Origin of the sequence: Comamonas sp. 4034, from assembly GCF_050434545.1 — a bacterium.
In the GTDB taxonomy this organism is placed as follows: domain Bacteria; phylum Pseudomonadota; class Gammaproteobacteria; order Burkholderiales; family Burkholderiaceae_C; genus Comamonas; species Comamonas odontotermitis.
The window spans coordinates 1-57,671 of the sequence record NZ_JBNDIT010000020.1 but is presented as its reverse complement, the minus strand read 5'-3'; the positions used below and the strand labels follow the sequence as shown (position 1 = coordinate 57,671).

General features: G+C 62.2%; 48 protein-coding genes (1 of these 48 running past the window's edge). 28 read left to right on the top strand and 20 right to left on the bottom strand.

The window, feature by feature from the left end:
* The 3 genes from ABIE32_RS18355 to ABIE32_RS18345 all read left to right on the top strand — a co-directional run.
* Positions 1-729 carry the 3' end of a hypothetical protein gene (locus tag ABIE32_RS18355; RefSeq protein ID WP_429018200.1) on the top strand. 837 nt of this gene lie to the left of the window's left edge, so only the last 729 of its 1,566 coding nucleotides appear in the window; its start codon lies off the left edge, out of view; the stop codon is at positions 727-729.
* A gap of 88 nt (positions 730-817) precedes the next feature.
* Entirely contained in the window at positions 818-994 is a 177-nt protein-coding gene (locus tag ABIE32_RS18350) for a hypothetical protein (RefSeq protein ID WP_429018199.1), read from the top strand.
* A gap of 265 nt (positions 995-1,259) precedes the next feature.
* Positions 1,260-1,787 carry a hypothetical protein gene (locus ABIE32_RS18345; protein WP_429018198.1) on the top strand — a complete coding sequence of 176 codons (528 nt, stop codon included), beginning with the start codon at positions 1,260-1,262 and terminating at the stop codon, positions 1,785-1,787.
* Between the two features lie 107 nt (positions 1,788-1,894).
* Here ABIE32_RS18345 and ABIE32_RS18340 read toward each other — a convergent pair whose 3' ends face one another.
* Complete coding sequence (locus ABIE32_RS18340) at positions 1,895-2,380, bottom strand: ASCH domain-containing protein (protein WP_429018197.1); 486 nt, start codon at positions 2,378-2,380, stop codon at positions 1,895-1,897.
* Here ABIE32_RS18340 and ABIE32_RS18335 point away from each other — a divergent pair.
* A complete protein-coding gene (locus ABIE32_RS18335; protein WP_429018195.1) occupies positions 2,373-2,630 on the top strand; it encodes a pantoate--beta-alanine ligase in 258 nt (85 codons plus the stop codon). The genes ABIE32_RS18340 and ABIE32_RS18335 overlap by 8 nt on opposite strands.
* On the opposite strand, the gene ABIE32_RS18330 is transcribed toward ABIE32_RS18335, so the two are convergent.
* From ABIE32_RS18330 to ABIE32_RS18320, 3 genes are all read right to left on the bottom strand, one after another.
* Positions 2,557-3,042, bottom strand: a complete 486-nt coding sequence (locus ABIE32_RS18330) for a carboxymuconolactone decarboxylase family protein (protein WP_429018194.1) — start codon at positions 3,040-3,042, stop codon at positions 2,557-2,559. The genes ABIE32_RS18335 and ABIE32_RS18330 overlap by 74 nt on opposite strands.
* A 97-nt stretch (positions 3,043-3,139) precedes the next feature.
* Complete coding sequence (gene sigJ, locus ABIE32_RS18325) at positions 3,140-4,087, bottom strand: RNA polymerase sigma factor SigJ (RefSeq protein ID WP_429018193.1); 948 nt, start codon at positions 4,085-4,087, stop codon at positions 3,140-3,142.
* Between the two features lie 254 nt (positions 4,088-4,341).
* Positions 4,342-5,610, bottom strand: coding sequence for a purine-cytosine permease family protein (locus ABIE32_RS18320; protein WP_429018191.1), 1,269 nt, complete (start codon positions 5,608-5,610; stop codon positions 4,342-4,344).
* Between the two features lie 175 nt (positions 5,611-5,785).
* Here ABIE32_RS18320 and ABIE32_RS18315 point away from each other — a divergent pair, with 175 nt between their 5' ends.
* On the top strand, positions 5,786-6,727 hold the full coding sequence (locus ABIE32_RS18315) for a pseudouridine synthase (RefSeq protein WP_429018190.1): 942 nt from the start codon (positions 5,786-5,788) through the stop codon (positions 6,725-6,727).
* A 50-nt stretch (positions 6,728-6,777) separates the two neighbouring features.
* On the opposite strand, the gene asd is transcribed toward ABIE32_RS18315, so the two are convergent.
* Entirely contained in the window at positions 6,778-7,626 is an 849-nt protein-coding gene (asd, locus tag ABIE32_RS18310; protein WP_429018189.1) for an archaetidylserine decarboxylase, read from the bottom strand.
* Positions 7,627-7,846: 220 nt separating this feature from the next.
* Between asd and ABIE32_RS18305 the strand changes: the two genes are divergently transcribed.
* Together ABIE32_RS18305 and ABIE32_RS18300 are read left to right on the top strand one after the other, a co-directional pair.
* Positions 7,847-9,037: an HPP family protein gene (locus ABIE32_RS18305; protein WP_429018187.1), complete on the top strand. Its 1,191-nt coding sequence runs from the start codon at positions 7,847-7,849 to the stop codon at positions 9,035-9,037.
* A 325-nt stretch (positions 9,038-9,362) separates the two neighbouring features.
* Positions 9,363-10,985 (top strand): phosphoethanolamine transferase, encoded by a 1,623-nt coding sequence (locus tag ABIE32_RS18300; RefSeq protein WP_429018186.1) that lies wholly within the window; start codon positions 9,363-9,365, stop codon positions 10,983-10,985.
* Here ABIE32_RS18300 and lptG read toward each other — a convergent pair.
* Positions 10,960-12,054 carry an LPS export ABC transporter permease LptG gene (lptG, locus tag ABIE32_RS18295; protein WP_224152454.1) on the bottom strand — a complete coding sequence of 365 codons (1,095 nt, stop codon included), beginning with the start codon at positions 12,052-12,054 and terminating at the stop codon, positions 10,960-10,962. The genes ABIE32_RS18300 and lptG overlap by 26 nt on opposite strands.
* Positions 12,051-13,151: an LPS export ABC transporter permease LptF gene (gene lptF, locus ABIE32_RS18290; protein WP_224152455.1), complete on the bottom strand. Its 1,101-nt coding sequence runs from the start codon at positions 13,149-13,151 to the stop codon at positions 12,051-12,053. Before lptF ends, lptG begins: the two co-directional genes overlap by 4 nt.
* Before the next feature lie 23 nt (positions 13,152-13,174).
* Here lptF and ABIE32_RS18285 point away from each other — a divergent pair, with 23 nt between their 5' ends.
* From ABIE32_RS18285 to ABIE32_RS18255, 7 genes are all read left to right on the top strand, one after another.
* Positions 13,175-14,743, top strand: coding sequence for a leucyl aminopeptidase (locus ABIE32_RS18285; protein ID WP_429018184.1), 1,569 nt, complete (start codon positions 13,175-13,177; stop codon positions 14,741-14,743).
* 17 nt (positions 14,744-14,760) lie between these two features.
* Positions 14,761-15,213 carry a DNA polymerase III subunit chi gene (locus ABIE32_RS18280; protein WP_224152457.1) on the top strand — a complete coding sequence of 151 codons (453 nt, stop codon included), beginning with the start codon at positions 14,761-14,763 and terminating at the stop codon, positions 15,211-15,213.
* Between the two features lie 7 nt (positions 15,214-15,220).
* Positions 15,221-16,012, top strand: coding sequence for a hypothetical protein (locus ABIE32_RS18275; RefSeq protein WP_429018183.1), 792 nt, complete (start codon positions 15,221-15,223; stop codon positions 16,010-16,012).
* Positions 16,013-16,129: 117 nt separating this feature from the next.
* Complete coding sequence (locus ABIE32_RS18270) at positions 16,130-17,182, top strand: methionine ABC transporter ATP-binding protein (RefSeq protein WP_224152459.1); 1,053 nt, start codon at positions 16,130-16,132, stop codon at positions 17,180-17,182.
* Between the two features lie 21 nt (positions 17,183-17,203).
* Positions 17,204-17,869, top strand: coding sequence for a methionine ABC transporter permease (locus tag ABIE32_RS18265; RefSeq protein WP_224152460.1), 666 nt, complete (start codon positions 17,204-17,206; stop codon positions 17,867-17,869).
* 239 nt (positions 17,870-18,108) lie between these two features.
* The gene (locus ABIE32_RS18260) at positions 18,109-19,221 is read left to right on the top strand and encodes a DUF6817 domain-containing protein (protein ID WP_429018181.1); all 1,113 of its coding nucleotides are present in this window, start codon (positions 18,109-18,111) and stop codon (positions 19,219-19,221) included.
* A gap of 181 nt (positions 19,222-19,402) precedes the next feature.
* Entirely contained in the window at positions 19,403-20,200 is a 798-nt protein-coding gene (locus tag ABIE32_RS18255) for a MetQ/NlpA family ABC transporter substrate-binding protein (protein WP_224152462.1), read from the top strand.
* Positions 20,201-20,325: 125 nt separating this feature from the next.
* Here the strand turns inward: ABIE32_RS18255 and ABIE32_RS18250 are convergent, their stop codons facing one another.
* Positions 20,326-21,186: a PP2C family protein-serine/threonine phosphatase gene (locus tag ABIE32_RS18250; protein ID WP_429018179.1), complete on the bottom strand. Its 861-nt coding sequence runs from the start codon at positions 21,184-21,186 to the stop codon at positions 20,326-20,328.
* Positions 21,187-21,390: 204 nt separating this feature from the next.
* On the opposite strand from ABIE32_RS18250, the gene ABIE32_RS18245 reads away from it, so the two are divergent.
* On the top strand, positions 21,391-23,577 hold the full coding sequence (locus ABIE32_RS18245; protein WP_429018177.1) for an ATP-dependent DNA helicase: 2,187 nt from the start codon (positions 21,391-21,393) through the stop codon (positions 23,575-23,577).
* Positions 23,578-23,658: 81 nt separating this feature from the next.
* Here the strand turns inward: ABIE32_RS18245 and ABIE32_RS18240 are convergent, their stop codons facing one another.
* A complete protein-coding gene (locus ABIE32_RS18240) occupies positions 23,659-24,477 on the bottom strand; it encodes an outer membrane protein assembly factor BamD (RefSeq protein ID WP_377780100.1) in 819 nt (272 codons plus the stop codon).
* Positions 24,478-24,696: 219 nt separating this feature from the next.
* Between ABIE32_RS18240 and dnaE the strand changes: the two genes are divergently transcribed.
* The 5 genes from dnaE to sbcB all read left to right on the top strand — a co-directional run bounded on the left by dnaE (position 24,697) and on the right by sbcB (position 34,231).
* Positions 24,697-28,242 carry a DNA polymerase III subunit alpha gene (gene dnaE / locus ABIE32_RS18235; RefSeq protein ID WP_429018175.1) on the top strand — a complete coding sequence of 1,182 codons (3,546 nt, stop codon included), beginning with the start codon at positions 24,697-24,699 and terminating at the stop codon, positions 28,240-28,242.
* Between the two features lie 103 nt (positions 28,243-28,345).
* Positions 28,346-28,717: an ATP-dependent Clp protease adapter ClpS gene (gene clpS, locus ABIE32_RS18230; RefSeq protein ID WP_224152466.1), complete on the top strand. Its 372-nt coding sequence runs from the start codon at positions 28,346-28,348 to the stop codon at positions 28,715-28,717.
* 63 nt (positions 28,718-28,780) lie between these two features.
* Positions 28,781-31,123: an ATP-dependent Clp protease ATP-binding subunit ClpA gene (clpA, locus tag ABIE32_RS18225; protein WP_395027486.1), complete on the top strand. Its 2,343-nt coding sequence runs from the start codon at positions 28,781-28,783 to the stop codon at positions 31,121-31,123.
* Positions 31,124-31,277: 154 nt separating this feature from the next.
* On the top strand, positions 31,278-32,732 hold the full coding sequence (gene cls / locus ABIE32_RS18220; RefSeq protein ID WP_224152467.1) for a cardiolipin synthase: 1,455 nt from the start codon (positions 31,278-31,280) through the stop codon (positions 32,730-32,732).
* A gap of 41 nt (positions 32,733-32,773) precedes the next feature.
* Positions 32,774-34,231, top strand: a complete 1,458-nt coding sequence (gene sbcB / locus ABIE32_RS18215) for an exodeoxyribonuclease I (RefSeq protein ID WP_429018173.1) — start codon at positions 32,774-32,776, stop codon at positions 34,229-34,231.
* A 256-nt stretch (positions 34,232-34,487) separates the two neighbouring features.
* On the opposite strand, the gene ABIE32_RS18210 is transcribed toward sbcB, so the two are convergent.
* On the bottom strand, positions 34,488-35,717 hold the full coding sequence (locus tag ABIE32_RS18210; protein WP_224152469.1) for a nucleoside recognition domain-containing protein: 1,230 nt from the start codon (positions 35,715-35,717) through the stop codon (positions 34,488-34,490).
* A 294-nt stretch (positions 35,718-36,011) separates the two neighbouring features.
* Between ABIE32_RS18210 and ABIE32_RS18205 the strand changes: the two genes are divergently transcribed.
* Positions 36,012-37,910: a propionate--CoA ligase gene (locus ABIE32_RS18205; protein ID WP_429018171.1), complete on the top strand. Its 1,899-nt coding sequence runs from the start codon at positions 36,012-36,014 to the stop codon at positions 37,908-37,910.
* A gap of 259 nt (positions 37,911-38,169) precedes the next feature.
* Positions 38,170-39,129: an AEC family transporter gene (locus tag ABIE32_RS18200; protein WP_429018223.1), complete on the top strand. Its 960-nt coding sequence runs from the start codon at positions 38,170-38,172 to the stop codon at positions 39,127-39,129.
* A gap of 73 nt (positions 39,130-39,202) precedes the next feature.
* Here ABIE32_RS18200 and ABIE32_RS18195 read toward each other — a convergent pair whose 3' ends face one another.
* The 4 genes from ABIE32_RS18195 to ABIE32_RS18180 form a co-directional block, all read right to left on the bottom strand.
* On the bottom strand, positions 39,203-39,769 hold the full coding sequence (locus ABIE32_RS18195) for an N-acetyltransferase family protein (RefSeq protein ID WP_429018169.1): 567 nt from the start codon (positions 39,767-39,769) through the stop codon (positions 39,203-39,205).
* On the bottom strand, positions 39,769-40,416 hold the full coding sequence (gene pdxH / locus ABIE32_RS18190; RefSeq protein ID WP_224152473.1) for a pyridoxamine 5'-phosphate oxidase: 648 nt from the start codon (positions 40,414-40,416) through the stop codon (positions 39,769-39,771). Before pdxH ends, ABIE32_RS18195 begins: the two co-directional genes overlap by 1 nt.
* 157 nt (positions 40,417-40,573) lie before the next feature.
* Positions 40,574-41,110: a superoxide dismutase family protein gene (locus ABIE32_RS18185; protein WP_224152474.1), complete on the bottom strand. Its 537-nt coding sequence runs from the start codon at positions 41,108-41,110 to the stop codon at positions 40,574-40,576.
* A gap of 124 nt (positions 41,111-41,234) precedes the next feature.
* Positions 41,235-42,161, bottom strand: a complete 927-nt coding sequence (locus ABIE32_RS18180) for a LysR family transcriptional regulator (RefSeq protein ID WP_429018167.1) — start codon at positions 42,159-42,161, stop codon at positions 41,235-41,237.
* A 178-nt stretch (positions 42,162-42,339) separates the two neighbouring features.
* On the opposite strand from ABIE32_RS18180, the gene ABIE32_RS18175 reads away from it, so the two are divergent.
* Together ABIE32_RS18175 and ABIE32_RS18170 are read left to right on the top strand one after the other, a co-directional pair.
* Complete coding sequence (locus tag ABIE32_RS18175; RefSeq protein ID WP_224152476.1) at positions 42,340-43,335, top strand: bile acid:sodium symporter family protein; 996 nt, start codon at positions 42,340-42,342, stop codon at positions 43,333-43,335.
* A 39-nt stretch (positions 43,336-43,374) separates the two neighbouring features.
* The gene (locus ABIE32_RS18170) at positions 43,375-44,349 is read left to right on the top strand and encodes a Bug family tripartite tricarboxylate transporter substrate binding protein (protein ID WP_429018165.1); all 975 of its coding nucleotides are present in this window, start codon (positions 43,375-43,377) and stop codon (positions 44,347-44,349) included.
* Positions 44,350-44,356: 7 nt separating this feature from the next.
* On the opposite strand, the gene ABIE32_RS18165 is transcribed toward ABIE32_RS18170, so the two are convergent.
* Together ABIE32_RS18165 and ABIE32_RS18160 are read right to left on the bottom strand one after the other, a co-directional pair.
* Positions 44,357-44,986 carry a hypothetical protein gene (locus ABIE32_RS18165; RefSeq protein WP_429018164.1) on the bottom strand — a complete coding sequence of 210 codons (630 nt, stop codon included), beginning with the start codon at positions 44,984-44,986 and terminating at the stop codon, positions 44,357-44,359.
* Between the two features lie 90 nt (positions 44,987-45,076).
* A complete protein-coding gene (locus ABIE32_RS18160) occupies positions 45,077-46,234 on the bottom strand; it encodes a DUF72 domain-containing protein (RefSeq protein WP_429018162.1) in 1,158 nt (385 codons plus the stop codon).
* Between the two features lie 280 nt (positions 46,235-46,514).
* On the opposite strand from ABIE32_RS18160, the gene ABIE32_RS18155 reads away from it, so the two are divergent.
* The gene (locus ABIE32_RS18155) at positions 46,515-48,905 is read left to right on the top strand and encodes a Tex family protein (RefSeq protein WP_224152480.1); all 2,391 of its coding nucleotides are present in this window, start codon (positions 46,515-46,517) and stop codon (positions 48,903-48,905) included.
* A 257-nt stretch (positions 48,906-49,162) separates the two neighbouring features.
* Here the strand turns inward: ABIE32_RS18155 and ABIE32_RS18150 are convergent, their stop codons facing one another.
* The 4 genes from ABIE32_RS18150 to ABIE32_RS18135 all read right to left on the bottom strand — a co-directional run bounded on the left by ABIE32_RS18150 (position 49,163) and on the right by ABIE32_RS18135 (position 51,135).
* Positions 49,163-49,615: a hypothetical protein gene (locus tag ABIE32_RS18150; protein ID WP_429018160.1), complete on the bottom strand. Its 453-nt coding sequence runs from the start codon at positions 49,613-49,615 to the stop codon at positions 49,163-49,165.
* A 55-nt stretch (positions 49,616-49,670) separates the two neighbouring features.
* On the bottom strand, positions 49,671-50,123 hold the full coding sequence (locus ABIE32_RS18145; RefSeq protein ID WP_429018158.1) for a hypothetical protein: 453 nt from the start codon (positions 50,121-50,123) through the stop codon (positions 49,671-49,673).
* Entirely contained in the window at positions 50,110-50,670 is a 561-nt protein-coding gene (locus ABIE32_RS18140) for a M35 family metallo-endopeptidase (RefSeq protein ID WP_429018156.1), read from the bottom strand. Before ABIE32_RS18140 ends, ABIE32_RS18145 begins: the two co-directional genes overlap by 14 nt.
* Before the next feature lie 324 nt (positions 50,671-50,994).
* A complete protein-coding gene (locus ABIE32_RS18135; RefSeq protein ID WP_429018154.1) occupies positions 50,995-51,135 on the bottom strand; it encodes a hypothetical protein in 141 nt (46 codons plus the stop codon).
* A 164-nt stretch (positions 51,136-51,299) separates the two neighbouring features.
* On the opposite strand from ABIE32_RS18135, the gene ABIE32_RS18130 reads away from it, so the two are divergent.
* From ABIE32_RS18130 to ABIE32_RS18120, 3 genes are all read left to right on the top strand, one after another.
* Positions 51,300-52,607 (top strand): alpha/beta hydrolase family protein, encoded by a 1,308-nt coding sequence (locus ABIE32_RS18130; protein ID WP_429018152.1) that lies wholly within the window; start codon positions 51,300-51,302, stop codon positions 52,605-52,607.
* A 471-nt stretch (positions 52,608-53,078) separates the two neighbouring features.
* The gene (locus ABIE32_RS18125) at positions 53,079-53,873 is read left to right on the top strand and encodes a LuxR C-terminal-related transcriptional regulator (RefSeq protein WP_429018151.1); all 795 of its coding nucleotides are present in this window, start codon (positions 53,079-53,081) and stop codon (positions 53,871-53,873) included.
* 375 nt (positions 53,874-54,248) lie between these two features.
* Positions 54,249-56,813 (top strand): AI-2E family transporter, encoded by a 2,565-nt coding sequence (locus ABIE32_RS18120; protein WP_429018150.1) that lies wholly within the window; start codon positions 54,249-54,251, stop codon positions 56,811-56,813.
* The last annotated feature ends 858 nt before the right edge of the window (positions 56,814-57,671 follow it).

Genomic DNA, 57,671 nt, shown 5'->3' with positions numbered 1-57,671 from the left:
GTATATGTAGCAGATATTAATAACTGCGTACAGGTGTCGACGCCAAGCAGCGGCACCTGGGTAATTGAAGACGAGTTGTTAGGCAAGCCTGGGCGTGGCTTTGCCATAGATGTGCAAAACGGCATGGTGCTTGCACAGGTGTTTAACTACCTACCCGGTGGGGAGCCGACCTTTCATATGGGAAGCGGCACTTACCAATACATTGAACCGAGTTTTCAGCTGCACCGGTATGCAGGAGGACGTTGGTTTGGCGGCCCACCGGCGAGTGCTCATATGCTGGAATTCCCAGGGGATTTCCATATTCGATTTTCCGAAAATGAGGTGCGAAAAGGATTTGATGCTGCACGTTTGGTTGGCATTGCCCACATCCCGGGTGAAGGACCAAAGCGCATGGTGCGAATGGCACTGGAGTCCGGCGCAGTCTCTGCGCAAGGGCTGCTCGGGCAGTGGTGGCTCAGATTCCAGTCGAGTACAGGCACCCAACGAGAGGCCCGACTGGTGAAGTTGACCACCGTGGATGGGGACAAAGTGCTCAGTGACGACGGTACCGTGGTCTGTGTTCGCCCCAATGTATCTAAACCTCAACGTGTTCAATGCACATGGCAGCATGATGGCATGGACATGCAGGCTTACTTTCATCAGGAAACCAATAACCGCAGCTATAACGCACTGCAGATGCGCGACCGTCATGGCAACCTGATGGGGCTAGGGAGTGTCCCTCTGAATTGATTCACTGCTGGTAGGCGACTGGATCGTGCATAACCCACCAAAAAATTGGTCAAAGGTACGCGATTCGGCATATCGGTAGGAGCCAAACATGCACAGTGAAAAAATTGGCTCTTTCGGGAGACTTCCCCGTATGAAGGCGGTACAACTCATCGTTTTAGTGATAGCTGTTGGCGCGCTTTTTCTTGTAGTGAACGGATTATTTTCTGCATGGGCTTTGCTTGAGCTGGCCTGGTCGGCGATTCTCAGCTTTGTAAATCTCTTTTGATATTGGCCTGCAGTAATGCATTCCACACCATATGGTTGTCGCATCTTTGGGTCTCCAGTCCCAATTTTTCATTGCATCGGGTGCGTAACGGCACCGTTATCACGGCCCTGGGCCTGGTGGCCAGAGTTTTCGCCCGTTTAGCTGGGACGTTGAGCGTCTGCTTTCATCTGGCGAGACCGACTGCTCTTGGCCGATTTGCGACTGTCACTGAACGACCCTGAGCAGAAGCTCGCGGATCCCTGTCATAACGTGCAGGTTAAAGTGCATGTACATCGCTTGGAGCAAAAAGCACAGTCACTATGTGCTGTTAGACATCATGGCCCACATCCCATCCGTCGCTACGATTGCCGAGTACTTTAGGCTAGGCATTCAAACTGGCCTAATCCAGCCAGAGAATGCTATCGCTTGGGCGGATTCAGAAATTGCCGTCGCTGCGCCACCTGCAGATGGAATCATTGAAGTCGCTTGGAGTAGCAGTCCAGCCTCCACAATGGAGGCGCTTTTGGCTGTACCAGGGGAGCGGGACAAACAACTTGCAGGTAGATGGCTTCTCGGATTGCTTGGAAAGTCAGACCTCAATTCAGAAGATGCTCTGGAGGCAGCCGCAAAACGTGCGTTGTACATTGCGCGAGATGCAGAGCTGGGCGATGAAACGTATGCTCAATTCAACGCAATCGACGACTTAATTTCTCTAGCAAGCACGAAGACTTATGGCACGTTTGAGCAATGCAAGTCTGAGCTAACAAGCACGCTTCTGCGTATCGCGCAGGGAGTTCAATTTCCACCCATTTAGCGACAAAGGTAATGGACCACATGCTGAGTTTGCTTCTGGCCGGTAGCGCCAGTTCGTGGACCTCGCTGACAACTGACTTTTCCGCCTGGGCTCATGTGAGCGAGAGGTTAGACCGTACTGCGTGCCGCTCGCGGATGGACCACAAGGAATCGCTCGCATGCGAGCAGCATTTCGTGGCTGAAAGAGCGGCCTGATCTTTCGCATTCTCTTGTGAAGTATTCGAAATGCGCTTTGCGCCAGTAGTCGAGAGAGCCATCACCTTCTCCCTCGGTTGCTGCAAACTCCTCCGAAACGGCGTGAAACGGAACAATATCAACTTGAACTGTTTCGATAATGCACAGGGGGGTGTCGTTGGAGTCGGTTACCACGCTCAAGTCACCGGGCTTGGGTATACCTTTGCCGCTCGACTCGTACGACCAGACTGATCCGGCAGTTGCGCGCTTGATGCCAGTCAGCACCAGCTTTCCGAGTTCATCAGCCATAGACGGTGAGTCCCCGAAGCCGAATGCTTCGTAGAATCTTCCGTCTTTGATTCCGCCTTCCTCCAGACAGAAGGCGGACCACATAGTCAGAACGTGAGATGGGATGGTCATGGTGCTATCTGTTGTGCAGCCCGGCGTAACTCAGACCTCAATGAAAGACTATCAGCAGCTTTTGGTGGTGCGCCGCATGGTTTGGCAGTTTACCCTGCCGATTGCGATCATTGGCGTAGAAACCGCACGCGCAGAAGATAGCCTGGTGCACACAATGCACCGATTTTGGGGTCGATTCAATTCAATCCGGCCTTGTCCAGCCCGAACATCCGATCTTTCGAGCCTGGCGGGTTGCGGAAGGCAACGTTGAGGCGGTTCCAGCCGTTGATGGCAACAACACGGAAGGTGAGCTCGGAGAGTTCGATTTCATTGAAGTGCTCACGGGCGGCGGCATAGAGTTCGTCCGAGACACCTTCGCCTTCAATCTTCGTCAGCGCTTCGGTCCAGGCCAAGGCCATGCGCTCCTTCGGTGTGAACAGATGGGACTCACGCCAGATGACGAGGTGGTGCAGGCGCAGTTCACGTTCGCCATGGAGCTTGGCCTGCTTGACGTGCATGTCCAGGCAGAAAGCGCAACCGTTCAGTTGTGAAGCACGAATATCAACGAGCAGGGCGAGGCTTTCGTCCAGTTTGCCGGCCATGCCGAACGCAGCGTACTTCTTGAACAGGTCGGGCGAAATTTGCATGTAGTCGAGGCGTGGCGAATTTGCAGTCATGGTCATTTCCTTAGGGTAGGTTTGCGTATGGGGCTTGTAGAAAGCGCAATACATGAACAAGACGACATAGCCGGGTGCTTTGTGACATGCGCACCGAATTTCTCTATTCCTTCGCCGCCAGCATCCGCATGATGCCTGCCAGTTTTTCCGGGTTGCGCTGTATGTAAATTGCGCCGATACCACCTCCGGCATCGGCGGCAGGGGCCAGGGCGATGGTCTGCACCAGTTCGCCGTGGTTGCAATCGTCGATGATCAGGCAGCCAGGCAGGCCATTGACCACGGTTGGCACAATGCGCCAGCCACGGTTGTCGTCCAGCCGTGCCCAGCCAATCAGGGCTTTGGCAATGCCGACATTGCCTCGCAGCGGCTTTGTGATTGCGCTGACCTTGCCGCCTCCATCGGCGAGCATCACCGCATCCTCGGCCAGTACCTGTGCCAAAGCACTGATGTCCTGGGTGCGTATGGCCTCTGCGAAGGCCTCAGAGAGGCGTTGGCGCTCTTCCTCGGCGACTTCGCGGCGTGCATAGTCAGCCTTGACGTTGCGGCGTGCTCGGCTGGCCAACTGGCGGCAGGTGTCGGTATTGCGGCCCAGATGGCGAGCGATCTCGTCGTACTCCAGATCGAACACGTCGTGCAACAGGAAGGCAGCACGTTCCAGCGGTGACAGACGTTCCAATGCCAGCATGAAGGCCACCGATACGTCCTGAGCGAACTCAGCCTGTCGTTCAGGATTGGGTGCCCAGCCAAACAGAATCTCGTCTTCCAGCAAAGGCTCGGGCAGCCAAATACCCACATACTGCTCGCGCCGTGCGGCGGCAGATCCCAGCTTGTCAAGACACAGATGGGTGGCGAGGCGTGACAGATAGGCTCCCGGATTGTCGATGGTGCTTTCATCCACCTCGACCCAGCGCAACCAGGTGTCCTGCACGATGTCCTCCGCTTCGGCGCGCGAACCGAGCATGCGATAGGCCAGGGCCCGCAGCCTGCGTGCGTGCTCGGTGTCATAACGGCGAGCGCGTTCGTCGGGTGAGAATAGGTTTTTCTGGATCATGAATGCAGTCTCGTGCCTGCCCCCAAGCGAGGCATGCCAGTATGACGAAATAGCCGTCAAGGATGTGACATGAATGACCAGGCACCTTTGAAGCCCGACGCGCTGCAAAGTGCAGGGGAAGACCGTCGAGCGCGCTTATACCTCTGGCACTTGCGTCAGGTTTGATTCGCCAGGTTGAAAGACTGCATGCGTCCTGTATGGCGGATGTCTACTGGCAGGTCAGGGACGGCTGCAAGCAATCAGTCCAGCTTGTCTCACCCCTTCGCCCGCGTAGCAAACGCCACCACAAACGTTACCACCAGGGTAGGAATCGCGGAACCAGCGACCGGCGCCCAGGCTGCCAGTGCGTGGTAGAGGGCAATACCGCACAGCCAGATGCATACCGGCAGCCAGTGGATCGGTGCCTGCACGGCAGTGCGCTGGTAGCCGCCAAACGACAGGCGGCCCAGAATCACGCCGAAGAGGGGCACAAATACCGAGCTGAGCAGCAGCAGGAAGGGCTCCAGGCTGTGCATGGGCAGCACCAGGGCGAGCAGGGTGCAAGCAGCGGCCACCACCAAGCCCCAGGCGCGCACGCTCCAGGCGGGCAGCACGCTGTGGGCCGATACGGCGCCGGAGTAGGCGTCGCCATAGGCGTTGTCTACCTCATCCAGCAGCACCAGCGACAGGGCGATCAGGCCGCCCTGGGCCAGCAGCAGGGCGGCGACGAGGTCCTTGCTGGGAAGCACCAGGGCCACGAGCACGCCCAGGGCGTAGCACCATACATTGGCAATGCCAAAACCGAGCCAGGTGCCGGCCATGGCCGAGCGGCCGTTTTTGCCGTAGCGCGAGTAATCAGCCACCAGTGGCAGCCATGAGATGGGCATGGCCACCACCAGGTCCAGTGCGGGCATCACGCCCATGCCGCCTGCGCCGGGGCGGCTCCACAGTGCAGAAAAGCCCTGTGCGCTCGCCATATGGGTGAACTGCCAGGTCAGCCACAGCAGCGACAGCACCACCAGCGGCAGCGCAATGCGTGAGATGAGCCGGCGCACCAGGTGCACCATCGAGCCCAGCATCAGCGCCATCAGCAGGCCGCCCCACAGCAGGGTGGCGGCCCAGGGCCAGTAATCGGCCTGCATGCTGCCCGCCTGGCGGCCGATGGCGACGGTGGAGTCGCGCATCACCACCAGTTCGAAAGCGCCCCAGCCCAGCAGTTGAACGATGTTGAGCAGCACCGGTAGCTTGGCAAAGTGGCGGCCGTACACATGGTGGATGAGGCCTGCGCTCGACAGCCCGGTGTCGCACCCCAGCTTGCCCACCCAGGCAAGCAGGCCCGCGCCGACGATGGAGCCTCCCACAATGGCCAGCATGGCCTGCTGGGGCGACAGGGCGGGCATCAGGTAGGCACCCACCTGCATGACCAGAAGGCCAACGCCCAGGCTGAACCACAGTGAGGCCAGATGCATGCCGCTGAACACGCGCTCGCCAGCCTGAACCGGCGTGAGCGCTGCATTGGAGGGGGAGGAGGTGTTGCTGCTCATGGTTGTTGTGTCTTGTCCTGCTTCGCCCGAGGTTCGAGTCTGGTCCTGCCTTGGCGCGAAGAAGGCGCTATTGTGCCTTGCCGCCAATCCCCTGCAGCAGCAGCGCCATACCGGTGCAGCGCGCTCCGAGGGATGACAACACAGGCCTACAATCGCCAGCGTCATGACGCGTGCAATGAATGAATCTGTAACCCCTTCGCCAGAAGATGCAGCCCTTGGCCCTCCGCACACCTGGATGCGCGATGGCGTGAGCCCCAGCTGCGTGGTGCTGCCTTCGCAGGGCGACGGCTGGCTGCTGGATTACCTTGCCGAGCGGCTGCCGCTGGTGGCGCGGCAGGAGTGGCAGGCGCGCATGCAGGCGGGCGACGTTGTGGATGCCCAAGGCCAACCCTTGCGTGCCGACCAGCGTTTTGTGCCGGGTCAGCGGGTGTACTACTGGCGCGCCTGGGCGCAGGAGACCCCGATTCCCTTTGAAGCGGCGATTCTGTACGAGGACGAGCGCATTCTGCTGGTGGACAAGCCGCACTTTCTGCCTGTGCTGCCCACTGGCAAGTATGTGCAGAACTCGCTTTTGGTGCGGCTGAAGCGGGCCACCGGAAATGCCGGGCTGTCGCCGCTGCACCGTATCGACCGCGACACCGCAGGGCTGGTGCTGCTGTCCAAGGATGCAGCCACGCGCGGCGCCTACCAGGCGCTGTTCCGCGACCGGGCCATGCACAAGAGCTACGAGGCGGTGGCTCCGGTGCGTGCCGATCTGGCTTTTCCGCGCGAACACCACAGCCGCATGGAAGAGAGCCAGCGCTTTTTTCTGATGCACGAAGTGCCGGGCACGCCCAACAGCCACACCCGGATGGCCATCATCGAATCGAATGGCGCCTGGGCGCGCTATGCGCTGGAGCCCATCAGCGGCAAGCGGCACCAGTTGCGGGTACACATGGCGGCACTGGGCATTCCCATCCGCAACGATGCGTTCTACCCCGAGGTGAACGACCCGGCCGAAGGTGACTTTTCGAGCCCGCTGCAGCTGCTGGCCAAGGAGCTGGCCTTTACCGATCCGGTGAGCGGGCAGGTGCACAGCTTTCGCAGCCGTCTGCAACTGCTTGAACTTTCAAAATGATAGCATTGAGCGCTTTATGGATAAGCGCCAGAGGCAAAAAAGGCTGAAAATCAGGCGGTAAAGCTGCCCATGGTTTCGCCCAGTTGCACGGGCTTGGTCGCAGCCCAGTCGGCGGCAAAGCCGGTTTTGCCGGGTGGCAGCAGCAGCACGACCGTGGAGCCCAGCAGGAAGCGGCCCATTTCATCGCCTTGCTCCAGCACGATGGGCTGGGTCTGGTAATCCCAGCTGCGCACCTTGCTAGAGCGCGGCGGGTTCACCTGGCCGTGCCAGGTCGTGTACATGCTGCCCACGATGGTGGCACCCACCAGCACCATCACCACGGGGCCGATGCGCGTCTCGAACACGCAGACCACGCGCTCGTTGCGCGCAAAGAGGCCCGGCACGCCGCGTGCGGTGAGGGGGTTCACCGAAAACAGATCGCCCGGCACATAGATCATCTTCTGCAGCTTGCCGCGCAGCGGCATGTGAATGCGGTGGTAATCGCGCGGGCTCAGGTAGATGGTGGCGAACTGGCCGTTGTTGAACTGCGCGGCCAGTTCGGCATCGCCGCCCACCAGGGCCGTGGTGCTGTAGTGGTGGCCCTTGGCCTGAAAGATCTGGTCGTGCTCGATGGCGCCGCACTGGCTGATGGCGCCGTCCACCGGGCAGACGAGGTCTGCCTGGGCAAGCGGGCGGGCGCCGGCGCGCAACTCACGGGTGAAGAAGGCATTGAAGCTGTCGTACCGGGTAATGTCCGGCTCGGCGGCTTCTTCCATGTTGACCCGGTACTTCTGGACGAACCAGCCGATGAAGGATGTGGTGGCTCCGCCCAGGCGGGCCGATGCCAGCTTGCCAGCCAGAGCGGTCATCCACTTTTTAGGCAGCAAGTATTGGGGCAGAACAGCAAATCGGTCACGCATAGAGGGTTTCACAGTAAACCGCCGATTCTAGCGAGACTGTGTCATCTGTTTGACAAGTTGACGCCGGGTAAGCCCGTAGATGGCAACAAATATGCGGTGCCAGAGCCATTTTGGGCTGCCGTGGCGCGTGGATGGGCGGTCGGGCATTCCAGCCGGGCAGACACGTCGCGCCGCCCTTGTCTATGATGCAGGTCAATATTGCGCAGTTTCTCCCTGATCCATGCCTGACGACAGCAACCGCACTCCTGAACCTCCCGTCCGCGCCGAACGCCTGCGCCAGTGGCTGCGCAATTTCTGGCCGTCTTCTTCGCATGTGAACGGCAAGGAGTTGCTGCGCATGGTGGTGGGCGTGGGGCTGACCCTGCTGCTCACCGGCCTTGTGAGCCGCTGGTGGGGGCAGAGCCACCACGCGCCCTGGCTGTTTGCGGCCATGGGGGCGAGCGCCTTGCTGCTGGTGTGCACGCCATCCAGCCCCATGGCCCAGCCCTGGCCGGTGATCGGGGGCAGTGTGCTTTCGGGCCTGGCGGGTTTGGGGGCGGCCCTGGTGATCGACGACCCGTCGGCCGCCGCTGCCGTGTCAGCCGGTCTGGCGGTGATGGTGATGGTGGTCATGCGCTGCCTGCACCCGCCGGGCGCCGCACTGGCCATGTGGATTGCGTTGGAGCATGGCACCGATGTATCGGTGCTGGCCTATCCGGTGGCCACCAATCTGGTGCTGCTGGTGGTGCTGGCTACCCTGTACAGCCGCGCCACCGGCAAGCGCTACCCGGCGCCGCAGCACAGCCAGAAACCCGCAGCCGCAGGCGATGCGCGCAATATGCGCATCGAAGGGGTGGATCTGGATGCGGCGCTCGATCATTTCAACGGCGTGCTCGATGTGAGCCGCGCCGATCTGGAAGCCCTGGTGCACATGGCGAGCCAGGCCGCTTTCAAGCGCACGCTGGGCGACCTGCGCTGCGAAGACATCATGGTGCACCCGGTGTTCGTCACCACGGCCGATGCGCCGGTGCAGCAGGCCTGGGAGCGCATGCAGCACCATGGCGTGAAGGCGCTGCCGGTGGTGGACGAGAAAATGCAGGTCAAGGGCATCGTCACCTCGACCGACCTGCTCAACCAGGCGCTGTCGCAGGCGCCTGCCGGTTTGGGCGACCGTCTCAAGTCGCTCGTGCTGCGCAAGAAGAAGGCGGCCGTGGTGGTGGGTGAGCTGATGACCGAGGAGGTTGCCACGGTGCAGGGCTATGACCGCGTGGTGGATCTGATCGCGGTGTTCAGCCGGGGCCATCTGCGGCACTTGCCCGTCATCAATGCGCAGGGCAGGCTGGTGGGCATGGTCACGCAGACCGATCTCATCCGGGTGATGGCCAAATCCCTGGCCTCGGCGCACACGACCCAGGCGCTGCAAAAAGCATAGCTGCAGGCGCTTTCCCTGTCTGAACCTTTGGCATGTGGCGCATGGAAGGCCAGGAGGGATACGCGCGGACCGCTCTCTTTTCGATAGGGGCTCATATTCGCATGCCCAGGGCATGCGGTTACACTGCGCACCGCTAAGAACCGCCAACACAACCCTTGATACGTCGTTGCTTCGCCGGGGGCGCCCAGCCTGGTCGTACGTCTGTACTGCCTGCGGCTTCGCCTAACGCGGCCCGGCGCCTCGTCTCAACCGCAAATCTGCGATTTACTGGGTTGTGTTAGCGGCTCTAAAAACAACAACAGGCTGCCGCATCGTGCAGGTATGGATGTCACAAGAACCAATAACAGGAAAATCGACCGGCCAGCGTCTTCGGGTCTGGGTAAGCGCCTTGCTGCTGACGGGCATCATGCTGTATGGCCTGGGGTACCTGCACGTCAATGACGCTGAAAGCGCCATGCGCCGCCTGCTGCTGGCGGCGTTGACCTGCGGCTTCTACCTGTACAGCGCCCGCAGGGGTTGGGCCACGAAGTGGGCGTGCAGCATCAGCCTGCTGTTTTCCCTGTATGTGATGCTGGGCATTGGCCGTGGCTATGGCTATCCGACGACCGTGCTTGCGGCCTCGGCCCTGGAGACGGACGTGCAGGAGAGCTGGGAGTTTCTGCTCAACCTCGATGTCACCGATATCGCCCTGGGCCTGGTGGCAGCAGCGCTGGCCATTTTCTACGGCAGGCAGCGCACGCAGGCGCCCCGGCGTTTCTCAGCCGTGCTCTGGGTGGTGCTGGCCATCCTGAATGTTTTCGGGCTGTTTACCGTTCAGGCCATCAAATCGGTCGTCAAATACCGCTCCGAGCACGCCGTGCTGGAGGCCAAGCCCGGTGCGGTGGATTGGCAGATCGAGCGCGTCGAGCGCAACCGCAACCTGAAGGTGCTGGTGATCGGCGAGAGCGTGAACCGGCGCTACATGTCCGTCATGGGCAGCCCCTGGAAGACCACGCCGTTTCTCGATGCATCGCCGCAGGTCGCCGCCTATGCGCAGTACCACGCACCCGCGCCCAATACGGTCACGAGCCTGGTGCGCACCCTCTCGTATTCGACCATGGCTGACGGCAGCTTTGACCCCGACCGCAACGTGATGGCCCTGGCCCATGCCGCGGGCTATACCGCGCACTGGATATCCAACCAGGGCAGCGTGGGCAAGCACGATACCAAGATTGCCTGGATCGCCCGGCAGGCCGACTCCTACCGCTTTCTCGACCAGCCGCCCGCCGTTGCGCCGTACCGCGATGATTTCGCCATGCTCAACGTGCTGCGCAGCCAGCTGGAGACGCCGGGCACCATTGCACCGGATGCCGTGATCGTGCTGCACATGATGGGCTCGCACCCCGACGCCTGCGAGCGCGTCACCGACATGCCCATCGCCTTTCAAAGCGGGCAGGGTCACCACATCGACTGCTACCTGACCAGCCTGCGCAAGCTCGATCTTTTTCTGCAGAAGCTCGACGAACTGCTGCAGACCTGGCGGCCCGACCAGCACGAGATTCTGTTTGTTTCCGACCATTCACTGCGCGTCGAACCCGCAAGCGACTGGGAGCGCTGGAAGGAGCAGCTGCACATGCCCAACAAGAACATCTACGTGGAGCCCAATATCCAGGAGGCCTACGATACCGCGCTGCTGCACATCGACACCGGCCGCAAGGAGGCCATGCGCAACACCACGCCGATCAGCGGCTATGACTTCTTCCACCTGTACGCCAACTGGCTGGGCGTGAAGAGCCCCATGGTGCAGCCAGGCAAGAACCTGGCCGCGCCCACCAGCAGCGCGCCCATCCAGGTCTACAACTGGCAGCGCATGGTGCCCTGGAGCGAACTGCCGGATGCACCGGTGTTCGCGCCGGCGCGGGCAGACGGAAAAGGCAGCGCCGTCAGCGCCGCAGCACCAGCCAGGTGAAGGCGCCCAGCGACAGCAGCGAATAGATGATGCCCGGGGCCGCCGCTGTCAGCATCGGCGGCCAGTTCTGCAGGTTGCCGGCAAAGCCGAACACATTGTTCAAGAGGAAGAAGCTGATACCGGCCATCACCCCGCCAAACACGTAGCCGGTGATGCCGCCCGAGCGGAAGTGCAGGTAGGCAAAGGGCAGGGCGAGCACCACCATCACCAGGCAGCTGATGGGGTAGAACACCTTGCGCCACAGCTCGATCTCGTAGCGCTGCGCACTCTGGCCGTTGGCCTCCAGGTGATTCACATAGCGAAACAGGTCGTAGGTGCTCATCTGGTCGGGCTTGAGCACGGCAGCGGCCACCATGCTGCGCGTCACCGTCGTGGGCCAGTCCACATCCGGCAGGTTCTTCACTTCGACACGCGCCTTGTTGCCATCGCCCAGGAAATAGTGCTGCTCCTGCACCTGGCGCAGCTTCCAGCTGCCATCGCCAAAGCTGCCTCCGCCAGCGGTGAGCTGCTTCTGGATGCGGCCCTGGCCGTCAAAGTTGAAGATGCGCACCTGCTGCAGCTCGCCTTCGGGGCTGATGGAACGCACATTGATGGCGGCCATGCCGTCGTCGCGCTTTTCGCGCAGCCAGGCACCCGTCTGGCCGGTGCTCAGCTGCCCAAAGCGCTGCGCGCGCAGCAACTGGCTGGCCTGCTCGCCAGCAGGGGCCACATAGTCGCCAATGGCAAAGGTCAGCACCACGAAGGCGATGCCGATGGTCATGAGGCTGCCCAGCGCCTGCCAGGGGCTCAGGCCGCTGGTGCGCAGAATGGTGAATTCGGAGGTCTGCGCCATGCGCGCCATCACGAAAATGGTGCCGATCAGCACGGTGATCGGCAGCAGCTCATAGACATGGGTGGGAATGTTCAGCGCCACGCTCAGCACGGCGTGCTTGAGCTGGTAGGTGCCGGTGCCGACCCAGCGGAACTCGTCGACCATGTCGAAAAAGAAGAACAGCGCCAGAAACGCCAGGGTGACAAAGCCTACGGTCGAGGCAATGTCGCGGTAGATCATCTTGCGGAAGGTTTTCATGCGCGGGCTCCCTTGCTGCGCAGCCATTGCAGCGGCGAGCGCTGGTGGCTGCGGAAATAGAGCAGTACCCAGGCAAGCACCGCAGTAGCGCCATGCACCAGGGTGAACGATGCCCACAGGGGCACCTTGCCCGACGACACCCAGCTCTGGGAGAAGGTCATCAAGTTGTAGTAAACGACAAAGGCGAAGAGGGCGAAGAGCAGGCTGCTGCTGCGGCCCGCCCGGGGGTTGACGCTGGCAAGCCCCAGGCCCAGCACCACGAAGTTGAGCGCCGCAACGGCCAGACCCAGGCGCCAGCCCAACTCGCCGCGCTGCCGCGGTTCTGCACTGGTGACGAGCTTCTGCGTAGGAATGTTCTTGACCGAGTAGGAATCATTGAGGTCGACCGCACCTGCCTTGCCGATGCGCGTGCCGTACTCCTTGAAGTCGCTCACCTTCAGGCCCTGCTTGCTCTTGTCCTTTTCAACGCGCTGGCCGTCGTTCAGCACCGCAACGCGGGCATCGTCCTGCACCTCCAGGTGGGCGCTTCTGGCGCTGGTCACGGTGTCCTTCTTGGCCTCGTTCGTGACGATGAAGACGTTGCTGGCCTGCGTGTCAGATGCACGTTCACGGTCGATGAAGAAAACCCGCGTGCCGTCGGACGACTCCTGGAACTCGCCCGGCGCAATGCGCTCCACATCGCCGCGCTGTTCATACTGTGCACGCAGTTGCACGATCTGCTGGTTGGCCCAGGGCCACACCACCAGCGCCAGCACCGCGATCACCACCATCACCGGCCAGGAAAAACGCATCAGCGGGCGCAGAAAGGCCATCAGGCTCTGGCCGCTGCTGAACCACACCGCCATCTCGCTGTCGCGGTACATGCGCGACAAGGTGGCCACCACGGCGATGAACAGGCAAAGGCTCAAAATCGTGGGCAATTGGCCGAGCACGGTATAACCCATCACCAGCATCACATCGGATGGATTGACGCTGCCGCGCGAGGCCTGGCCCAGCACCTTGATAAGCATCATGGTCATCACGACGGTGACCAGCACCACCAAGGTGGCACCAAAGCTGCGGGATAGCTCTTTACGGATCGAAGAATCGAATAACATTGGCGGCAAGGAAAGCACCGATTATGAACTTTGAACTCAAGACTCTGGATCTGGCCTCGGCCGCATTGCAGCCGGGCGATCTCCTGGTCGTACTGGTGGGCGACAACGCACCCAAGGCCAGTGACGCATTGTCCACCCTGATTGCGCATGCGCAGAAAAATGGTGATTTTGAGGCAAAAGCGGGCAAGTCGCTGGCCATGTACGCGGTGCCCGCCATCCAGGCTCGGCATTTGCTGCTTTTGGGCGTGGGCGACGGCTCGGCCAAGGCGGTGCGCCAGGCGCTTGCCGCTGCGGCAGGCAGCTTCACCCGCGAGGGCACCAAGCAGGCCGTGATCGTCAGCGCCAGCCCGCTGGCAGAAGATGCCCTGTACGCAGCCGTGCAGTGCGCGGCGGAGCTGACCTACCAGTACGGCACCTCCAAGCCCTCGGCCAAGGCGGTGGCCCTGCAGGGCGTGACCATTGGCGCCCCCAATGCGCAGGAACTCGGCGCTGCCTTTGGCGTGGCACAGGCTACTGCCACTGGCGTGGCTTTTGCCCGCGAATGGGCCAACCGCCCCGCCAACTATGCCACGCCCAAAATGCTGGCCGATGCGGCTGAGACCCTGGCAGGCGAGCACAAGCGCATCAAGTGCAAGATCCACAAGCCCGAAGACGTGGCCAAGCTCGGCATGGGCGCCTTCATGGCGGTGGCCCAGGGCTCCAAGGAGCCGCTGCGCTTCATCGAACTGCACTACAGCGGTGCCGACAAAGGCGACAAGCCCGTGGTGCTGGTGGGCAAGGGCATCACGTTCGACACCGGCGGCATCTCGCTCAAGCCTGCGCCGGACATGGACGAGATGAAATACGACATGGGAGGCGCAGCCAGCGTGCTGGGTACCTTCCGTGCGCTGGCAGAGCTCAAGCCTGCCGTCAACGTGGTGGGTTTGATTCCGGCCTGCGAAAACATGCCCGATGGCGGCGCGGTCAAGCCTGGCGACGTGGTCACCAGCATGAGCGGCCAGACCATCGAGATTCTGAACACCGATGCCGAAGGGCGCCTGGTGCTGTGCGACGCGCTGCATTATGCAGAGCGCTTCGAGCCAGCGGCGGTGGTTGACATCGCCACCCTGACAGGTGCCTGCGTGATCGCGCTGGGCGCGCAGCGCAGCGGCCTGTTCTCCAACAACGACGCACTGGCCCAGGCCCTGCAAAATGCCGGCGACAAGGCGCAGGACTGGTGCTGGCGTATGCCGCTCGATGACGAGTATGCCGATGGCCTCAAGAGCAATTTTGCCGACGTGGCCAACGTGGGCGGTCGCCCGGCCGGTGCGGTGACGGCAGCCAAGTTCCTGCAGCGCTTTGTGGGCAACATGGCCTGGGCGCATCTGGATATTGCAGGCACCGCCTGGCGCAGCGGCGCCAAGAAGGGCGCGACCGGCCGTCCCGTGGGCTTGCTGCTGCAGTACCTGCTGTCGGCGCAGAAGGCAGATGCCTCCAAGCCTGGCAAGGCAGACAAGGACGCACGGCCCGGCAAAGCCAAGGCGGTGAAGGCCGACAAGCCCGGCAAGGCCGCCGTCAACCAGGACGGCAGCGACCGCCCTGCAGGCAACTGACCGGATCGGCCCGCACCATGGCAGACAAGACCGCCGTCGCCTTTCACTTCAACGCACCAAGCAAGCTGACCTATGCCTGCAAGCTGGTGCGCAAGCTCCAGCGCATGGACATGCCGCTGGTGGTGCTGGCCGCGCCCGATGTGGTGGCCGAACTGGATCTGGCGCTGTGGTCGTTTGGCGGTGAGCCCCAGTTTCTGGCCCATTGCCGGGCTGATGCGGCAGCCGCTGTGCTGCAGCGCTCGCCGACGGTGCTGGCCAGCCAGGTGGATGCTGGCCTGCCGCACAAGCGCGTGCTGCTGAACCTGTCCGATCGCATGCCAGACGATTTTGCGCAGTTCGAGCGCGTGATCGAGGTGGTGAGCGCCGATGATGACAACGACCGGCAGCTGGCTCGCCAGCGCTGGCGTGACTACACCGCCCAGGGCTATGCCATTGAGCGGCGCGATCTGGTGATGAAGACCGATGACTGAGCACCCCATGGAGCCACGCACCCCGCCCAAATTCGTGCCCACGCTGACCGAAGTGGCTGCGCAGGAAGCCGCTTCGGAGGATTTTTCGGCGTCCGTGCCCGCTGAAGAAGCGCAGGATGCTTCAAAAAATGAAGCATCTTCTGCCGCAGTGCTGCGCAGGCGCCGGGAGGTGGATGCGTTAGACGCTGAAGCCCCGCCCCTGAGCGACATCGACATCGCCAGCCTGCCCACGCACAGTGGCTGGGCGCAGCCGGTAGATGCTGCCGACATTGCTGCCGATGACGCAGATCCCGACAGATTCGTAGTCGATACGGCGCAGGCCGATGGCGCAGTTGCGCCAAACGCCGAGCCTGTCCAAGGGCTTGTCCAAGGGCTTGTCCAAGGGCTTGTCCAAGGGCCTGGGCCCGATGGTCGCCACCCTGAGGCCGGCGCCGACGCCATTGCAGGTGCCGCCGCAGGCGCTTTGGGCGAAGGCGCTGCTCCGGAGGCTGCCACCCATGTGGAAGGCGCCACCGGCAGCCCTACAGGCAATGCCGCCATGGAAGCGGCCACCGCCAGCCTCGTAGCCAGTGCCGCGCAAACGGCGCAGGAGCTGGAGGACGCCATCACCCGTCGCGTACTGCGCCGCGTGCAGGATACGCTCGATGACCGGCTCACGGCGGCTGTGCTCAAGGTGGTGAACCAGCAGACGGCCTTGCTGCAATCATCGCTGCAGCTCGAAATCGACACCACCATCCGCGAGGCGGTGGCGGACGCCGTGCGCCAGGCCATGGGCGCGCCAAAAGACCTTCCGAAATAACCAACGGTTGTAACGAACTAAAATTTCATTCGTTGGTAACAGCTGTCGCATCGCGTACAGTACATCTATTCACGCTTCTCGAAGCGCCCTGCGAACAAGGGCGCTTTCTTTATTCCAATGATTGAACTTCGGGGTATCACCCAAACGTACCCGGGCAAGAATGGCCCGGTGCAGGCTCTGCGTGGCGTTGACCTGCGCATTGCCGCCGGCGAGGTGTTTGGCATCATCGGGCGCAGCGGCGCGGGCAAAAGCTCGCTCGTGCGCAACATCAACCTGCTCAACCGGCCCACCTCGGGCCAGGTGTTCGTCAACGGCCATGAGCTGACGGCCATGAACGACGGCGAGTTGCGCCAGGCGCGGCGCGAGATCGGCATGGTGTTCCAGCACTTCAATCTGCTCTCGTCCCGCACGGTGTTCGACAACGCCGCGCTGCCGCTGGAGCTGGCTGGTGTGGACAAGGCAGCCATCAAAAAGCGGGTGGACCCGCTGCTTGATCTGGTGGGCCTGTCGGCCTTCAGCGACCGCTATCCCGCGCAACTGTCGGGCGGCCAGAAGCAGCGCGTGGGCATTGCCCGGGCGCTTGCGAGCGAGCCCAAGGTGCTGCTGAGCGATGAGGCCACCTCGGCGCTCGATCCGGAAACCACCCGCTCGGTGCTGGCCCTGCTCAAGCAGATCAACAAGGACATGGGCCTCACGGTGGTGCTGATCACGCACCAGATGCAGGTGGTCAAGCAGATTGCCGACCGTGTGGCGGTGATGGAAGCTGGCAAGGTGGTGGAAGAGGGCTCGGTGATCGATGTCTTCACCCGCCCGCAGCAACCCATCACCAAGAGCCTGATCGACGAGATCGTGCCGCAGGACCTGCCTGTGAGCGTGATCGAGCGCGTGCGTACGCTCAACGATGCGCTGACGGCTGGCCACGGCAAGCTGCTGCGCCTGTCCTATGCGGGCAACCAGGCCTACCAGCCCATCCTCTCGCGCCTGATCCGTGACTTTGGCCTGGATGTCAGCATCCTCAACGGCCAGGTCGACGAGATCCAGGACCAGACCTTCGGCTTTCTGGCCGTGTATGCCAGCGGCCCGCTGCAGCAGCTGGATGCGGCAATTGCTGCGCTGCGCGCCTCCGGTGTGCAGGTGCAGGAAGTGGATACTGCGGCCCGCGCCGCCTGATCACCCCCCAAGAGGTAGACCATGTTTGAGAATTTTTCGGAAATGATGCTGGAGCTGTTTGCCACCTCGCTGTGGGAAACCATCATCATGGTGGGCATCTCCGGCGTCGCCGGGGCCCTGATCGGCATTCCGCTGGGCGTGTTCCTACGCCTCACCGACCAGGGCGGCATCCTCGAAAACGGAGCTGCCAACAAGATCGTCGGCTGGATCGTAAACGCCGTGCGCTCCACGCCCTTCATCATCCTGCTGGTGGCGATCATCCCGTTCACGCGGCTGATCACCGGCTCGTCCATCGGCACGGCAGCTGCCATTGTGCCGCTGACGCTGGCCGCCGCGCCCTTCATCGCCCGCCTGGTGGAGACCTCGCTGCGCGAAGTGGACAACGGCCTCATCGAGGCGGCGCAGGCCATGGGCGCCACCTCGTGGCAGATCGTCTGGAAGGTGCTGCTGCCCGAGGCGCTGCCCGGCATCGTCGCGGGCCTGACCATCAGCTTCGTCTCGCTGACCGGCTATTCGGCCATGGCAGGCGCCATTGGCGGCGGGGGCCTGGGCGACCTGGGCATCCGCTACGGCTACCAGCGCTTTCTGCCAGACATCATGCTGGCGGTGGTCGTGATCCTGATCATCTTTGTGCAGCTGGTGCAAAGCCTGGGTGACTGGGCCGTTCGGCGCCTGAGCCACAAGTAAGAACCTCTTCAAAGTCTCCTCGCGCCGCAAGACGCCAAAGCCCATGAAGCATCGCCTTCATGGGCTTTTTGCTTTGGTATTGCAATCAGAAAATCCAGAATCCAATGCTGGTAAGCGCAAGTAGCTATGGTTTTTATAGTTTGGCCGGATGCGCACGTTTTCCATGTCGCGCAAGAGGCGAACTTCACAGCACCGCTGCCTACAATGCCTGCAACCACCAAAAAAACCAGGAGACTCGCATGAACGCCCCTTTGCCACCCGCCCATGGCTTGCCGCTGCAGCGCCTTGATGCGGATCAATGGCAGCGCGCCAAGCCGCTGCTCGACGACAGCTGGATCGAACAGGAGCCCCGGCTTGCCGCCGCATTGCCCGTGGTGCTGGCCCGCGATGTGGGGCTGGATTGGCACAAGGCGGGTACGTTTCGCCACCACCTGCTGGGCGTCACCCGCACGCTGCAGCTGTGGCAGCAGCCCGAGGACGTCAAGCTCCTGGGCCTGCTGCACAGCGTGTACGGCAATGCCTTTGTCGACCTCGTCAAGTTCGATGCCAACAGTGAACGCAGCAAGCTCGCCGCCGTGGTGGGAGAGAAGGCCGAGCAGTTGGTGTTCGAGTTCTGCACGCTCTCACGTGCGCAGTTCGTACAGAAGGTGCTGGCCGGCCAGATTGAGGCCGATGGCGCCGTGGTGCTGGACCACAAGGGTGCACCGCGCCGCGTCGAGCCCTATACCGTGGCAGCCTTCATCATCGTCAGCATGGCCGATACCATGGAGCAGTGGTTCAGCTGGCAGGACGACATTTTCTCCAGCTTCCCGAACGTGCCGCAGCGCAGCCAGAAGGCGCACTGGATGGCGTCGCTCTGGCCTGGCCCGATGCGCCCCAGCGGCCGCATGCTGTCGCAGATTGCCAGCCTGGGTCTGGCGCTGCAGCACCCCGGCCTCAAGGGCCTGCTGCCCGTGCCGCCGGTGTTTGCCCGCTGCACCCAGGGCCTGGCGCCAGCGGCCGATGCGGCAGCTGCATCGCTGTACTGGTCGGTCATCCAGCAGGACCAGCCGCTCACGGATCTGGATGTGGCAACCGGTGTGCTGGAGCAGGCCGTGCAGCTCAACCCCTGGGTGGGCGAGCCGCAAATGGTGCTGGCCCAGCTGTACCTGAGCGCCGGGCGCAATGCAGACGCCCAGGCAGCAGCAGACAGCGCGCTGCAGGCCTTCAGCGAATGGGGCAATGCCTGGGACAAGCGCGTGCAATGGGATGCCTGGGTGGCGTGGACGCGCATCCTGCAGCAGCATGCGCAAAACGGCAACTGGCCCGAGAGGCTGGACAAGCTCAACAACGTGGCCCTGAAGCCCGAATAGGGCGGCAGCGATGGCTGAAACAGGGCGAAAACCGCTACCGGCGCAGGATTGATAAGTGCCAATGCATCAAATTTGATAGCATTCATTTCAGCAACACGGTTGTAAGCAAATATACAAACAATCTTTGCTGCGGTGCAAAAACGGGCTTACAGTTCGGTATCGAATTTGAAAGGTATCGCTCGTGCAAAAACGTACATTGCTGCAATCGGTTCTGGCTTTGGCGCTGGCCGTTGGTGTTTCTGGCGCCGCTGTCGCGCAGGACAAGGAAATCAAGATCGGCGTGACTGCCGGCCCGCACGCCCAGATCATGGAGCAGGTCAAGAAGATCGCCGAGAAGGACGGTCTCAAGATCAAGATCATCGAGTTCAGCGACTATGTGCAGCCCAACGCCGCGCTGCAATCGGGCGAACTCGATGCCAACAGCTACCAGCACAAGCCTTACCTGGACGCGCAGATCAAGGACCGTGGCTACAAGTTTGCCGTGGCCGCCGATACGGTGAATTTCCCGATCGGCATCTACTCCAAGAAGATCAAGAAGATCGACGAGTTGAAGGAAGGCGCGCGCTTCGGCATTCCGAACGACCCGACCAATGGTGGCCGCGTGCTGCTGCTGCTGCAGGCTAATGGCTTGATCAAGCTCAAGGACAATGCAGGCCTGAAGGCGACGCCGCTGGATGTGGTGGCCAACCCCAAGAAGCTGAAGTTCATTGAGCTGGATGCAGCCCAGCTGCCACGCTCGCTGGATGACCTGGACGCTGCGGCCGTCAACACCAACTTCGCTATTTCGGCGGGCCTCAACCCCAAGACCGATTCCATCGTGCTGGAAAGCGCCAAGAACCCGTACGTGAACATCCTGGTGGTACGTGAGGCCGACAAGAGCCAGCCCTGGGTGACCAAGCTGGTCAAGGCCTACCACAGCGAAGAAATCCGCAAGTTCCTGGATGTGCAGTTCAAGGGCTCGGTGATGGCCGGTTTCTGACCACACCCGGTATCCGTTTTCCCTGCAGAAAAGCCTCGCAATGCGAGGCTTTTTCATAGGCGGGAGTATGGACGCCAGTCAACGCCTGGCCGGTTTCGGTTGCCCCACTGGGATGGAGAAACGGCTCAGGAAATGATGGGAGAGCCCGGTGCCGCCTGATCTGCAGTCTTCCCTGCCTTGCTGCTTTTGCTGCTGGAACGGGGCTTGGCAGACTTGTCTGGCTTGTCTGAGGGGATGGACTCGATCTTGACGATGGCCAGCGACATATTGTCACCCGTGCCCGTGGCGCGCATCTGCGCGCGCTCGATCAGGAACTGGCTGGCTTCGCGCGGCGACAAAAGCCGCGTGATGGACGAGAGTTCCTCGGGTGCAAAGTAGTGCCAGATACCGTCGCTGCAGGCCATCAGCACATCGCCGTGCTTGAGCACCGGAATGCGGTGGTGGATCAGCGGCGGGTCCTCCGCCGTGCCCAGGCAGTTGAGCAGAATGTTGGACTGCGGGTGGAAGCGCGCTTCTTCCAGCGTCAACTCGCCCTGGTCCACCAGGGTCTGCACGTAGGAATGGTCGCTCGTCTGGTACAGCAGCTGGCCACTGCGGAAATGGTAGATGCGCGAATCGCCCGCATGTGCCCACACGCATGAGCCATTGGGCATGATGACAAAGGCCGCAATGGTGCTGTGCGGCTCCTGCTCGGCGGCAATGGCAACCAGGCGAATCAGCAGATGGGCTTCGCGCACGATGCTGCCCAGCATGGATTCGGGGCTGTCGGCCTCGGGGGAGAAACGCTCGAACACCTGCTTGGCCGTCATCATGACCTGATCGGCAGCGGCGCGCCCGCCACTGCGCCCGCCCATGCCGTCGGCCACCACGGCCAGCACACAGCCCTTGACACGGGGGTGGGCCAGCACCACCACCTGGTCCTGCTGATAGGGGCGGTCGCCCTTGTGCAGGCCGGTGGATGCGGACAAACGGAAACTGGTGCTCATGCGAGGCGGGGCTAGGATGGAGTTGTCAAGCATCATAGAGCAGATTGCCCTGCAGGCCGCGTCCCAGCACGTGTTTACGCGGGTTGCGACCGTTCAACTGATGTTTACGCGCCATCATTTGCCCCTTGTGAGCCGCTTTCAGCCACTGGCACCGGCTAGACTTGCCTGCCCATGTCCTCGCCACCAGCCCCATCGCCACCGCCTATGCTGACACCCGGCCAGGCTGCCGCGCATGCACCCCTGCGGTTGCGTGCGCAACAGCAGCGCATGGTGGATGCCATTCTGGCCGCCTGGAACGCTGGGGAATCCATTGCGGTAGAGGCCCCCACGGGAACGGGTAAGACCTACGCCTACCTCATGGCGGCGCTGGCCCAAGGGGGGCGCTTTGTGGTGAGCACGGCCACACGCGCCTTGCAGGATCAGCTGGTGGACCGCGATCTTCCTGCGCTGCTGGGCCATCTGCAGATGCGCAGGCGCGTGGCGGTGCTCAAGGGGCGCGAGAACTACGTCTGCCTGCATGGCCTGGCGCAATCGCTGCAGACCCACCGTCCCGCCGATCAGCTGCAGGCGCTGCAGCAGGTGGCGCGCTGGGCACAGGGCACGCGCAGCGGCGATCTGGCCGAGCTGGAGAATCTGCGCGAGCTGCCTGCATTGCTGCCGCAGATCACCGCCAGCCACAGCGAATGCCTGGGCCAGCGCTGCACGCATTTTGCCGCCTGCTTTTCCAACCGCGCCCGAGCCGAGGCCGCCCAGGCCGACGTGCTGGTGGTCAACCACCACCTGTATTTCAGCGAACTGCGCCACCGGCAGATGCTGGGCGCGGCCCACGGTTTTGTACCGCTGGCCGAGACCGTGGTGATGGACGAGGCGCACCAGTTGCCTGCCATCGGCCTCAAAGTGCTGGCCAAGGGCCTCAATGCGGGCGATGTGCAGGATTTTTTGCAGTCCGCGGCGCGGCAGACGCGCATGCACGCGCGCGGTTTTGCCCCTTGGGATGCGCTGCTGGCGTCCAGCAGCCAGGCGCTGGTCCACTGGCTGGCTGTCAGTAATGCCAATAGCGGCGGCCCGGGCAGTGAAGCGGGCCGCGCAGAGGCTGCGGCGGGCGAGAGCACCGAGGCCTTGGTGCGTCTGCATAACCGGTTATCGGAAATGATAGCGGCACTGCAAGGTGTGGCGGGCGGTGCGGCCAGTCTGCAGCGCCTGGTGGAGCAGGGCCACAGCCTGCTTGCCACCCTGCGCCAATGGGGCAGGCCGCCCGCTGCGGGCCTGGTGCGCTGGTGGGATGGCCCAAGCCTGCCGCCGCAGCAAAGCGTACCCCGTGCTGCACCAGCTGCCCAGGCACGCGCCCTGCGGCAGGGTTTTCGGGAATCCCCGCCGTGGCTCTGGCAGGCGCTGATGGCTTTGCAGCCTGATGTACTGGGTGCCACCTGGCTGGCAGCGCCAATGACGGGCGTGACCACCCCGTCTCAGGCTGCGGTGCCGCAGCGCTGGCTGTTTACCTCTGCCACGCTGGGGCAGGACGATGCATTGCAGTGGTTCACCAGTGCCATGGGTCTGCAAGGGCTTGCGGCAGATGGCGCGCCTCTGTTGGATGGGGTTGCGGCCTTGCCCGAATCACAGACGCGGGTGCAATTGCCGTCACAGGTGCCGCCACAGGTGCGTTGCCTGCGCCTGGCGCATGCGCTGGACTGGGCGGCGCAGGCGGCTCTGGTCATTCCCCAGACCCTGCCGCCTGCGGACGCGCCGCCAACCGAGCGTGCGCAGGCGCTGGCCGCATGGCTGAAGGCCCCGGTCGAGCAACTGGGTGGCCGCTGCATGGTGCTGTGCACATCCACGCAGGCCATGTGGGCATTGGCTGCGGCACTTCGCCATGAGTTGGGCGGCGCGCCTATCGATGTGCAGATGCAGGGGGAGGCGCCCAAGCGCCATCTGCTGGCCGGCATGCGTGGCGCAACAGGGCAGGGGCGGCGTGGCCAGGTGCTGGTGGGCACCATGGCGCTGTGGGAGGGGGTCGATCTTCCGGGCGAGGCGCTGCAGTTGCTGGTGATCGACAAGCTGCCGTTTCCGCCCCGCCACGATGCATTGCATGCCGCACGGGCAGCCGCCTTGCAAGACCTGGGGGAGGACGGCTTTCTGGGCTACACCCTGCCGCAGACTGCCATGCAGCTGCGCCAGGGCGTGGGCCGCCTGTTGCGATCGTTCAGCGACAGGGGGCTCGTCGTGATTGCCGATGCGCGCCTTTGCACCCGCAGCTATGGCGCCAGCCTGCTGGCTGCGCTGCCGCCCATGCCGCAGTTGCCGCAAGAAGAGGTGGCGCGGTACCTGGCCTCCATCCGCGAAATCCGCGTCGAAAGCACGGATGCGTCGCAAGCCACCATTTCTTCATCGTGAAATGCATAAAGCGCCCAACTGGTGGGCGCTTTATGCTATTGATTCAGGAGTTCGGGGCGTTCATCCCTCTGGCAGCAGGGCTTACCAGAGCTTCCACCAGGGCTTGTCTTCCCTGCGGAAGCCCTTGCTGAGCAGGGTGGTGTTCGGGTAGCTGGCTTCCAGCACGCGCTTGGTATCGGCCGCCATGTCCTTCATGTTCAGTCGCTCGTACGACAACATCATGATGTAGAGCGCATCTTCCTGTGCGGGCACTTCCTTGTAATCGCTGATGGCGTTCTGTGCGCGGTTGATGGCGGCCACATAGGCGCCGCGCTCATAGTAGTAGCGTGCCACGTGCACCTCGTACTGGGCCAGCGAGTTGACGATGTAGCGCATGCGCTTTTCGGCATCGGGCGTGTACTTGGACTCGGGAAAGCGCGTCACCAGCTCGCGGAACGCCTCGAACGAATCCTTGGCAGCCTTCTGGTCGCGCTCGGACAAATCCTGTTTGGCCACCCAGGAGAACAGGCCCAGGTTTTCGTTGAAATTGACCAGGCCCTTCAGGTACAGCGCGTAATCCACGCCTTCGCTGGCGGGGTGCAGCTTGATGAAGCGGTCCAGCGTGCCGATGGCCTGGGCCTTTTCGCCGCTCTTGTACTGCGAATAGGCCTTTTCAAGCTGGGCCTGTTGGGCCAATGGCGTACCGGCAGCGCGGCCTTCGAGCTTTTCGTACAGCGGGACGGCCTTGTCGAACGAGCCGGTCGAGGCTTCGTCGCGGGCTTCCGAATAGATCTTGTTGGGGCTCCAGCCTGCTGTTGGATCCACCTCGGTTGTGGAGCAGCCTGCCAGAAGCATGGCGGTTGCTACGGAAGCAATAGCAGTAACCTGAGATGTACGTTGCGCAAACAGCATTTTTGGCATCAATTCCATGGATGGAAGGCTGGAAAAACCGCGCAGAGGCAATTGCCCGCCTGCGCAGCAGGGCGGCACCTGCCGCGCCCTGTATCCGACGCATTGTAATAGGCTGCGCATGCCAATCGGGCAGGCAAGGGTTGCGAGGGGTTGTCGTGTGTAACAGCGGCTGGGGGTTGTGGGTTGTTTGCCGGGCAGGGTGCCCAAGCTTTCCTACAATGCAGGGATATGTTCGTACACCTTCGCATCCATTCCGAGTTCTCGATCATCGATAGCACCAACCGCATTGGGGATCTGGTGAAGTTCGCCGCCAATGACGGGCAACCCGCGATGGCGCTGACCGACCTCAACAGCCTGTTTGGCGCCATCAAGTTCTACAAGGCAGGGCGGGGCGCAGGGGTCAAGCCACTGCTGGGGGCCGAATTGGTGATGGAGGCCGAAGTGGCGGGCTGGCCGCTGTCGCGCATCATCGTGCTGATCCAGAACCAGCAGGGGTACCTGAACCTGTCGGAGATTCTGGCGCGTGTGTGGATGGCCGATACCGTCAAGGCGCAGCCGCAGTGCACCTGGGCCTGGCTGGAAGAACTTTCCGAGGGGCTGATCGTGCTGTCGGGGGCGCAGGCCGGCCCGGTGGGCCAGGCCCTGCTGCGTGGTGACGAAATGGCGGCGCGTAGCAGCGCATTGCGCCTGGCGAGCCTGTTTCCGCACCGTTTCTACATCGAACTGCAGCGTGCAGGCCGCTCGGACGACGAAACCCATGTGAGTGCCGCCGTGGCGCTGGCGGCCAACCTGAAGCTGCCGGTGGTCGCCACCCACCCGGTGCAGTTTGGCAAGCCTTCGGATTTCGAGTCGCACGAGGCACGCGTCTGCATTGCCGAGGGCGAAACCCTGGGCAACAAAAAGCGCATCAAGCGCTTCACGCAGGACCAGTACCTGAAATCCGCAGCCGAAATGGAGGCGCTGTTTGCCGATGTGCCCAGCGCCATCGCCAATACCGCCGAGATTGCCCGCCGCTGCAGCGTTACCCTGCAGCTGGGCAAGTACTTTCTGCCGGATTTCCCCACGCCCAACGGCATGCCGATTGACGATTATTTCCGGCAGGCATCGTTCGAAGGGCTGGAAGACCGCCTCAAGCTCCTCTTTCCGGATGCCACAAAGCGCGAGGCCGAGCGGCCCAAGTACGTGGAGCGGCTGGAGTTCGAGCTGGGCATCATTTTGAAGATGGGGTTCCCCGGCTACTTCCTGATCGTGGCGGACTTCATCAACTGGGCCAAGCAAAATGGCTGCCCGGTGGGGCCGGGCCGGGGGTCGGGCGCGGGCTCGCTCGTTGCCTACGTGCTCAAGATCACCGACCTGGATCCGATCCACTACAACCTGCTGTTCGAGCGCTTCCTGAACCCGGAGCGCGTGTCCATGCCCGACTTCGACGTGGACTTCTGCCAGGCCAACCGCGACCGGGTGATCGATTATGTGAAAGACCTGTACGGCCGCAATGCCGTCAGCCAGATCGCCACCTTCGGCACCATGGCTGCGCGTGCGGCCATCCGCGACGTGGGCCGTGTCATGGACATGAGCTACACCTTCTGCGACGGTATCTCCAAGCTCATCCCCAACAAGCCGGGCCTGCACGTCACGCTCAAATACCCGCCCAACCCGCCCAAGGAAGGCGACAAGTACACCTATGCCATCAAGGAAGAGCCCATTCTTGCCGAGCGCATCGAGAAAGAGGAAGACGTCAAGACCCTGATCGAGATGGCGCAAAAGCTCGAAGGCATGACGCGGAACATCGGCATGCATGCGGGCGGCGTGGTGATTGCCCCGGGCAAGCTGACCGACTTTTGCCCGCTCTACCAGCAGCCGGGCAGTACGTCGGCCGTGGCCATGTACGACAAGGACGATGTGGAGGCGGTGGGCCTCGTCAAGTTCGACTTTCTGGGCCTGGCCACGCTCACCATCCTGGAGATTGCGCGCGAATTCATCATGAAGCGCCACAAGGGCCAGGAAAACTTCGCTTTCGAGAACATTCCGCTCGACGATGCCAAAACCTACCAGTTGTTCTCTGCCGGCAAGACCGAAGCCGTGTTCCAGTTTGAATCGCGCGGCATGCAGCAGATGCTCAAGGAAGCCAAGCCCAGCCGCCTGGAAGACTTGATTGCGCTCAATGCGCTCTACCGCCCCGGCCCGATGGACCTGATTCCGAGCTTCGTGGCCCGAAAGCACGGCAAGGAAGTGGTGGAGTACCCCCACCCGCTGGTCGAAAAGGTGCTCTCCGAGACCTACGGCATCATGGTCTACCAGGAGCAGGTGATGCAGACCGCCCAGGTGCTGGGCGGCTACAGCCTGGGTGGCGCCGACCTGTTGCGCCGCGCCATGGGCAAGAAGAAGGTGGAGGAGATGGTCAAGCACCGTGCCACCTTCCGCGAAGGCGCGGCCAAGATCGGCATCGACGAGGCCAAGGCCGACGAAGTGTTCGACCTGATGGAGAAGTTCGCCGGCTACGGCTTCAACAAGTCGCACGCGGCAGCGTACTCGCTCCTGGCCTACCACACCGGCTGGCTCAAGGTGCACTACACGGCAGAGTTCTACTGCGGCAACATGACCGTGGAAATGGACAACACCGACAAGCTCAAGGTGCTGTACGAAGATGCGCTCAAGATGGGCGTGAGTTTCGAGATGCCCGATGTGAACCGTGGACACCACCGCTTCGAGCCGGTGACCGACAAGGTGATCCGCTATGGCCTGGGCGCCATCAAGGGCACGGGCCAGGCTGCCATCGAGGCCATTGTGGCGGCGCGCGAAGGCGTGGGTACTGGCCCCCAGGGCGATACGAAGGGCCCGTTCAAGAGCCTGTTCGACTTCTGCCTGCGCGTGGACCGCAGCAAACTCAACAAGCGCACGGTGGAAGCCCTGATCAAGGGCGGTGCTTTCGACAGCATCAACCTCAACCGGCGCGCGCTGCTCGAATCCATCGACGTGGCGTTTGAATTTGCCGCCACCACCCACGCCAATGCCAACCAGGGCGGCCTGTTCGACATGATGGGCGACGACGCACTGGGCTCCAGCACGCAGGAGCCGCCGCTGGCCGATGTGCTGCCCTGGGGCATCAAGGAACGCCTGGTGCAGGAGAAGACCGCCATCGGCTTCTACCTCTCGGGCCACCTGTTTGACGAGGTGGAGCTGGAAGTGCGCCAGTTCGTGCGCACGCCGATTGCCAACCTCAAGGACAGCCGCGAGACGCAGACCGTGGCGGGCATCGTCAGCGATATGCGCATCATCAACGGCCAGCGCGGCAAGCTGGTGCTGTTCAGGGTGGACGATAAATCGGGTGTCATCGAAGCCTCGGTGGACGAGGCTACCTGGCTGCGCCACAAAGAGCAGCTCAAGGACGACGAGTTCATCATCCTCAATGGCAGGGTGGGGCTGGATCACTTCAGCGGCGGGCTGCGCGCTAAGGCACAGCACATCTGGGGCCTGGCCGATGCGCGGGCGCGCTTTGGCCGCTACCTGCTCGTCAACACCGACCGCTACCAGCCCGATGTTGCGCGTTTGATTCAGGAGTTTCCCGCAGTCGAGGAGCATACCGATGAGGGTGTGCTGCGCCATGGCCTCAAAATCCGGCTGGGCGTGGTCTGCGAGCTGGAAGGCACCAAGGCGGGCGTGGAGCTGAATCTGGGCGACGCGGCGCGCTTCTTCCCCAGTGACCAGGCCATAGCCGCCTGGTCGCAGGAGGCGGGCCACGAAGCCATCAGGATTGTTTACGAAAGCCTGGCCTGAGAAGAATAGCTCCGGTGGTGGGAAAGTACCGGGCGCAGAGCCCGGGATTGAAGTTCACAAAACCATCACCATCTTTGCCGATGTGGAAATTTAGCCTTATAGAATGATCTCGATGGCCACGAAACCTGTTGTTCCCCCTACGCCGAACCTGCCCGCTACGCCCAAAACACCGGATGACGGTGGCGCGCTGGTGGTCGAGCGCACCACGCAGCGGGTGGAGCCCCCCAAGATGTACCAGGTCGTCATGCTCAATGACGATTTCACCCCCATGGAATTCGTGATCGAGGTGTTGCAGCACTTCTTTGGCAAAAGCCGCGAGGCTGCCACCCAGATCATGCTCAAGATTCACCTGGATGGAAAAGGAGTGTGCGGCGTGTATTCCCATGAAATAGCCGAGACCAAGGTTGCACTGGTGATGGATGCGGCGCATGGCGCAGGGCATCCGCTGCAGGCCGTCACCGAGCCTGTTGAATAACGCAATTGGATCCTCATCTAGAAGCAAGTTGAGTGTATTTGGCAAGCAAATAAGGAGTTTCAAATGATTGCTCAGGAACTGGAAGTCAGCTTGCACATGGCTTTTGTAGAAGCCAGGCAGCAGCGCCACGAATTCATCACCGTGGAGCACCTGCTGCTGGCCTTGCTGGACAACCCGAGTGCTTCTGAGGTGCTGCGCGCGTGCTCGGCCAATATCGACGATCTGCGCGCGTCGCTGACCAATTTCATCAAGGACAACGCTCCCCAGGTGGCGGGCGAGGACGAAGTCGACACCCAGCCAACCCTGGGCTTCCAGCGCGTGATCCAGCGCGCCATCATGCATGTGCAGAGCACCGGCAATGGCAAGAAGGAAGTGACCGGCGCCAACGTGCTGGTGGCCATCTTTGGCGAAAAGGATTCGCATGCCGTGTACTACCTGCACCAGCAGGGTGTGACGCGCCTGGACGTGGTCAACTACATTGCCCACGGCATCAAGAAGAACGACGCTCCCGAGCAGCCCAAGCCCGAATCGGGCTCGGACGCCGAAGAGGCGAGCAGCGGCGGGGGCGAGCGTGCCGAGAAGGCATCGCCTCTGGAGCAGTTCACCGTCAACCTGAATCAGCAGGCCAAGGATGGCAAGATCGATCCGCTGATTGGCCGCCAGTACGAGGTGGAGCGCACGATTCAGATCCTGTGCCGCCGCCGCAAGAACAACCCGCTGCTGGTGGGTGAGGCCGGCGTGGGCAAAACCGCGATTGCCGAGGGCCTGGCATGGCGCATCACCGAAAACGATGTGCCTGAGGTACTGGCCGAGGCCGTGGTGTACTCGCTGGACATGGGCGCGCTGCTTGCAGGCACCAAGTACCGCGGTGATTTCGAGCAGCGCCTCAAGGGCGTGCTCAAGGCACTGAAGGACAAGCCCAACGCCATCCTGTTCATCGATGAAATCCATACGCTGATCGGCGCCGGTGCGGCATCGGGCGGCACGCTGGATGCGTCCAACCTGCTCAAGCCCGCGCTCTCGAGCGGCCAGCTCAAGTGCATTGGCGCGACGACGTTCACCGAGTACCGTGGCATCTTCGAAAAGGATGCAGCACTCTCGCGCCGTTTCCAGAAGGTCGATGTGGTCGAGCCTACCGTGCCCGAAACCATTGATATCCTCAAGGGCCTGAAAACCCGCTTTGAAGAGCACCACAGCGTCAAGTACGCTCTGGCGGCACTGCAGGCGGCTGCAGAGCTGTCTGCCAAGTTCATCAATGACCGTCATCTGCCCGACAAGGCCATCGACGTGATTGACGAGGCAGGAGCGGCGCAGCGTATCCTTGCGCCTTCCAAGCGCAAGAAGACCATTGGCAAGGCCGAGATCGAGGAAATCGTTGCCAAGATCGCCCGCATCCCGCCTGCTAACGTCAGCAATGACGACCGCAGCAAGCTGCAGACGCTCGAGCGCGACCTCAAGAGCGTGGTCTTCGGCCAGGACAAGGCACTGGAAGTGCTGGCATCGGCAGTCAAGATGTCGCGTTCCGGTCTGGGCAAGGTGGACAAGCCCATCGGCTCGTTCCTGTTCAGCGGCCCCACCGGCGTTGGCAAGACCGAGGCTGCCAAGCAGCTGGCCTACATCCTGGGCATCGACCTGATCCGCTTCGACATGTCGGAGTACATGGAGCGCCACGCGGTCAGCCGCCTCATCGGCGCGCCTCCGGGCTATGTCGGGTTCGACCAGGGCGGACTGCTGACCGAGGCCGTCACGAAGAAGCCGCACGCGGTGCTGCTGCTCGACGAAATCGAGAAGGCGCATCCGGACATCTTCAACGTGCTGCTGCAGGTGATGGACCATGGCACCTTGACGGACAACAATGGACGCAAGGCCGACTTCCGCAACGTCATCATCATCATGACGACGAATGCGGGCGCGGAAACCATGAACAAGGCGGTCATCGGCTTCACCAATCCGCGTGCGGCCGGTGACGAGATGGGCGACATCAAGCGCCTGTTCACGCCCGAGTTCCGCAACCGCCTCGACGCCATCGTCAGCTTCCGGCCGCTCGATGAGCAGATCATCCTGCGCGTGGTCGACAAGTTCCTGCTGCAACTGGAGCAGCAGCTGGCCGAGAAGAAGGTGGAAGTCACCTTCACCGACAAGCTGCGCAAGCACCTGGCCAAGGCAGGCTTCGATCCGCTGATGGGCGCGCGCCCGATGCAGCGCCTGATCCAGGATACGATCCGCCGCTCACTGGCCGACGAACTGCTGTTTGGCAAGCTGGTCGATGGTGGCCGCCTGACGGTGGACTGGGACGACAGCGACGCCGACAAGCCCGAAGTCAAGCTGGACATCCAGCCTGCGCCGAAGAAGGAGCGGGCCAAGCAGGCCCCCGGCGAGCCTGAAGAAGAGATTGCCGCCGACTGATGCCCTGGCGCCCCCGCCAAAAGCCGCATACCCCCGGGTGTGCGGCTTTTTTTCGCCTGAGGAGCGCCCGCTTTCGAGTGTGGGTGGAAGACACGGCAATCACATGGAGAGCGGCTACACTTGCCCGGGGCACCATAGATAGGAGATTTTGCCGGTGGATTGGATGACGCAGCTCCTGACCTGGGAGAACATCAAGGCGGTTTTGTCCGTGGTATGGCCTATCTACCTGTTCGTGGTTGCCATCTGGATTCTGATGCAGCGCCGCGCGCCGGTCGCCACCATGGGCTGGCTGCTCTCCATGGGGGCGCTGCCGGTGGTGGGGCTGATCGTGTACTACTTCATCGGCCCGCAGCGCTTGAAGCGCCAGCGCATCAAACGCCTGCGCGCCCGCAACAAGAGCCGCGTGCGGGAGACGGCGCGCCGCATCCGCGATGCGCAGCCGCAGCTGGTATCCCACATGCGCGAGCTGGTCAAGCTGGTGGACGAGACCAGCGGCTTTCCCATCTCCACCGCCGAGAGCGTGCAACTGCTGAGCGGCGGTGCCGCCACCTTCGACCAGATTCTGGAAGATGTCTCGCGGGCGCAGCACCATGTGCACCTCGAATACTACATCTACGAGCCCGACCAGACCGGCACGCGCCTGCGCGATGCGCTCGTCGAGCGTGCCCGTGCGGGCGTTCAGGTGCGCCTGCTGGTGGACGCGCTCGGCGCCAAGCGGGTGAACAGAAAGTTCATCCAGCCGCTGCTGGACGTGGGGGGCGAGTTTGCCGTATTCCACCCCACCAAGATCGGCAGGCGCCTGCGCCCGGTGATCAATTTCCGCACCCACCGGAAAATTCTGGTGGTGGATGGCCGGATCGGCTTTACCGGCGGCGTCAACATCACCGACGAGGAAGACCGGCGCGTCAATCCCAATGCCTACCACGACGTACACCTGCGCATGGTGGGGCCCATCGTCACCTGGTTGCAGACCACGTTCCTCGAAGACTGGGCGTACGCGCTGCAGAAAACCGACAAGGATATCCCTGAAGACCTCGATGCCTTGCTGCCCGACCTGCCCGATGGCACCCACCCGATGCAGCTGGTGACCTCGGGGCCGGACAACCCCGGCGAGCCCATCCACCGCGCCCATGTGTTTGCCATCCAGTCGGCGCGCGAGCGGGTGTGGCTCACCACGCCATACTTTGTGCCCACGGAAGCGGCCATGTACGCGCTCACGAGTGCGGCTCTGCGCGGGCTCGATGTGCGCCTTCTGGTGCCTGAAAAGTCGGATTCGCTGGTGGTGACGGCTGCCGCACGCTCCTATTTCGACGAACTGATCCATGCGGGCGTCAAGGTGTACGAATACCAGGCCCGGATGCTGCATTCCAAAACCCTGGTGGTGGACGACAACGTTGCCATCATCGGTACCGCCAATTTCGACAACCGGAGCTTTCGCCTGAACTACGAAGTCTGTGCCATCGGCTACGGCCCCGCGCTCAACAGCCGGCTCGAAGAACAGTTCATGGCCGACATCAGCAGATCGCGGCTGGTGGAAATGGATCGCAAGCAGGCTTTTCTGCCGCGCCTGGGTGATTCGGTCGCACGCCTGTTCTCGCCTTTGCTCTAGCTCGGGCCGATACAGCCGCCAGAGCAGGCATACTAGCGGCCATGCAGACACCACAGCCCGCACAGGCCACCTTCTTCTGGCACGACTACGAAACCTTTGGCGCCGTGCCGCGCCGCGACCGTCCATCCCAGTTTGCCGGCATTCGCACCGACATGGATCTGAACGAGGTTGGCGAGCCCGTCATGCTGTTCTGCCAGCCTGCGCCCGATTACCTGCCCAGCCCCCAGGCCTGCCTGATCACCGGAATCACCCCGCAGCAATGCCTGGAGCAGGGCGTGCCCGAGCACGAGTTTGCCGCCGTGGTGGAGGCCGAACTGGGCCGCCCCGGCACCATAGGCGTGGGCTACAACACCATCCGTTTTGACGACGAGGTGACGCGTTACATGCTGTGGCGCAACCTGCGCGACCCCTACGCGCGTGAATGGCAGAACGGCTGCGGCCGCTGGGATCTGCTCGATGTCGTGCGCATGGTCTATGCGCTGCGGCCCGATGGCATCACCTGGCCCAAAAAGGAAGACGGCTCGGTCAGCTTCAAGCTCGAAGACCTGGCCCGGGCCAACGGCATCCTGCATGAATCGGCCCACGATGCGCTCAGCGACGTGCGCGCCACCATCGGTCTGGCGCGGCTCATCAAGCGCTTGCAACCGCGTCTGTTCGACTTTGCGCTGGGCCTGCACAAGAAGGACCGCGTGATGCAGGAGCTGGCTCTGCCCGCCACGGCTGCCCACGCGCGGCCATTTCTGCACATCTCGGGCATGTTCGGCGTGGAGTGCGGCTGCATTGCCGTCATGTGGCCGCTCGCCCAGCACCCCACCAACAAGAACGAGGTGATCGCCTGGGATCTGGCGCAGGACCCGTCGCAACTCGCCGATCTTTCGGTAGAAGACATCCGCCTGCGCATGTTCACTGCCAGCGCCGACCTGCCCGAAGGCGTGGAGCGCCTGCCGATCAAGACCGTGCACCTGAACAAATCGCCCATGGTCGTCAGCAGCCTGCGCACCCTGAGCGCCGAGCAGGCCGCGCGCTGGCACATCGACATGGAGCGCGCCCTGCAATACGCTGCCGTTGCCCGCGATCTGCCGGATATGAGCGCCACCTGGGCCGCCGTATTCCAGCGCCCGGCCTTGCAGGATGTGGATGTGGACCAGGACCTGTACGGCGGCTTCATCGGCCAGGCCGACCGCAGGCGCCTGAACCAGCTCATCGCCATGCACCCGCAGGAGCTGGCGGTGGCCAGGCCCGGGTTCGACGACGAGCGGCTGCAGGAGCTGCTGTTCCGCTACCGGGCACGCAATTTTCCGGATTCGCTCAGTGCCGCCGAGCAGGCGCGCTGGCAGGCTCTGCGGGCAGCCTTTCTGCTGCAAGGCGAGGGTGGTGCCCGCACGGCCGAACAGATGTTTGCCGAAATCGACCAGCTGTCGGAAACCGCCGATGAGCGCGCAGAAGAACTGCTGGGCCTGCTCTATGACTACGCCGACGCCATCGTGCCGGACGCATGAAGATCGTGGCTTTTCAATAAAGATAGCAGCAAGCGCTTTAGGGATAATAGATTCAAATAGTAAAGTGTCTGGATCCGTCATCTGATGAGCGCTATTTGCTATCAAATTTCAGTCCATTCGATCCGTCTGCCGAACCGATTGTCGATATAGGAGAATCCGCGCTCTGCCCGCAGCAGACGCGATCATCCGTTGATCAGCCTGGAAGTGGTTGAATCATGGACGGTACTGCTTTCTGTCTTTGGAGCGTCTACGTCGCTCACCCGAAGAACTGATAGCACACGGCGATGGCGGCCACCACCCCTGCCAGCTCTGCCAGCAACGCGCAGGGCACGGCGTGGCGGGCGCGCTGAATGCCTACGGCGCCAAAGTACACCGCCAGCACATAGAAGGTGGTTTCGGTGCTGCCCTGGATGGTGGCAGCCACCAGGGCCGGGAAGCTGTCCACGCCCTGGCTCTGCATCGTCTCGATCAGCATGGCCCGCGCCGCGCTGCCGGAGAACGGCTTGACCAGCGCGGTCGGCAGCGCGTCGACAAAGCGGGTGTCCATGCCCGTCTGGCTCACCAGCCAGCGGATGCCTTCCAGCACATAGTCCAGCGCGCCCGACGCGCGGAAAAGACCCACGGCGCACAGCATGGCCACCAGATAGGGAAGCAGGCCCTTGGCCACATCAAAGCCTTCCTTGGCGCCTTCCACAAAAGCCTCGTACACCGGCACCTTGCGCAGTGCCCCCACCACGACGAACAGCACCACCAGCGAGAAGAGGGTGATGTTGCCAAGCAGCGACGAGACCTGTGACAGGGCGGTGGCCGTCAAGGTGGCAAGAAAGGCCATGAACGCCGCGAGCAGCAGCGCCACCGGCAGCAGATACGCCAGCACCACCGGATGCCACAGCGGCAGGCGCTGCACCACGGCAACGCTGAGCAAGCCCACCAGCGTCGATGCCGAGGTGGCCAGCAGGATGGGCAGAAACACCAGGGTGGGGTCGGCAGCGCCTTGCTGGAGCCGGTACATGAAGATGGTGACGGGCAGCAAGGTCAGCGACGAGGCGTTCAGCACCAGAAACAGGATCTGCGCATTGCTTGCCGAGGTGGCGGAGGGGTTGATGTCCTGCAGCGCCCGCATGGCCTTGAGGCCGATGGGCGTGGCCGCGTTGTCCAGCCCGAGCGCGTTGGCGGCAAAGTTCAGCGTCATCAGGCCCAGCGCAGGGTGGCCGCGCGGCACCTCGGGCATCAGCCGGGCGAACAGGGGCGCCAGCCAGCGCGCCAGCAGGTCGACGAGGCCCGCCTTTTCGGCAATCTTCAGAAAACCCAGCCACAGGGTGAGCGTGCCAAACAGCAGCACCATCACTTCGACCGACAGCTTGGCCATGCCAAACAGCGCCTGCACCATGTCTGCAAAGATCTGGCTGTTGCCGCCCACCAGCCACTGCGCCAGCGCGGCCACCGCCGCCACCACAAAAAAACCGAGCCACAGGCCGTTGAGCATGTGAAATCCTTCATCAACCGGCAAAAAACTGCGCAGAGATCGTAAACACGTTCCCAGAGGCAGGCGCCGTGGCAACGATTGTGCGCGATTGGCGCTTCTGCTTTTGCCAAAAACAGGGCTGTATGGGCGGTTCACTGGCCTTTTGGCAGGCGTAGAGCCGCAGCGTATGCGGGAAAACCACAGCTTGGCGACACCCCTCGCGCCCACCCAAGTAACGCCGAAATGCGGATTTGTCAGCACAATGCAAGGCAGAGGGAAATAATGCGTGCATAACAAAGTTTGGAGACAGCCCCAATGACGAGTTTTGCCGAGTTCCACCGCCAATCCATCGAAGACCGTGACGTATTCTGGGCCGGGCAGGCCCAGTTGATCGACTGGAAAGTGCCCCCCACGCAGATCTGCGACTACAGCAACCCGCCTTTCGCGCGCTGGTTTGCTGGCGGGCAGACCAACCTCTGCCACAACGCAATTGACCGCCATGTGGCCGCCCGTGGCGACCAGCCTGCATTGATTGCGGTCTCCACCGAAACCAATACCGAGCGCACCTACACCTATGCCGAGTTGCATGCCGAAGTGCAGCGCATGGCAGCGGCGCTGCAGGCCCTGGGGGTGAAAAGGGGCGATCGGGTGCAGATCTACATGCCCATGATCGCCGAGGCTGCGATTGCCATGCTCGCCAGCGTGCGCATTGGCGCGATTCATTCGGTAGTGTTTGGCGGATTTGCTTCCGGATCGCTCGCCACCCGCATCGATGATGCGCAGCCCACGGTCATCGTGAGCGCCGATGCTGGATCGCGCGCAGGCCGCGCCGTACCGTACAAGCCGCTGCTCGACGAAGCCCTGAGCCTGGCCAGCCACAAGCCGCAGGCTGTGTTGCTCGTTGACCGTGGCCTGGTGCCGATGAACCTGGTGGCAGGGCGTGACCACCTGTGGGCCGCGCTGCGCGCGCAGCACATGGATGCGCAGGTGCCCTGTGAATGGGTCGGTGCCACCCACCCCAGCTACACGCTCTACACCAGCGGCACCACGGGCAAGCCCAAGGGGGTGCAGCGCGACACGGGCGGCTATACCGTGGCGCTGGCTTCCAGCATGCCCGCCATCTTCGATGCCAAGCCGGGCCAGACCTTCTTCTGCACCAGCGACATCGGCTGGGTGGTGGGCCACAGCTACATCATCTATGCGCCGCTGATCCATGGCATGGCCACCATCATGTACGAGGGCGTGCCGATCCGGCCCGATCCCGGCATCTGGTGGAGCCTGGTGGAGAAATACAAGGTCACCCACATGTTCTCGGCGCCCACGGCCATCCGTGTGCTCAAGAAGCACGATCCCGAGTACCTTGCCAAATACGACCTCAGCAGCCTGCAGGCGCTGTGGCTGGCGGGCGAGCCGCTCGACGAGCCCACCGCCAACTGGATCAGCAGCGCGATCGGGCGCCCCATCATCGACAACTACTGGCAGACGGAGACCGGCTGGCCGATTCTCACGCTGTGCAACGGCGTGGAAAAGCAGGCTTCGCGCTTTGGCAGCCCCGGCAAGGCGGTGTATGGCTACAACGTCAAGCTGATCGACGGCGAAACGGGAGCCGAGTTGACCGAGCCCATGCAAAAGGGCGTGATCGCCATCGAAGGCCCGCTGCCGCCCGGCAACCTGATGACCATCTGGCGCGATGACCAGCGCTTCGTGAACACCTACTGGAAGAGCATTCCCGGTCGTCTCGTCTACAACACCTTTGACTGGGGCGTGCGCGACAAGGACGGCTATTACTTCATCCTGGGGCGCACCGACGACGTGATCAACGTCGCAGGCCACCGCCTGGGCACCCGCGAGATCGAGGAAAGCATCTCCGGCCACGCCAGCATTGCCGAGGTGGCCGTGGTGGGCGTGGCCGACAGCCTCAAGGGCCAGGTGGCGCTGGCCTTTGCCGTGGCCCGCGACAACAATGTGGCGGGCGACGCGCAGGCCTGCGCTGCGCTGGAAAAATCGGTCTGCAACCACGTGGACGCGCAACTGGGCGCCGTGGCGCGGCCTGCGCGCGTCTACTTCGTATCGATGCTGCCCAAGACCCGCAGCGGCAAACTGCTGCGCCGCGCGCTGCAGGCCGTGGCAGAAAAACGCGAAACCGGCGACCTCTCCACCATGGAAGACCCGGCTGCGCTGCAGCAGGTGGTGGAGGCGATGACCCGCGGTTGACCGGCACCGCGGGCATCGCAACCATTCCTGCACCGCTACATGACCGCATGACCGCAAGGCTGGCAAGGCGATGCCCTATTGCTGGCTTTATGGGTTTTGGGGCTTGAGCGCTTGTTGGTAAAGCGCAGAATGCTATGGTTTTCATAGTTTTCTGCCTGCATTCCTGCATGGCGCCTCCATCCGCATCCCCCCGTGTTTGCAGCGCTGCACCCGCGCTGCAACGATAATCGCCGCTGCAAACAGGAAGGGCGTGTGCGCAATGGCGGTGATGGTGTCTTTGGTCCCGGTGGTGCTGCTCATCGCACTGGGTTATCTGCTCGGGCGTCTGGGCTGGGTCAAGGCCACGTCGGTGCGCGATCTGTCGAACATCGTCTTTCTGGTGCTGACGCCGGCGCTGCTGTTTCGCACCATGAGCCAGGTGCGCGTGCAGGATCTGAACCTGCAGACCATTGCGGTCTATTTCACCGCAGCTGGCCTGCTGTTTGCGGCAACCCTGCTGTGGCAGGGTTTCAGCACGCTGGGGGCCGCCCGGGCACTGGCGCATTGCTTCAGCAACAACATCATGGTGGGGGTGCCGCTGGTAGGGGTGGTGTTTGGGCAGGAAGGGCTGGTGACGCTGTTCACCATCATCTCCGTGCATGCGCTCATTCTGATGACGGCAGCCACCCTGGTGTTCGAGCTGGCCGTGATGCACCAGCAGCACGCAGCCAGCGGCGGGCCACGCAGCTACCGCTCGATGGCCATCACGGTGGGCCGGGCGCTCAAAAACGGCATCATCCATCCCATCCCACTGCCCATCATTTGCGGCCTGCTGTTTGCCCAGACAGGCCTGCAACTGCCCGAGCTGCTCGACAAGCCGCTGGCCATGCTGGCCCAGGCCCTGGGGCCGGTTGCGCTGATGCTGGTGGGCATCACCCTGTTCTACAGCGCTGTGGGCCGCTATGCCCGGCAGGCCAGCCGCATTGCCGCCATCAAGCTGCTGGTGCATCCGGCCCTCTTGCTGGCGGTAGGGTGGCTGTGGGGCCTGCGCGGCCTGCCGCTGGTGGTGCTGGCCACGGCGGCGGCCTTGCCCGTGGGGGCCAATGTGTTTCTGTTCACCCAGCGCTACGAGGTGGGGCGCGAGGAGGTGACGGCCAGCATTGCAGTGTCCACCAGCCTTGCTTTGCTGACGATTCCGCTCATTCTGCTGGCCCTGGCGCCCATGCTGCAGGGAAACTGATGCTATGCATTTTGCTGTGCCAGCGCATGTGGGTCGGGCGCTGGCGGCTGTTTACAGCAGAAATTGCCGCGCACTACTGGCCAGGTGCGGCATGCAGCCATCGCTGCATCAGATGCTCGTCGTGCAGCTCTCCATCGATGCACAGCGCGGCAGGCTCGGTGCCGTAGACGGAAAATCCGGCCGTCTGGTAGAGCCGCAGCGCGGCGTGGTTGCCCGCGTTGACGCTGAGCTTGACCAGCAAGGCGCCCGGAACCGTTCTGGCAAAGCTCAGCGCCTCTGCCAGCATGGCACGGGCGATGCCGCCGCCTCGGTGCTGCGGTGACACGTACACGCCCCAGATCAGCAGCTGGTGCCGCAGCTTGACGGAGGTCAATAACCGGATGCCCATGGTGCCCACCAACTGTCCGCTGACGAAGGCGCCCAGGATGCCGCGCTCCCGCGCCTGCCCATCAGATTGAACCAGCCGCTGCCGCACGGCGTCCACGGGCTCGTCCTTCTCTTCCGCGTAGCTGGAGCCAAAGGCGGTGGGTGCCTCGCGCAGGCCCGAAAGGCGCAGGGCCTGGAATGCGGGGGCATCCTCCGGGCCGATCCAGCGGATCACTACGTCGCCGGAGATCAATCCGGATGAGGGCGCTGCCATCACGGAGCCAGGCGCTCGCGCACCCATTCGCTGCCTTCCAGCCGGTAGCGCAGGCGGTCGTGCAAGCGGCTCTTGCGGCCTTGCCAGAATTCCCAGGTATCGGGCACGAGCCGGAAACCGCCCCAGTGCGGCGGGCGCGGCGGCTTGAGCATGAACTGCGCACCGTACTTGGCGGCGTTGGTGACGAGTACCGTGCGGCTCTCGATCACCTGGCTTTGCGGGCTGGCCCAGGCGCCAATGCGCGAATCGAGCGGACGGCTGTTGAAGTAGGCGTCGCTTTCCGCGTCGCTCACCTTTTCCACCCGGCCTTCAATGCGCACCACGCGCTCCAGCTCCACCCAGTGGAACATCAATGCGGCAAAGGGGTTGCCTGCAATTTCGCGGCCTTTGCGGCTGTCGTAGTTGGTGTACCAGACGATGCCGCGCTCGTCATAGCCCTTGATGAGCACGATACGCGTGCTGGGCCGCGCATCGGCGCCCACGGTGGCCACGGTCATCGCATTGGGCTCGGGCAGCTGCGCGGCCACGGCCTCGTTCATCCAGCGGTCAAACTGGTCGATGGGGGCAGGGGCCGATGCAGATTCATTCAATTCTGCGCGCTCATAGCTCTTGCGCAGGTCGGCAATGGAGTGGGACAGTTCGCTCATGGTTTGATTGTGCACTGCTTTGCGGCGGGCAGAGCGCGGCGGGCCATGCCCCAAATCAAAAGCCTGCGGGCGCAATGCACGCAGGCTTTGTCATCGTGAACATGCCGCGCAGGCATTCCGCTCAATGCGGAGTGCTGCGGATGGCGTCGCGTGCGGCTTACTGGATGACGCCGCAGCCGATGCGTGCGCCCGAGTTACCCGTAGGCTGGGTCGTGAAGTCGTCCTTGTCCTTGTGCACCACCACGGCGCGCCCCTTCACATCGCTGGGCTGGCCGGTACCGATCGAGATGTTCTTGGTTTCGTAGATGAGGGTGGCAACGCCGGTGCTGTCGGCCATCAGGCTGGGCAGGTCTCCCACATGCGACTGCGGGCCGGCCTTGCCGTGCTGGTGGCCGGTCGGGTTGTAGTGGCCGCCTGCGCTCATGGCATCGGGGGCGGAGCAGTTGCCGTTTTCATGGATGTGAAAACCGCGTTCGCTGTTGGGCGGCAGGCCGGTGACCTGGGCGTTCACGCGCACGGTGTCCTGGCCTGCCTGGTAGAAGCGGATGTAGCCGCTGATGTTGTTGCCTGCAGTGGGCTTGATGATGGCTTCTGCCACCGGTGCGGAGCGGTCGGTGCTCGCACAGGCGCTCAGCAGGGCCGCCAGCGCTGCAGCGCCAGCGATGGCGGCGAATCGAATGCTTGGTTGTGCCATGGTTTTCCTCCAGGTGATCGGTTCTCAAAAGGCAGTGCAGACAGAGGCTGCCTGCTGTGACTCGACTGGTGTTTGTAACACGCCATCTGCTATCAATTTGTAGTCCTGCGGCTTTAGCTGACGCTCATTGACGTTGTGGATGTATCAACAAGTTAGCCATCCGGTCCCACACCGCCTGTGCTGCTGCAGGCAGGCTGCGCTGGCGGCGGCGCACCAGCATGATGGCGCGTTCCACCTGCGGCGTCAGATCAGCCACTAGCAGGCCCGGTAGTCCCTGCGGCGGAATGGCCAGGCGCGGCATGATGCTGATGCCGATACCCGCCTCCACCATCCGAAAGGCGGTGGTGACATGGCCCACCTCCTGCACCACGGGGCAATGCGCAGGCCCGCAGCCATGCGCTTGCAGGGCCGAATCCATGAGCCGGCGGCTGCCCGAGGCATGGTCCAGCAGCACCAGGGGCAGCCCCTGCAACTGGGCCCAGCCAAGCGTGATGGCCGCGCTGTCGGCCTGGCCCCGTACCAGCGCGTGGCTGGCGGGCAGCACGGCCACAAAGGGATCGTGCAGCAGGGTGACGTGCTCCAGATCACCCAGCTCGGGCGGCTCCACCACCACGCCAAAGTGCACGTCGCCATTGCGCACCTGGGCCAGCACCTCCTGCTGGAGCCTGTCTACCAGCTGCAATTGCACCTCCGGCAGATCACGGCTGCAGGCGGCAATGCAGGTGGGCATCAGCGCTGCCGACAGGGTAGGGCTGCTGGCCACACGCACCACACCGCGCGCGGCCTGGCCCACGTCAGCCACCTCGTCCAGCGCGTCGGCCAGCTCTTGCAGCAGGGGCGCCACGCGCTGGGTGAGCAACTGGCCCGCCTGGGTGAGCAGCACTTCGCGTGTGGTGCGGTCGAGCAGCCGCACATTGAGCTGGCCTTCCAGTTCCACCATGGCGCGGCTGACGGCCGATTGCGTCAGGCCCAGGGCCTGACCCGTCTGGCTGAAGCTGTGGCTCTGGGCCAGGGCCATGAAAACCTGCAGTTGGCGGAGGGTGACATGCATGGTGCGGTGTGTGGGAGTGGGGTGTTATTAATTTGATAGCAACTGGCGCTTGCCAGATAAGCCCTTGTGTTCAAAGTGGCTTGTGTTTCTGCACCAAAGAATAATATATGACTGAAAATCATCAATCTATCTTATAAATTAATTTTACTTTTGGTGGCCGCTGGCGTCCAATGCGGGCATGAAATTCCGCCCCGATAACTTCACCCTGATGCTGGTGGCCGTCGTGCTGCTGGCCAGCTTTCTCCCCGCGACTGGCGATGTTGCATCCATCCTGGAGAAGGTGACCACCGCGGCCGTGGCGCTGCTGTTCTTTCTGCACGGCGCCAAGCTCTCGCGCAAGGCGGTGCTCGACGGCATCATGCACTGGCGCCTGCACCTGTTCATCGTGCTCAGCACCTTTGCCCTGTTTCCGCTGCTGGGCTGGCTGCTCAAGCCGGTGCTCACGCCGCTGGTATCGCCGCAAATTTATGTGGGCGTGATGTTCCTGTGCGTGCTGCCATCCACGGTGCAGTCGTCCATTGCCTTTGTGTCGATGGCGCGCGGCAATATTCCAGCGGCCATCTGCAGCGCCTCGGCTTCTACCTTGCTGGGCGTGTTCATCACACCGCTGCTGGTGAGCATTTTCGTGACCGAGCACGGCGCGAGTGGCTCGTTTGTCGATGCCGTGGTCAAGATCCTGTTGCAACTGATGCTGCCTTTCGCGCTGGGCCATTTGCTGCAGCGCTGGGTGGGCCCTTTCATCAAGGCCCACGGCAAGCTCACCAAGGTGGTCGATCAGGGCTCGATTCTTCTGGTGGTCTACACCGCTTTCAGCGCGGCTGTCGTGCAAGGCATCTGGCGGCAGGTATCGGTAAGCACCCTGGTGGGGCTGCTGGTGATCTGCGCCATCATCCTGGCTCTGGCGCTGTTCCTGACAACCTTCCTCTCGCGGCGCCTGGGCTTTAACAAGGAAGACGAGATCACCGCGGTCTTCTGCGGCAGCAAGAAAAGCCTGGTGAGCGGCGTGCCCATGGCCAAGGTGCTGTTCGCCAGCAGCACCGTGGGCATGATGGTGCTGCCGCTGATGCTGTTCCACCAGATGCAGCTGATGGTGTGCGCGGTGCTCGCGGCCCGGTATGCCCGGCGGGCGGAGCTGATCGAAGGCGAAGCCGTTGCAGCGGCAGCCGCCAAATAAAGAACTCAGATAGACAGAAAAGCCCAAGGAGACACTGGCATGACACCTTTTATCGCGCGCCGCGCACTGCTGGCCGCCGCTGTTGCCGCGCTGAGCACAGGCACCCAGGCTGCAGAGCCAGCATTCCCCTCCGGCCCCATGCGCATGGTGGTCGGCTTTGCAGCCGGTGGCGGCAACGACATCCTCGCCCGCGTGATCGCCAGGGAGCTGCAGCAGCGCCTGGGCCAGCCCGTGGTGGTGGAGAACAAGCCCGGCGCGGGAGGTCTCATCGCAGGCGATATCGTTGCCAAGGCGCCTGCCAATGGCCTGACGCTGCTGCTCGGCTCGATGGGCGCGCAGACCGTGGCCCCCAGTCTGATGGCCAAGCCGCCATACGACCCGCGCACCGGCTTGGCGGCTGTCACCCTGGTGGCCGATTCGGGGAATGTGCTGCTCATCCACAGCAAACTCCCCTACAAGAGTGCGAAGGACGTGATCGATGCCGCCCGCAAGCAGCCGGGCAAGCTCAGCTATGGCTCCAGCGGGCAGGGCTCCACGCTGCACCTGGCGGGCGCCCTGTTTGCGCAGCAGGCCAAGGTGGACATGCTGCATGTGCCGTACAAAGGCAACTCGCAGGCCATCACCGACCTCTCGGGCGGCCAGGTCGACATGGCGTTCTCCGGCATTCCACCCGCTCTGGCTTCGGTGCGCACAGGGCAGACGCGCATGCTGGCGGTCACCACCGCCAAGCGCCTCAAATCCTTACCCGATGTGCCGACGGTGGCAGAGTCGGGCTTGCCGGGCTATGCGTTTTCGTCCTGGTATGGCGTGTTGACGACGGGCGGCACACCGGCCCCCGTCATCGAGCGGCTTGCAAAGGAAATCCATGCCATCGTCGCCAAGCCCGAGGTGCGCGAGGTGTTTGCCCAGCAGGGCGTGGAGCCCGAAACCAGTACCCCGGCTGAATTTCAGCGCATGATCGATGCCGAACTCACCCGCTGGGCCCGGGATGTGAAGACGCTGGGCATCCTGTAGGCCGCAGCTATTTGAGCGCTGGCGTGAAGGTGATCTCGTATTTCTCCAGCGCAGGCCCCACATCCAGCCGCATCTGACGGCGTTTGGCTGTCTTGGGGCCGCCCAGCACCTGGGCGGTGATGCGGATGCCCTTGCCCTGCGCGCTGCAGCGCAGGTTCTGCAGCGTCAAACCGGCCTTGTCGTCGTTGATTTCTGCAAACCCCAGGGTGTGGGCTGCCACGCCGCGCCAACTGCCTGCGCCTTCGGGCTGGTTCATCCACTGCACAAACAGCACCGATTGGCCGTTCTGCTCGCCGAGCACCACACGGTAGGGCTGGGCGGATTTGCTGCTGCCGCTGTTGCGGTTGCCGCACAACTGGACGCTGACCACCGCGTCGGCCACGGCAAAGTTGTTGATCTTGGGCTCTGCCGCCTGCAAGGGCAGGCTGGCAGCGAGTGGTGACAGGCAGATGGCCGCCATGGCGGCAAGACGAGAGAGGGTGCGGTAACGCATGAAGCAATCAATCAGGAAGGCAGCCTGCAGTCCATCGCAGGCCATCATGGCACCAGGGCCGGTGCCCATGCCAAAGCGGCAATCATAGGCCTCGCGGGCGGCCACGCGTGCGGGGCGACGCTCGCAAGCCGCAAATTTGCGCAAAACATCGCAAGCGATTGCAAGAACCCGGAGTAATCAGGAATTTGCCCGGGTGAAAAGAAAAATAGAGGTGAAGCAGGCGCAAAGCAGGGCTTACGCCGCCTGCTGGCTGGCAATGGCCTGCGCCAGCCGCAGCATGCTCAGCGGCGCGCAGCCCTCGGCCTCGTTGCTGATCGTCACATAGGCCTGCTGGCCCTTGCCGCATATGCCGGCAACGGTGCGGGCCAGCGCTTCCAGCGTCGCATCATCGGGCTGTTGAATGCGGTCAAACGGCGCCAGCTTCTGCTCGGCCTCGGCATAGCCGTAGGGACCGAAGATCGGGTTCACATTCCAGCGGCACACCAGCGGGCCGGGCCACAGGGCGCGCAGCAGTGGTAGCTGCTCTGCAATCCGTGGCATCTTGGCGTGCAGGCCCAGGCAATAGGTGGCGCCGCTGTTGCGCAGAATCCGGGCAAACTGCGGCGCAATGTCGGGGCGCAGCCAGTCGGGGTCGCGCACCTCGTAGGCAACAACGGGCCGTGCTTCCTCTGGCAGACTGGCCAGCTGCGCTTGCACAGCAAGCGCCAGCTGCTCCAGTTCTGATAGCGTTTGCTGCATGCGAATGAGTCGCCCCATCGGCAGGGGGCTGAGCTGAAACAGCAGCACGCCCAGCTTGCTGCCCAGGCCTTCGCACGCAGGGCGCACATAGGTGTCCAGCGCCAGATCGGGGTTCAGAAACACCGGATTGGCCTCGCGGCCCCGGCCTTCCTCGCCGCGCACCTGCGCGTCGCACACCAGAGAAGGTGCCTTGACGACAAAGCGAAAATCCTCCGGCACCTGGGCGGCGTACACCGCGTATTCCGACGCCGCCAGTGGCCGGTAAAAGCTGCGGTCAATGCTTACGGTGCGCAGCAGCGGGTGCTGCGAATAGGCGGTCAGGCCCCGTTGCGCCAGAATGCGCTCGCTATAGGCCTTGGCCCACACCAGCCCCTGCCAGCCCGGGTACGACCACGACGAGCCGCCCAGCCGCAGCAGGGCAGGCAGGCGCTCTGCCAACCCGTCACCCAGCAGGGGCTGGGCAGGGGCCACGGCCTGGGCGCGGCTGCGGGGCGTGGCCGGCGCAGTGGTCGCGGTTGCCTCCTCATTGGACTGGGCGGCTGGCGTGGCCATGCCAGACCCGGGCTGTGCGGGCGCGACCGGGTGCGCGTCACCGTGACCGGCAGCACCTGTGTCACCAAACAAGTCGAACGTGGAATCAGTTGCGCGAGACATGGCAGAGCGTGGATACGGACAAAACGGCAGCGCAGGGGGTGCGAAACATCCAAAAGTGGCCCGCCGAGTGTAGAGCCTGCCGGACAGACTGCAACGCTGCGCGTATTCGCATTGTTTTACGATTCTGCCTAAATTGGAGTTTTGCGCACGTCCTTCAAGCGCCAAAAGCTATTAAAAGTGTAGCGATGCGTCATAACCCCTGTGCTTATCACCAGTAGGTACCGCTGCCTATGGCACACTCGGCGTCTTTGCCAGAAATGCATTGGAGCGAGAGTCAAGCATGCACAAGATCATTGCGCAGATTGCCGGGGAGTTGAAGGTTGCCGAATCGCAGGTGAAATCGGCGGTGGAATTGCTCGATGGCGGCGCCACCGTCCCGTTCGTCGCCCGTTACCGCAAGGAAGCCACGGGCGGCCTCGATGACACGCAATTGCGCACACTGGACGAGCGCCTGGGCTACCTGCGCGAGCTGGAAGACCGCCGCGGCACCGTGCTCAAGGCCATCGACGAGCAGGGCAAGCTCACCGACGCGCTGCGCCTGGCCATTGCCAACGCCCCCACCAAGCAGGAGCTGGAAGACATCTACCTGCCGTTCAAGCAAAAGCGCCGCACCAAGGGCCAGATTGCCAAGGAATTCGGCATCGAGCCGCTGGCCGACAAACTGTTTGCCGACCCCTCGCTCGATCCGCACAAGGAGGCCGAGGCCTTCTGCAAGCCCGCCACCACACTGGACGACGGCAAACCCGGCCCCGATTTCTCGACCACCTTCGCCGTGCTCGATGGCGTGCGCGATATCCTCTCCGAGCGCTGGGCCGAAGACCCGTCCCTGGTGCAGAAGCTGCGCGAGTGGCTGTGGGATGAAGGCCTGCTCCAGTCCAAGAAGGTGGAAGCCAAGAACGAAAACGACCCCGAGGTTGCCAAGTTCCGCGACTACTTCGAGTACGACGAGCCCATCGGCCGCGTGCCGTCGCACCGCGCGCTGGCCGTCTTCCGTGGCCGCGCGCTCGAAATCCTTGAAGCCAAGCTGGTGCTCCCCGTGGAGCCCGAACCCGGCCAGCCGAGCCTTGCCGAAGGAAAGATCGCGCTGCACCTGGGCTGGAGCCACGCCAAGCGCGCGGCCGATGACCTGATCCGCAAGTGCGTGGCCTGGACCTGGCGCGTCAAGCTCAGCCTCTCGACCGAGCGCGACCTGTTCTCCCGCCTGCGTGAAGACGCTGAAAAAGTCGCCATCAAAGTCTTTGGCGACAACCTGCGCGACCTGCTGCTGGCAGCACCTGCCGGCCAGCGCTCTGTGATCGGCCTAGACCCCGGCATCCGCACCGGCGTGAAGGTGGCCGTGGTTGACAGCACCGGCAAGCTGGTCGACACCACCACCATCTACCCGCACGAGCCCCGCCGCGACTGGGATGGCTCGCTCGCCGTACTCGCCAAGCTGGTGGAAAAGCACAACATCAACCTGATTGCCATCGGCAACGGCACTGCCAGCCGCGAAACCGACAAACTGGCAGCCGACCTGATCAAGATCGCCAGCCAGGCCGACAAGAAGATCGACAAGGTCGTGGTGAGCGAGGCGGGCGCCTCGGTCTATTCGGCCAGCGAATTTGCCGCGCAGGAAATGCCCGACATCGACGTGAGCCTGCGTGGCGCGGCAAGCATTGCCCGCCGCCTGCAGGACCCGCTGGCCGAGCTGGTCAAGATCGACCCCAAGAGCATCGGCGTGGGCCAGTACCAGCATGATGTGAACCAGAGCGAACTCGCACGCCAACTCGACGCCGTGGTTGAAGACTGCGTGAACTCCGTGGGCGTCGACCTGAACACGGCATCGGCCCCGCTGCTCTCCCGCGTCTCGGGCCTCTCGGGCTCGGTGGCCAAGTCGGTGGTGCGCTGGCGCGATGCCAACGGCAGCTTCCAGAACCGCAAGCAACTCATGGAAGTGGCGGGCCTGGGCGCCAAGACCTTCGAGCAGGCAGCGGGCTTTCTGCGCATTCGCGGTGGCGACAACCCGCTTGATGTCACCGGTGTCCACCCCGAAACCTACCCGGTGGTCGAGCAAATCATCGTCAGAACCGGCAAGCCCATCGGCGAGATCATGGGCCGTGGCGAAGTGCTCAAGTCGCTCAAGCCCGAACAGTTTGCCGACGACCGGTTTGGCGCCGTCACCATCAAGGACATTCTGGGCGAGCTGGAAAAGCCCGGCCGCGACCCGCGCCCTGACTTCGTTGTGGCCCGCTTCAACGATGGCGTGGAAGACATCAAGGACCTGCGCGAGGGCATGACGCTCGAAGGCACGGTCAGCAACGTGGCCCAGTTCGGTGCCTTCGTCGACCTGGGAGTGCACCAGGATGGCCTCGTCCACGTCAGCCAGATGAGCCACAAGTTCATTGAAGACGCCCGTGAAATCGTCAAGACCGGCCAGATCGTCAAGGTCAAGGTGCTCGAAGTCGATGTGGACCGCAAGCGCATCAGCCTCACCATGAAGCTCGACGCAGCCCCTGCCAGGCGCGATGGCCCGCGCGACAACCGCTTTGAAAGCGCAGGCCGGGGCAACAGCTACGGCGGCAATCGCGGCGGCGGCCGGGACAGCTATGCCCAGCCCCAGCGTGGCAACCAGCCCACACAGCAGGGCGCCATGGCCTCTGCATTTGCCAAACTGCAAGGCCTCAAGAAATAGTCGAGGCAGGGGCTCTACAGGAGATGCTGCCCTTCGGTTGGAGTAACGCCCCCTTACGCAACGCTTGATACGTCGTTGCTTCGTCGGGGGCGCCTAGCCGGGGGGCTCCTAGTCGGGAGCGCCCGCAGCCTTGTCGTACTTTTATACTGCCTACGGCTTTGCCTGATGGCGCCCCGACGCCTCGTCTCAATCGCAAACCTACGAATTGCTGGGTTATGTTAGCGGCTCTCAATAACCAGTATGCCAATCACTCAAAATCAATTGGGCTTGGCGAGAGGCTGCGGCAAGCAAGGCGGTAGTTTCATCTTCTCAACATCGGGTGTTATATCAATAAAGACTACATCGGTAGTTGGAAGCACATCGCGTTTAGTCTTTGTATGCCCGAATGAACCAACCTGAATTATGGTATCTGCAGGCAATCTCATAGATAATTTAGCCTTAAGCAGGGTGCCCCGAGTAGCAGCTAATATTTTAGCATCTTCAAGATTTGGAGCATACGCATTCGCTTCAATGCCGAGGCTTCCAATAAATGGAAATTTGACTAATGAGGCATCAAACCATTCTTGCAATTTTTTGTCTTCAGCACTTGTTAAGGTGATTGCACCTTTTTCGTAAAAAATGTCAATTGCGAGAACATATTTGCACGCAAATACCGAATAATGAGAGGATATCAAAAGAACTGCAATAAATATATTTCTATTTGCTGCCATATACTAGGTCATGCAATGCAAATATAAAAAATTATTAGTATTTCAATTTCGCTGATTAATTGGGCTTGGCAGGAGGTTGCGGCAAGCAAGGCGGTAGCTTCATTTTCTCTACATCTGGTGTTATATCAATAAAGACTACATCCGTAGAGGGGAGTACATCGAGCTTGGGTTTTGTGTGTCCATACGACACCACTCGAATGAGTGTATCAACAGGAAGCTTCTGAGACAAAGCATCTTTAGTCAAGTCACCCCTTTTTTTTGCTAGTGCTTTAGCATCTTCAAGATTCGGCGCGTATGCATTCGCTTCGATGGATAGACTACCGACTATTGGAAACATTTTTAATGAAGATTGAAACCATTCCTGTAGTTTTTTATTCTCAGAATCGGTTAGAGTAGTTTTTCCTTTTTCATAAAACACATCAACCGCACTAACATAACTACACGCAAAAACAGAAAATTGCGGAAGTGCCAAAAAAACAATCAATAGTAATTTTTTACAAATTGCCATAAGCCACTCCATGCAATGCAAACATAACAAAATTATCAGTATTTCTTATAGCTTTGGACGGATCAGTCTTAGCGAGTCTCTCTGAAAAAGCTGTATTATAGACATGATCGATAGATGTGAAAGTGCTTTGAAAATGGCATACTTCATGCAGAATTGTGCCAATCTTTGAACTATGGTCGCTGGAATATGTTCTGCCATTACAGTAACCTGGATATATTGCAATGTGATGACCAGTATCCAGCGGGCAGACCGCAGCATGAACCCCATCCAAATCAACACTGGTGTCCGGAACACAACCAAAAAGGCCATCTTTGGTTGGTTTCACGAAATTCTCGCCAGACATTTGCTTCAATACCGAAACACATTTTGGATAGCCATTTAATAAAATCTGTTTTAATTTATCGCCATCAGTCCCAAACCATTTCATCGCTCTCTCTCGCGTCGCTGGCCTCCATTGGCTGACCGACGGAATGACGCTATTGGTTAAAATTTTTATTAATTTATCTCGTATTTCGTTGAATTCCGCAATGAATTCTTTGTTTGTCATGTTTGGACATATGCGATCATCGACGTTTTCCGAGGAGTCAGCAGACTTGAATGCTTCGCCTCGTTTGAGTTGTTGGGCTGTCCCAGCTCCTCCAAAGGTATGCTCCAACTGAAAGTCTTGCGCTTTACACGAAATTTCCTCATCCGTTCTAAATTTTCTGTGAAAGTTATTGGCTCTGGCAAAGGGTGCATAGGAGACTGTGCAAGGACTCCTGAGTGCCCACAGCCGTACTCTGTTCTGGCTTCAATTCCATTGATTTGGCCAGGCTTTATGAACAATACCATCGCGCTCCTCTAACAATGAAAGAGGTGTAGCAGTAGGTTGTCACTTCACCACAATGGCCGCGATAGCCGCAGCTTTGAGCCATTCCATGAAGCCACCTAGCAGATCGAATTTCAGGAAAACGGTAACAATCACAAGTATCAGCACCGTGATCCTGATCTTTGCGGCGTATTCACGATTCATGGCACGCCTCGTCGACAAATCTCACGCAATAAGTCGCTTACATCTATCAATCCCAATAAAGTGATAGCGATAAAATTCTAGGTTCAGGCCTTGCGACTGGTTTGTGGCAGATCAGGGGCTTGCGGCTTTTTTATGCTCTACAGGGTCAGAAGCATCGAGGGGTTATGAGAAACAAGAACAGCGAAAACAACAAAAACAAAAGCCAAGGCCGCATGGCCATGGGCATGCTGCTGGTGCTGGTGGTCGTCCTCATGGCAGGTATCAAGATGAGCTACCGGGGCTGGACCTCGCTCGGCCAGGCCAAGAACAAGGCGCAGGCCGAGCAGCCTGCTGCGCTGGTGTGGCCGCCCCAGGCTGCGCCGGAGTCGGAGCCGTTCTGCCACACCGTCAAACTGACCCTGCCGCAGTTGGACAAAGCCAACGAAGAGGGCTTTGCCGTTGACCAGGGCCGCCGCTGCATCACCCGCGAAGCCATGCGCGCGCACGACGAATACTTGGCGCAGCGCGCCCGGAGCAAGGCCGAGCGCGATGCCAATGAAAGCCGCCGTGCGCTGGAGCAAAAGCTGCAGGCCGAACTGGAGCAGGCCGTGGCCCAGCAGGTGGCGCAGGGCGGCATCACGCTGCAAAACCTGGGGCAGGCGCGCGAAGGCAAAACCACCCAGGTCGCCAATGTGCTGCTGCCGGGCGCTGGCGGCGCTGCCAAACCACTGCCCAAGCCACCTGCAGAGCTGTTTGTGCCCGTCACCTACCATAGCGGCGGCATGCCGCTGGCCGGCTTTGTCACCCCCAATCCCAAGGACGGCAAACGCCATCCCGTCATCATCTGGCTCACCGGCGGCGACAGCAACACCCTGGATGACTTCTGGACCGAAGGCACGCCCGGCAACGACCAGAGCGCCAGTGCCTTCCGCAAGGCCGACATGGTCATGATGTTTCCCACCCTGCGAGGCGGCAACAGCAACCCGGGCCAGCGCGAATATTTCTGGGGCGAGGTGGACGACGTGACCGCCGCCGTGCTGTTTGCAGCCCGGCTGCCGTATGTGGACCCGGCCCGCATTTACCTGGGTGGCCACAGCACCGGCGCCACGCTGGCGCTGCTCGTGGCCGGCACCGGTTTGCCGGTGCAGGGCGTCTTTGCGTTTGGCCCGGTCGCCGATCCGTCCACCTACACGTCGAGCCAGTTGCCGGTGGCCTGGAAAAAGCTGGGCAGCGAAGAGCAGCGCCTGCGCGCGCCCATCCACTGGCTGCACGCCATCAAGGCGCCCACCTGGATCATCGAAGGCGCCAATCCACCGTCGAACACGGACGCGCAATCAAAGCTGTGCAAGGCACGCAAGTCAGAACAGGTCCACTGCGTGCAGGTGGCGGGGCTGGACCACTTCTCGGTGCTGCAGCCGCTCACCCGCCGCATTGCCGCGCAACTGGCCATGGGCGAAGACCCCAAGCTCGAATCCACGGCCCCGCTGCCGTAAAAAGCGCGACTGCTCGCCAATACGCGCGGGGCCAATCCGGCCCCAGACAACAAGCCAAACAGCAAGCCAGCCAGCAACGCAACAAGGCACCAAAACGGCGCCATCCCTGCCCGGGGTGGCGCCGTTTTTCCGTTCCGGGCATCGGCGCCGGACGCTCTGTGCCATGCCGTCCCGGCACCCGTATGCCCTGGCACGCGGCCTGCACACTGTTGCCAGGGTTACACACATCCTGTACCTGCAAGCACGGGGCATCCCCGGGATGTAACAGGCATGTGTTTAATATGTTTAATATTTATCAATTCTTAGATTGAGATTGAGTTTGAATATTGATAGTATGCAAGTGTAAATACTGCAAAACGCCAATCCCAGTCCCTTTGCCTGCCTTCGCAGCGCCATGCTCCATGGCGTGCGTCCATGCATACCACCGTGCTGCCGCAGGCTGCCCGGCGGGCAGGTGGGACGAGTAAAACAATGACCCAAACATTTCCAGAGCCATTGGAGGGCACAGAGATTCTTGCTCTGCAAGATGACTACAAGGACAACGGATTCGAGATGTTCAACAATCCGCCTTCCATGTGGCCGTCCTTTCTGGTGGGGCAGCGTGACAAGCCTGTCCGCACCATCGTGATCGACGATGACATCCACTTTGTCAACGTGCTGCTGCAGGAACTTGCGCTGGACGAACGCATCCAGGTGGTGGGCCGCGCCCTCAATTTCAAGGACGGCAAGCGCCTGGTGCGCGCCGCCGATTTTGACGTGCTGATCGTCGACCTGAACCTCACCGATCGCTCCGGCGAACTGTTGCTGGAGCTCGCCGCTGCCCAGAAACCGGCCAGCCAATCCATCGTGTGCACCGCATCCGATCTGGAAGACCATATTCGCCGTGCCTTGGAACTGGGCGCATCCGGGTATCTGCTCAAGCACTCGTGGTTTGGCTCCTATGCGCAGTCCATCCTGCAGGTGGCCAACGGTGGGGCTGCCATCACGCCTCACTTGGTCAAGCGCCTGTTGAATCAGCCCGAACCGGTGCGGCAGGCACCGGCCAGCATGGCAGACGTTCCCAAGACATCGGCAAGTCAGTTGTCGATGCGTGAGCTTGATGTTCTGCGCATGGTCGCCAATGGCAACACCAGCCTCGAAATTGCATCGCAACTGCAGATCAGCCACATGACGGTCAACACCCACATCCGCAACACCTACCGCAAGCTCCAGGTGCGCTCACGTGCCCAGGCCGTGCAAAACGCCATGCTGCGGGGCTTGATCTAGCGATTTGTGCAGAACACGTGCGCAGGTGAAGGCTGAGGGGCGGGGACACGGTTGCGTACCGCTAGGCGGTGATTTCATGGCCGTGGCCCAGCCTGATGTGCGCAGAATGCTTCTCTATCGATAGCAAACTGCGCCAGAGGCGACACCGGCACACCCCAGGATCAGCGGGCGGATGACAGGCAACAGTCCACAAAGCGGCTGAAATGGCATCAAAATGCCAACGCAGCCATTTGCCTGACCATGCCAGACCCACGCTCACCCCACCCGCAGCAACCGCAGCCCCCGCATTCGCCGCCAAGCGCCCCGTTGCCCCGGCAGGACTCCGCCGCAGAAGCGCACGCCACTGCGCCCACTTCTGCGCACAGGGAGGGCAGCATGGCATCGGCGGTACCTTCGCAGCCACCGTCACCACCACAGTCTTCACACCCGCTGCAAGCCCCCCCGACACCGCATTCACTGCATTCACCGCATTCACTGCATTCACTGCATTCACTGCAGTCACCGCAGCTTGCATCACCGAGCAGCGATGTCCTGGCGCCGCTCCTGTCGATCGTGCCCGGTCTGCGCCTGATGGTCGGCATGGTAATTGCCGGGGTCGTCATATTTGGCCTCTATGTGGGCCGCAACGTATTGCTGCCGCTGGCGTTGGCGGCATTGCTCGGCTTCCTGCTCGATCCTGCGGTCAGCCGCCTCAAGCGTTGGGGCCTGCCCCGGCTGCTGTCCGTGATCCTTGTGGTCATGGTTGCCATTGCAGGGGTGGGAGCAGGGGCCTTGTACGTGGGCAGCCAGGCCACGGTGTTGAGCGCCGAGCTTCCGACTTACCAGAACACCATCCGCCAGAAGCTGCGCAACCTCAAAGGCTACTTCAAGGGCCCCAGCGTGTTTGATGGTGCTTTCAAAGTCTTCAACACCGTCGAGACCGAAATTGCACTGCCGGACACCGGCAAACCCAAGCCAGCCCGCGCCCAGAAGGTCGAAATCCAGGAGCCCGCGGCCAAACCCATCCAGAAAATGCTCGATGTGGTGTCCAAAGTGGGCGAACCGGTTGCCACCGCTGGCATCGTCCTGCTGTTCGTGATCCTGATCCTGCTCGACCGCAGCGACCTGCAGGATCGCCTGCTGCGCCTCATGGGGCGCAACATGCACATGGCAACCGACGCCCTGGATGAAGCCTCCACTCGCATAGGCCAGTACCTGCGCATGCAGTTCATCGTCAACCTGAGCTACGGCATCCCCATGTGGCTGGGGCTGTGGTGGATCGGTGTGCCCGGTGCCGCCCTGTGGGGAGCGCTGGCCGCCGTCATGCGCTTTGTGCCCTACATCGGGCCCATGGTCTCGGCGATCTTTCCCCTCACGCTGGCCTTTGCCGTCGACCCGGGCTGGGATCTCCTGCTGTGGACGCTGGCCCTCATCCTCGTGCTGGAGCTGATCAGCAACAACATCATCGAGCCGTGGCTCTACGGCTCCAGCACTGGCCTGTCCACCCTGTCGATCATCCTGGCCGCCACCTTCTGGACCGCCTTGTGGGGGCCCATCGGCCTGATCCTGTCCACGCCGCTCACCGTTTGCCTGCTGGTGCTGGGGCGCTACATACCGGCCCTGCGGTTCTTCGAGATCCTGCTGGGCAGCGGCGCGGTGTTCGACCCGCCGCAAAAACTCTTCCAGCGCCTGCTGGGCGGCAATGTGGACGAGGCGGTCGATGTGGCGACCCACCGCATCGATGAAGAGCTGCCTGCCAAACCCACCGGCCAGGACACGGCCAGGGCCGTCACCAGGTTCTACGATGGCGTGGCGATTCCCGCGCTCAAGCTCGCAGCGCACAACTACCTGAACCAGTCCACGGCAGAACACCGCCTGCGCCTGTCCGTCGGCACGGCAGAGCTGGTCGAAGAACTGCGGGAGCACTATCCCCCTGCAAAGGTCGTACTTGCGGGGCAGGAAGCCACCGAGCGGGAAGAGGGGGGGAAGCCCGTGCACGAGGTACCCGCCCGGCCAGCCATACTGTGTGTGGGCCTTCGCTGGGACATTGACGTACAGGCCGCAGCCATGGCTGCCCACGCCCTGCAGCTGTACGGCCTGCCAGCTGGGCACGACGCCGAAGCACTGCCCGTTTTCCCCCGCGACGCCGATCTCAACACCTGGGCCGGGGTGCGCGCTGTCTGCATCTGCAGCTTTCACCCACACCCGCAGACCAAGCTGCGCCAGTTGTGCAAGCGCATCCGCCAGCGCTGGCCAGAGCTGGGAATCGTCGTGGCACTGTGGAACACCGACAACCAGCTGCTCGACCCCGATGCCATTCGCGCCATCCAGGCTGACTATGGCGTGCGCACCATCGACGAGCTTGCGCTCCGCATTCAGGTGGAATCGGGCGTTGAACAATGGGTACAGCAAGCCGTCAAGCCCGAAATCCCGGCGGGCGAAGACAAGCGCCTCAAGGCCCTGCACAAGAGCGGCGTGCTGCACCCGGCCCACCACGACCAGTACCGCGAGGCCGCCATACAGGCCTGCAATGCCTTCCAGGTGCCCTGGGCCTACGTCGCCTGGGTCGACAAGGACCGCGTCTACATGCCGGGCGCTGTTTTTGACAGTGGCGACAGCGAACTTGCGCAAACGGGCATGGCTCGTGCCGACGCACTGGCCTCCTTCGTCATCGCCGACGGGGCGCCCCTGGTGATCGAAGATACACAGCGCAACCCACGCTTCGCGCGCAACCCGCATGTGGACAGCTTGGGCGTGCGGTTCTACGCGGCCGCCCCCCTGCGCTACAAGCGGGGGGCTGTGCTGGGTGCCCTGTGCATTCTCGATCAGGTGCCGCGAGACATGAGCGCCGACGACCTCAAGGTGCTCGAAAACATGGGCGACGACCTGATGAAATCGCTGGAAGACAGCCACAGCATACCGGCAATGCCACCTCTAACCCCCGATCCCGCTCGCAAGTAAGCTGCGCTGAAAGCTGGTTCAAGGCCTCGCTGCGCTGCGGTAAAGGCCGCGCGGCAGGAATGTCCGAGACGCCATGAACCCCATGCAGAGCGCGCGCTGCCGGCGGGCAGGCTACTGCGCAATTGGCAAGCGCTGCAGCCACGCCGACCTAACTGGCTGCGCTCCTGTCCGACTGCTTGGGCAGAGAGCCTGGCTAGGAGCGCCCGGCACCGGGCTACCCGGAAAGCCTCGGCGCTGCTCGCTATGGCGGCCCAGGGCAACATCTTGACCCCCATGCTTACGCATTGCGCGGGCGACATTCCTGCATCTCGACGCATTGCGTTTACACAACAACGTGGCTGCGTGGGGGCGCCACCATGTGCACGGGCCCAATGACACCAGCCTGAAAACGCGGCTGCACAGCTCAACTCGCACAGCGCCTGGTCTAACGGCATATTGACTTGCGGTCTTTTTCCACTCTGCCGCCCCCCCTGACGCGGAAGGGCAACCGGCCTTCTATGCCAGCTGCGCTCTAGGCCCGCCACCACAGCCCTTGATACGTCGTTTCCATGTCGCGATGCCAGGCAAGAAGCGCCCAGCCTTGTGTGTTGTACGTATGCACAGCCTGCAGCTTCGCCTGAGGTCCCTTTCAGCCGCAAATCTACGTTTTTTGGGTGAAGTTGGCTGCCTCCAATAGCGCAGCCTCATGGTTATGCCTACTGCAATTGACACAGCACGTAGAGACTTTTCTCTCCATGCACTAATCACTTCTGATTAATAAGATCGGCCTTGTTGCATAAATCGGTTTGGGACTGAGTCTCCCCAAACCCCAGACGTAGTTATGCCACGGCCACCGTTTGGGGCGTGCCCAGCTCGGTG

Bases quoted from the DNA above. Each gene is read 5' to 3' on its own strand.
- ABIE32_RS18160 (WP_429018162.1), bottom strand. From the start codon at position 46,234: ATGTCTCGCGCAACTGATTCCACGTTCGACTTGTTTGGTGACACAGGT.
- sigJ (WP_429018193.1), bottom strand. From the start codon at position 4,087: ATGATCCAGAAAAACCTATTCTCACCCGACGAACGCGCTCGCCGTTAT.
- ABIE32_RS18340 (WP_429018197.1), bottom strand. From the start codon at position 2,380: ATGACCATCCCATCTCACGTTCTGACTATGTGGTCCGCCTTCTGTCTG.
- ABIE32_RS18205 (WP_429018171.1), top strand. From the start codon at position 36,012: ATGACGAGTTTTGCCGAGTTCCACCGCCAATCCATCGAAGACCGTGAC.
- ABIE32_RS18175 (WP_224152476.1), top strand. From the start codon at position 42,340: ATGAAATTCCGCCCCGATAACTTCACCCTGATGCTGGTGGCCGTCGTG.
- ABIE32_RS18120 (WP_429018150.1), top strand. From the start codon at position 54,249: ATGGCATCGGCGGTACCTTCGCAGCCACCGTCACCACCACAGTCTTCA.
- dnaE (WP_429018175.1), top strand. From the start codon at position 24,697: ATGTTCGTACACCTTCGCATCCATTCCGAGTTCTCGATCATCGATAGC.
- ABIE32_RS18130 (WP_429018152.1), top strand. From the start codon at position 51,300: ATGAGAAACAAGAACAGCGAAAACAACAAAAACAAAAGCCAAGGCCGC.
- ABIE32_RS18265 (WP_224152460.1), top strand. From the start codon at position 17,204: ATGTTTGAGAATTTTTCGGAAATGATGCTGGAGCTGTTTGCCACCTCG.
- ABIE32_RS18145 (WP_429018158.1), bottom strand. From the start codon at position 50,123: ATGGCAATTTGTAAAAAATTACTATTGATTGTTTTTTTGGCACTTCCG.
- ABIE32_RS18250 (WP_429018179.1), bottom strand. From the start codon at position 21,186: ATGAGCACCAGTTTCCGTTTGTCCGCATCCACCGGCCTGCACAAGGGC.
- pdxH (WP_224152473.1), bottom strand. From the start codon at position 40,416: ATGAGCGAACTGTCCCACTCCATTGCCGACCTGCGCAAGAGCTATGAG.
- ABIE32_RS18135 (WP_429018154.1), bottom strand. From the start codon at position 51,135: ATGAATCGTGAATACGCCGCAAAGATCAGGATCACGGTGCTGATACTT.
- ABIE32_RS18350 (WP_429018199.1), top strand. From the start codon at position 818: ATGCACAGTGAAAAAATTGGCTCTTTCGGGAGACTTCCCCGTATGAAG.
- ABIE32_RS18150 (WP_429018160.1), bottom strand. From the start codon at position 49,615: ATGGCAGCAAATAGAAATATATTTATTGCAGTTCTTTTGATATCCTCT.
- ABIE32_RS18125 (WP_429018151.1), top strand. From the start codon at position 53,079: ATGACCCAAACATTTCCAGAGCCATTGGAGGGCACAGAGATTCTTGCT.
- ABIE32_RS18195 (WP_429018169.1), bottom strand. From the start codon at position 39,769: ATGGCAGCGCCCTCATCCGGATTGATCTCCGGCGACGTAGTGATCCGC.
- ABIE32_RS18155 (WP_224152480.1), top strand. From the start codon at position 46,515: ATGCACAAGATCATTGCGCAGATTGCCGGGGAGTTGAAGGTTGCCGAA.
- clpS (WP_224152466.1), top strand. From the start codon at position 28,346: ATGATCTCGATGGCCACGAAACCTGTTGTTCCCCCTACGCCGAACCTG.
- ABIE32_RS18240 (WP_377780100.1), bottom strand. From the start codon at position 24,477: ATGCCAAAAATGCTGTTTGCGCAACGTACATCTCAGGTTACTGCTATT.
- ABIE32_RS18280 (WP_224152457.1), top strand. From the start codon at position 14,761: ATGGCAGACAAGACCGCCGTCGCCTTTCACTTCAACGCACCAAGCAAG.
- ABIE32_RS18180 (WP_429018167.1), bottom strand. From the start codon at position 42,161: ATGCATGTCACCCTCCGCCAACTGCAGGTTTTCATGGCCCTGGCCCAG.
- ABIE32_RS18200 (WP_429018223.1), top strand. From the start codon at position 38,170: ATGGCGGTGATGGTGTCTTTGGTCCCGGTGGTGCTGCTCATCGCACTG.
- ABIE32_RS18275 (WP_429018183.1), top strand. From the start codon at position 15,221: ATGGAGCCACGCACCCCGCCCAAATTCGTGCCCACGCTGACCGAAGTG.
- ABIE32_RS18285 (WP_429018184.1), top strand. From the start codon at position 13,175: ATGAACTTTGAACTCAAGACTCTGGATCTGGCCTCGGCCGCATTGCAG.
- ABIE32_RS18305 (WP_429018187.1), top strand. From the start codon at position 7,847: ATGCCTGACGACAGCAACCGCACTCCTGAACCTCCCGTCCGCGCCGAA.
- ABIE32_RS18140 (WP_429018156.1), bottom strand. From the start codon at position 50,670: ATGACAAACAAAGAATTCATTGCGGAATTCAACGAAATACGAGATAAA.
- ABIE32_RS18270 (WP_224152459.1), top strand. From the start codon at position 16,130: ATGATTGAACTTCGGGGTATCACCCAAACGTACCCGGGCAAGAATGGC.
- ABIE32_RS18245 (WP_429018177.1), top strand. From the start codon at position 21,391: ATGCTGACACCCGGCCAGGCTGCCGCGCATGCACCCCTGCGGTTGCGT.
- ABIE32_RS18185 (WP_224152474.1), bottom strand. From the start codon at position 41,110: ATGGCACAACCAAGCATTCGATTCGCCGCCATCGCTGGCGCTGCAGCG.
- sbcB (WP_429018173.1), top strand. From the start codon at position 32,774: ATGCAGACACCACAGCCCGCACAGGCCACCTTCTTCTGGCACGACTAC.
- lptG (WP_224152454.1), bottom strand. From the start codon at position 12,054: ATGAAAACCTTCCGCAAGATGATCTACCGCGACATTGCCTCGACCGTA.
- ABIE32_RS18315 (WP_429018190.1), top strand. From the start codon at position 5,786: ATGAATGAATCTGTAACCCCTTCGCCAGAAGATGCAGCCCTTGGCCCT.
- ABIE32_RS18300 (WP_429018186.1), top strand. From the start codon at position 9,363: ATGTCACAAGAACCAATAACAGGAAAATCGACCGGCCAGCGTCTTCGG.
- ABIE32_RS18320 (WP_429018191.1), bottom strand. From the start codon at position 5,610: ATGAGCAGCAACACCTCCTCCCCCTCCAATGCAGCGCTCACGCCGGTT.
- ABIE32_RS18335 (WP_429018195.1), top strand. From the start codon at position 2,373: ATGGTCATGGTGCTATCTGTTGTGCAGCCCGGCGTAACTCAGACCTCA.
- ABIE32_RS18260 (WP_429018181.1), top strand. From the start codon at position 18,109: ATGAACGCCCCTTTGCCACCCGCCCATGGCTTGCCGCTGCAGCGCCTT.
- asd (WP_429018189.1), bottom strand. From the start codon at position 7,626: ATGCGTGACCGATTTGCTGTTCTGCCCCAATACTTGCTGCCTAAAAAG.
- ABIE32_RS18345 (WP_429018198.1), top strand. From the start codon at position 1,260: ATGTACATCGCTTGGAGCAAAAAGCACAGTCACTATGTGCTGTTAGAC.
- lptF (WP_224152455.1), bottom strand. From the start codon at position 13,151: ATGTTATTCGATTCTTCGATCCGTAAAGAGCTATCCCGCAGCTTTGGT.
- ABIE32_RS18170 (WP_429018165.1), top strand. From the start codon at position 43,375: ATGACACCTTTTATCGCGCGCCGCGCACTGCTGGCCGCCGCTGTTGCC.
- clpA (WP_395027486.1), top strand. From the start codon at position 28,781: ATGATTGCTCAGGAACTGGAAGTCAGCTTGCACATGGCTTTTGTAGAA.
- ABIE32_RS18330 (WP_429018194.1), bottom strand. From the start codon at position 3,042: ATGACCATGACTGCAAATTCGCCACGCCTCGACTACATGCAAATTTCG.
- ABIE32_RS18210 (WP_224152469.1), bottom strand. From the start codon at position 35,717: ATGCTCAACGGCCTGTGGCTCGGTTTTTTTGTGGTGGCGGCGGTGGCC.